Raw genomic sequence first — 57,671 nt, forward strand, 5'->3', positions numbered from 1 at the left:
TGCAGGGTTTCCTGGGCGCATCGCTCCCAAGAAAAGCCTCGTGCATGATTCATTCCCTTGACTACAGCGGTCTCGCGCCATACTTCGTCGGTGAGGCCGCGCTCAAGCAGGCGGGTCAGCTCATCAACATCCATCGGCGCGCACATCAGAGCGGCTTCGCCAGCCACCTCAGGCAGCGACGAACTGTTGGAGCACACCACCGGCACACCGGAACTCATGGCTTCGAGCACCGGTAAGCCGAATCCTTCGTACAGCGACGGAAAAGCAAACAAGCGTGCTCCTGCAAAAAGCAGTGGTAAGTCTTCGCTCGGAACAAATCCTAAATAGTGAGCCCAGCCCTCGCGCCTGGCGCTTTCAAGCTTCTGGTGGATCACATCGTTACGCCAGCCGTGATAACCGGTGAGAATCAACGGCCAGCGCGTGCGAACTGCCATGGGGAGTTGGCTATAGGCCGCAAGCAATGTTTCGATATTCTTGCGTGGCTCAATGGTACCGACGAAGAGGGAGTAACCATTTACCTTCAGACCATGGCGCTCCAATGTCGCCCTCAGTTCCTCGCGTGGCCTTGGGTAAAACTCCGGAGAGCTGGCCAGCGGTACAGTATGGATCCGCTCAAGAGGCCAGGAAAAATAGCTCGCCAATTCCTGGCGAGTAAACTCCGAATCAGTAATCAGCGCATCAGCCCGGACCAACGTAGCTTTCAATTCTTTCTGCAGATATCGAACCAGTTGCGGCGCATGGCAATGAGCCCAGGTGAAGGGCGAAAGATCATGAAACGTCGCTACGCTTCGGCCCGCAAAAGGCGGCAAATAGTAATTGGGGCTGTGATACAGAAAATCGCCGTGTCCTTTCAGTGCAGCCTTACGCAGCATTGGCATCAGCAGACGATAGGCTTCCACAGCTAGAAAGTTTTTCTGTACTGCGCGCTTTAAACCATAACCACTGCCAGATTCGTTGGCAGCCGTTGGCAATTCAGGCAAAAAGCGTCGACCGGCAAAGAATTGCAGGTCTGTAATATCGGAACTTTGCTGAAGTCTCAGCGCAAGTTCATAGGTATAGCGACCGATGCCAGTCAGCGGAAAGCGGATCGGCTCAACAGATAGAACTAATTTCATTTATTCCGCCGAAAGCATCCAGCTCAGAGTTTCTTCCAAATTTGGTGTTTGCCAGCCTTTGACCAGTTCGCAAAGTCGGGTGTTGTCACCGCACAGGATCTTCACTTCGTTGGCTCGGACAAATGCAGGATTCACTTCGACTTCAAGCGGGTGACCGGTAAGAGCGGAGCACATTGCGATCACCTCGCGAAGCGAATGACTTTTACCGGAACTCACATTAACCGTCTGCCCCGAAGGCCTGGCTTCGATCAAGCCCCTGTAAGCCGTGACCACAGCCCTGACATCGCTGAAATCGCGCGAGACATCCAGATTGCCGAGCTGAATCTTCGCAGCACGCTGGCGAAAATGCGTAACAATCTTGGGTAACAGAAAGCTGTCAGCCTGACCAACACCGGTGTAATTGAATGGTCGAGTGATCAAGATCGGCAATCGTTCACGCCAAAGATTGGCCATGTACTCCATGGCCAACTTGCTGACCGCATAATCATTGGCAGGTGCCGGCGGTGTGGCTTCACTCAACAAACCGGCAGAAGCATTGCCATAAACATTGGCACTGCTGGCAAGCAATACACAGTCCGGCACTTTGCCACAGGCGGCAATCGCCTCGAGTAAATGACGGGTGCCAATAAGATTGACCCGATAAAAGGCATCTGCGGCGCCATGCCCAACGAAGGCCAGCGCCGCCAGATGTATTACCACGTCAGGTTGAATATTTGCCAGCAACTTGCGCAGAGCAGGTCCGTCGGCCAGATCGACCTGGAAATACCCAGGTTCGGCTGAAGGTTGAGAGCCGAGCCCCATCACCTCATAGCCGCTAGCTTGAAGCTCGGCAGCCATGTATCGCCCGGTGAAACCTTGAATTCCTGTAATCAGCGCTCGTTTACCGGCAATACTCATCAGAACGAAAATCCTTGCTCATTTCGACGAAGGTCGGCTTCAACCATCATGCGGCACAACTCTTCCAGCGTAGTTTTCGGTTCCCAGCCCAATACAGCCTTTGCTTTTGCCGGATCACCAATTAACAACTCGACTTCGGTCGGGCGGTAGAACTTCGGATTGATAGTCACAAGCACTTTGCCAGTGGCCGTATCAGTCCCCTTCTCGTCTTCTGCTACGCCGCTCCAGGCAAGATCAATCCCGACAGCTTTAAACGCCATGGTCACAAAATCGCGCACGGTTTCAGTACGGTTTGTCGCCAATACGAAAGTATCTGGCTCGTTAGCTTGCAGCATGCGCCACATGCCTTCGACGTACTCTTTGGCAAAACCCCAGTCGCGCTTGGCGTCAAGATTGCCCAACTCCATCTTGTCGAGCAGACCCAGTTTGATTTTGGCGACCGAATCAGTAATTTTGCGAGTCACGAATTCACGACCGCGCAGTGGTGATTCGTGGTTGAACAGGATTCCGCTGGTGGCGAAGATACCGTAGGACTCGCGGTAGTTGATGGTCATCCAGTGGGCATACAACTTGGCGACGCCATAAGGGCTGCGCGGATAGAACGGTGTGCTTTCGATCTGAGGGATGGCCTGAACCTTACCGAACATCTCCGAAGTCGACGCTTGGTAAAAGCGAACCTTCGGGTTGACGATACGGATGGCTTCCAGAAGATTCACACAACCCAGACCAGTAATTTCAGCCGTGGTCAGAGGTTGATCGAAAGACACGCCTACAAAGCTCTGGGCCGCGAGGTTGTAAACCTCAGTTGCTTCCGTGGTTTGCAGCAGGCGAATGCTGGCCGAGAGGTCAGTCAGATCGTACTCGACCAGATGCAGATTTGGGTGCTGGCTAACGCCGAGCTCCTCAAGGCGCCAGAAATTGACAGAACTGGTCCGACGGTAGGTGCCGTACACCGTATAACCCTTCTCCAGCAGCAGTTCCGCCAGATAGGCGCCGTCTTGACCAGTAATGCCAGTAACGATAGCTTTCATGCGAATCCTCTAAACTCCATTTGAGCGCCCAAGCAGGCTCTGTTGTGTATTCGTGCCTATCAGCTCTCGTCGAAAGAGCCGCAAAGTCTTGCAGATCATACAGAATGCAACCCTGCACGACGATACCTAAGCTGCACCCAACACGTATCTAAGTCTATTGTGCCAGCATCATCTGACAGGCGCCCGACTTGACATCCAAAATGCGTGACAAACTCACCCCACCCCCCCCGAACAGAGCTTCTTACCACCGAAAAAAATCAAGCACTTGCAGGCAAAACGCCGACATCCGAGATTGTGGGCTTTGGGCCTGAAAGAAAAAGTCTAGAAAGAGTGACACTCCCTGAACCCCAGCCTAAAATGGTGTGTTTTTTTCACCAACAATCTGGTGCTTTTAATGCGCAACGGTTCAGTAAGTATCGCCCTGTCGGACATCATCGCAGCGACACGACGATACGCTTTGGTAGGGATGCTAGGCTGGCAGGACGTCCGCCAGCGCTATAGGAGATCGGCATTAGGCCCTTTCTGGCTGACTATCAGCATGGGTGTAATGATCGGCACCATAGGCGTGGTCTTTGGGCAGATCTTCAACTCCCCGATGAACGAATTCCTGCCTTTCCTCGCGATCGGCATGATTTTCTGGGGCTTCATGTCTACAGTCGTCAACGAAGGCTGCACCGGCTTCATTGCCGCCGAAGGCATAATTAAACAGCTTCCGATCCCCTTGTTCACCCATATTCTTCGCATGATCTGGCGAAACATATTGATCCTGGGCCATAACATTCTGATTTTCCCGCTGGTATTGCTCGCCGTTGGCAAGCCATTGACCTGGATTGCACTCCTCAGTATTCCGGGCTTCGTTCTTGCCTTGCTGAACTTTGCCTGGATTGCATTGCTGCTAGGCGTTCTGTGCGCGCGCTACCGTGACTTGCCGCAGATTATCGGCAGCTTGTTGCAGGTAGTGTTCTATCTCACGCCGATCATGTGGATGCCAAGCCTGCTGCCACAACGTACTGGCCTGTACCTGCTGGACCTCAACCCGGCTTACCACATTATGTCGGTGGTTCGCTCCCCGCTGATCGGGCAACTGCCTACTGCCACAAACTGGTGGTTTTCCCTGGGCATGGCCGTCGTAGGCTGGCTCGTTGCACTTGTGGTCTATGGCCGTTACAAGCGCCGCATCGCTTACTGGCTCTAAGAAGAACTCCTAATGTCCTTGATCGAATTCAAAAATGTTTGTGTAGATTTCCCTATCTACAACGCCAACGGGCGCTCCCTGAAAAAACGTTTGATTCAGGTAGCCACCGGTGGGCAATTGGGTGCCGACCAACAGGGTCGCGTAATCGTCAGGGCGCTGGAAGATCTGACGTTCACGTTGCGCGACGGCGACCGTGTTGGCCTGCTTGGGCATAACGGCGCCGGCAAAAGCACCCTGCTGCGCCTGCTGAGCAGCGTTTACGAGCCCTCCTCCGGCACTGCGCTGATCAACGGCGAAATCGGTTCCCTGATCGATATATCCCTGGGCACAGACCCGGAAGCCACTGGCAGGGAAAACATTTTCCTGCGCGGCGGCATCCTTGGAATGACCAAAGCTCAGATTGCAGAGAAGCTTGACGAAATCATCGAGTTTTCAGAATTGGGCGACTTTGTCGACATGCCGATTCGTACCTACTCCTCTGGCATGCACCTGCGATTGGCGTTCGCTGTTTCAACCACGATAAAACCACAAATCCTGCTGATGGATGAATGGCTATCGGTCGGCGACGAAGGCTTCAAGCACAAAGCCGAAATCCGTATGAACGAGCTGGTGAAGTCGACCAATATCCTGGTCATTGCCAGCCACTCCCGCGAAATGGTCATGCACACCTGTAATCGAGTGCTCTGGCTGGAGCATGGAAAGATAAAGATGGATGGCGATCCGGCGACGGTCACCGCTGCCTACTTTGGAGCTTAAGGCCTATGAACAGCATTCGGCGTAATGGTGTGGATATCGAGACGGCTTTTTCCGTCGCGTCCAGGCGGCTACTCACTAACGTAAATATAAGTCCCGGTGCCATCACACACGAGGACCCCCTTCTTGCCTCCTATTCAGGCATGAAACCGAGCGTGCGCCATCATGTCAAGCAGGTAATCCGTCGGATCGCCCGCGGCGTCTTCCGGTTAACCAGACCACTTGCGCGCCCGTTGCTTTTCCGCCTGCGCAGTTATTTCATGTCGGATATCCGCCAAGAAATGATGGAAGAGATCAACAAGCTGAACTGGATGCAGCAGCAGCACCATCATCAAATCGTGCAGGAGCTTGAACGCCTGTCGAACGCGACAAAATTACACACACGGTTGTCGCAAAAGATTTTTTCCAGCCAGTTATCGCAGGAAGACATCGAACATCAACTGGACCGGATCGAAACCTACAGCTTGGTGGACGCCAACCGTGTCGCAATCGACTCCGGCCCGGATGAGGTTCTGGTCAAAACCACAGTTGGATATGTGCTTTGTGCGGCAAAAGACTATGCACTGCTGGCCAGCCTTCTCCAAGCAGGCGAGCTGGAACCTGGTACTCGCCATGTCATTGAGCGATTCATACAGCCTGGCGATGTGTTCATTGATGTCGGAGCCAATATCGGCTTGCACTCCATCGCCGCAGCCCGCGCGATGTCGGGACAGGGCAAAATTATCGCCTTCGAGCCTTTTGAACAGACCTGCAAGCTTCTTGAGAAGAACCTTTGGCTCAACGGTTTTTCGGCTATCAGTGAAGTCTCGCGACTTGCCCTCTCGGACAAAGCGGAAACTCGCAGACTGCACCTGGGGGTGACCAGCGGCCATCATTCGCTTTATGAACTGGAGACTCCAGCGTTCTACGCCACGACTTCAGTGGATGTCACTACCATTGCCCTGGATGATTTCTTACCGGAGAACCTGACGGTCAAACTGCTGAAAATCGATGCAGAAGGCGCAGAAATCGACATCATCAAAGGCGCGCAAAAGTTACTGAAATCCAATCCGCAAATGCTTCTGATCGTTGAACTCGGCCTGTCCCACCTGAAAAGAAATACGCTCGATCTCGAAGAATGGCTCGAGCACTTCACATCCCTGGGGCTGGTTTACAGTGTGATCAACGTTCAGACCGGTGATCTTGAAGACTGGTCAGTGGAACAACTGAGTAAGACAACTTCCGTCAACTTGCTGTTTTCATCGGCCAATTCACAGCCGGCGAAGGGTGTGAATGCATGAAGAGTGAAGTCATAGTTGTAGGTGCCGGTGGCCATGCCAAGGTTTGCATTGAGCTACTACAGGCGCAAGGCAACAAGGTCGCCTACTGCGTTGGCAATCCGGACAGCCCGGACAAATGCCTGGATATCCCGGTGTTGAAAAGCGACGACCACCTTCCAGCACTTCGCAAGGATGGGTATGAGCGGGTGTTCATCGCCATCGGGTCAAATCTATTGCGCAACAAGCTGGCGAAGAAAGTCACCGAAATGGGCTTTCGACTGGTCAATGCGATCAGCCCCGCGGCAACGGTATCGCCCTCAGCCAGTCTGGGCGTCGGAATCGCTGTCATGGCCGGGGCCGTTATCAACGCAGAGGCGACGATTTCCGACCTTTGCATCGTGAACACCGGCGCCACCATCGACCATGACTGCGTCATCGGACTGGCAGTACACATCGCCCCACAGTGCGCACTCGCGGGCAACGTGCATGTCGGCAACCTCAGCTTCGTCGGCGTAGGCAGCAAAATCATTCCCGAGATTCACATCGGTGAGTCGGTCATGGTTGGTGCTGGCAGTGTCGTAATCTCGAACGTCGGGTCAGCAACCACGGTTGTGGGCGTGCCTGCCAAAGTTATATACAAAATTTGAAGGAAGAAACATGAAACGTATTTCCATTGCACAACCGAAGCTTGCTGGTAACGAACGCAAATACGTGCTCGATTGCCTGGATACAAACTGGATTTCTTCCAACGGCAAATACATCGGCGCCTTCGAAGAAAGCTTTGCAGCATTTTGCGGCGTCAAACACGCGATCGCGACCAATAACGGCACAACCGCCCTGCACTTGGCGCTGGTCGTGCTGAACCTGCAGCCTGACGACGAAGTTATCATTCCCACCGTGACCTACATTGCAACGGCAAACGCAGTACGCTATTGCGGCGCCACCCCGGTATTGGTGGATGTCTGTGCCGACACGATGAACATCGACCCGCGGACCATCGAAAGCAAAATCACCTCGAAGACCAAGGGCATCATCCCGGTACACCTATACGGTCACCCCGCGCAGATGGATGTTGTCAACGAGATCGCGCGCAAACACAACCTTTGGGTCGTCGAGGATGCCGCCGAGGCTCATGGAGCCGAAGTTCACGGCAGCAAGGTAGGCGGCCTCGGCACTTGCGCAACCTTTAGCTTTTTCGGCAACAAGATCATTACCACCGGCGAAGGCGGCATGATCACTACCAACGACGACGAGCTCGCAGCCAAGCTGCGCTTGTTCCGCGGTCAGGGCATGGATCCGAATCGCCGGTACTGGTTCCCGGTAGTCGGTTACAACTACCGCATGACTAACATCCAGGCGGCAATTGGTCTGGCACAGATGGAAGGCATCGCTACAGCACTGGCCGATCGCGAACGTTTGGCCGTCTGGTACAACGAAGCGCTTGCAGACCTTAAAGACAAGATTGTCATGCCAACCCAGGCTTCATGGGCGAAACAAGTGTTCTGGATGTACAACATTTTCCTGGCTGACGGAGATGAACATAAGCGCGACGCTGTGATGCAAAAACTCGACGCGATGGGCATCGAGACGCGGCCAGTGTTCTACCCAATGCATGTCATGCCTCCGTATAAGGAAGACAACACCTATCCAGTGGCAGACCTGTGGTCGGGCCGCGGCATCAACCTGCCGACCCACCAGGACCTGACCCAGGAAGACATCATCAGAATCGCAGCCAGCTTGCGTGAGGTCCTGGCAGCCTGATGAAAATTGCACTTTGCTCCACGTTTGTACCCTTCATCAGGGGGGGAGGAAGAAACATCGTCGACTGGCTTGCGTCTACGTTGACGGAAGCGGGGCATCAGGTCGAAGTTGTCTATCTGCCCGAGCTCGACGCGCCAGACTTGCTGTTTCAGCAGATGATGGCGCTGCGCTGGGTAGATCTTCAAGCCGCCGACCGGGTCATCTGCTTCAGACCCCAGGCTCACTTGATTCCGCATCCGCACAAAATCCTATGGTTCATTCACCACATTCGTGTGTTCTATGACCTGTGGGACAGCCCCTATCGGGACTTCGCAGACGACGCAAAGCACAGTGCAATCCGCGAGGCATTATTCGACGCGGATACTCGCGCGCTGGGTGAGGCAAAGGCAATTTTCACCAACTCAAAAGTTGTATCGGGTCGACTCAAGACCTATAACGACGTCGACAGCGAAGTGTTGTATCCGCCCGTATTTGAATCGGAACGTTTTTTCTGCGCCGGCTACAACGACGAAATCGCTTATATATGCCGCATGGAGCACCACAAGCGTCAGCACTTGCTGATCGAAGCGCTGAGTTGCACCACCACCCCTGTGCGCCTCCGACTGCTGGGAACTGGCTCAGGTCCCGCTTACGGCATTGCACTTCGAGAAAAAATCGAGGAGTGCAATGTAGCTGATCGCGTAATCCTGGATGAACGCTGGATCACCGAGGAAGAAAAAGTGGAGTGCCTCTCAACCTGCCTGGCTGCAGCCTACCTGCCGGTGGATGAGGACTCCTACGGTTATCCAAGCCTGGAAGCCAGTCACGCTGAAAAACCGATTCTCACTACCACGGATTCGGGCGGCGTGCTTGAACTGGTCCAGGACGGCTACAACGGCTACATCGCAGAGCCTACCCCCGAATCCCTGGCTAAGGCCATGGACAAGCTATACCGGGAAAGAAGCACAACCGAAGCCATGGGCAAGAACGCCAAACAGCGGTTGGTTGATTTGAAAATTTCCTGGTCGCATGTGCTGGAGCGCCTTTTGGCATGAAAGTTTTAATCGTGAACAACATGGCCCCGTTCATTTGGGGCGGCGCAGAAGAACTGGCTGTCAACCTACAAAAGAACCTGATCATCGCCGGGCATGATGCGGAAATAATGCGAATTCCATTTCAATGGGAACCCGCATCACGTATCCCTTCGCAGATGTTGCTGACGCGCACTCTGGAAGTCTTCAATACCGATCATGTCATTGCCCTGAAGTTTCCGGCGTACCTCGTACGTCATCATAGAAAATCGTTGTGGCTGCTTCACCAGTATCGCCAGGCTTATGACTTGTACGATGTAGGTCAAACCAACCTGCCCGCAGATCAGACCGGGGCGGACATTCGCAAAGCCATTATTAATGCTGACAACGAGAGTTTCGCCGAGAGCCGGCATATTTACACCAACTCCGAAGTCACGAGAAAACGGCTGCTCAAGTACAACGGTTTTGACTCCCAAGTATTGCTTCCGCCGGTCAATGATCCTGAAGCGTTTACGGGAGGCCAATTCGATGACTATATCTTTGCAGGTGGCCGAGTAAACGGCATGAAACGCCAGTACTTGCTTTTGCAAGCGCTGGCCAAAGCTGACAAGCGAGTCAAACTGATTATCGCCGGGCCTCCCGAGTCGCCTGCCGACACACAGCAATTGAACGCCATCATCGAAGAGTTCAGCCTGCAGGATCGTGTAAAGCTCGACTTGCGCTTCTTGCCACGAGCCACTTACGTGGATTATGTCAATCGTGCTCTTGCCGTTGCCTACATCCCCTTCGACGAAGACTCGTTGGGCTATGTGGCCATGGAGGCAGCAACGGCTCGTAAAGCCTTGATCACGACGACAGACAGCGGTGGAATCCTTGGACTGGTGACGCCAGGGGAAACCGGCTGGAGAGCTGAGCCTACCGCTGAGAGCCTGGCAGAAGTAATGAATGCCGTTTTTGAGAGCAAAACTCGAACCAAACAATATGGCGAGGGTGCGCAGGCACTGTGGAACGGTCTGGGTATCAATTGGCCCGAAACCATAGAGGCGCTTCTCAAATGAAACTTGTCATATTTACACCGGCCGTCAAATCCTCGGCGATAGGCCGAATGACTCGACTCGTCGTTCGGGAATTATTGACCCACCAACATCAAGTGGTGGTGATTCGCACTGAAAGCCCGCACCTCCTGGCCAGAGAAAGCCACGACTTCGGCTGCACCCTGCTGCCCTGGACGAGCGAGGCTGAAGTCGCTCAGGAAGTTGCGAGCGCTGACTGCTGTGTCTACCAGATTGGCGACAACTACGAGTTTCATGAAGGTGGCATTGTCTGGCTCGTCAGAGCTCCAGGGATCGTTTGCCTGCATGACTTCTTTCTAGGTCACTTGTTCCGTGGCTGGGCACAGCAACGACGTGACGAGGCGAACCACATACTGACTCAGTGGTACGGAACAAAGATCACCGCCAATTATTTCAGCGCCTGCGACAGCACAACATTCATCCGGGAAACACGAGAGTCGGCACCGCTGACCGAATGGATCAGCTCCATGGCCACTGGAGTGATAACTCATAGTGCCTGGGGTTGTGATCGTATCCTGCAGGCTTGTGCCGGGCCGCTGTTCGTCACCCCACTCGCATACGATGCCCCTGGCGCAGTTGACACCGCAAATGAACCTAAAGGTAATCGCAAGCTGAAGGTTCTTACGATCGGGCACATCAATTCGAACAAACGTATTGAAAGTTGCATTGAAGCGATTTCAAGCAACTCGCTACTGCGCAGAAACATTAGCTATCACCTTGTCGGAGCCATTCTTCCGAGCATGGAAAGGAAGCTTTCTGAACTGGCAACTGTCAGCGGCGTCGAGCTGATTATTTCGAACGAAGTTGATGATGCGACGCTGTCCGAGGCGATCAGGGACGCCGACGTAATCAGCTGCTTACGCTGGCCCAGCCTCGAAGCGGCTTCGGCTTCGGCCATTGAAGCAATGCTCTACGGAAAGGCCACAATCGTTACGAATACCGGTTTTTACAAAGAAATACCTGACCAGTATGTGCTGAAAGTATCGTCTGATAACGAAGTAGAGGATCTGAAGAAAATCTTCCTCTCCCTCCAAAACAAAAGATCCTCAGCAGCCGACATCGGTAAACAGGCACAACTGTGGGCAAGAGAAACGTTTACCGCTGAAAATTACGCGCGGAAACTGGAGCAGGCCATACCTGTCGTGCTTCGGGCAAAAGTGATCATTTCGGCAGTCGATCATTTTGCGACCATTATCGATAAATGGTCGGCAAGTCCCGAGTTGCTCAGGACCCCTGAAATACTGGAACCGCTGAGTATCTTTAACACCAACACGATCGTGTAAAGCGTACTTGCGGTGGGCCATTCCTCCGGCCCACCGCAATATGCAGTCCGACGCGTCCTCCCTACTTCACACTACCAAAGATAAATTGTGCAGTCTCAATCCAGGCGACAGGCTTATACCCACGCTTGATTGCATCTTCCTTGGCGGCAAGTGCCACAGGATCGAACGCGTACTTCTTCAGTTCGGCCACCCACACCGAAACGTCCCACGGATCCAGATAATCCAGCAGCTCACCACCCACTTCCGGTATTGAAGCAGAGCTTGAGGCAAGACAGTACTTGCCAGCCGCCAAACTCTCCGCGACCGGTAGTCCCCAGCCTTCATAAAGGGACGGAAACGCCGTCATAGTGCAATTCCGATACAGGTGCATCAAATCTGAATCGGAAACATTGTTGAGTATACGAATGTATTCTTTCGTTCTCGGATCAAGGCCGATATCCATTAGTAGATCGCCTACGCCCCAGCCCGGCATACCGACAAAGACCAATCTGGGTAAGCCCTGTACGCCGGCATCAATCAAGCGTGTATAAGCACGGTAAAGCACTTCATGATTTTTTCGACGTTCGATAGTGGAGACAAACAGTACAAAGCGCTCTTTCAGCAACGCTTCAACATCAGTACTGATCTTGTCACTCAACTCATGAGACAACTGGCAGCCGAGCTTGACCACTGCAGTCTCGGGGATGGGTGCTCCCAGTTCTTCCAACAGCGAGATCAAGTCTTTACGAGTGCATTCCGAGATGCACAGAACCTTGTCCGCGCACCAGGCAACATCAGCGAAGTAGTTGGCAAACTTGGCCGCCACATCACCGACACACAAGTGGGGAAGCCTGACCGGAATCACATCGTAGCAAAATAGAATGACCTGCAAGCCCACCTGCTTCTTGAGTTCATAAAGATGCGGCAGATTTTTATTGTCCCAGTCCAGCCCGACCGAAATGTAACTATCACCCTTGGTAAAGGGATGACCCGAGGTATGGGCCTTCCGAGACGAGGGTGTGAACACGTAGCTGCGATTCGCCGGTTTCAGAAACGCCTTGGCCGCCGATCGCAGATGCCGGACACCGATCACCGCCTCAACAATCGATATACGTCGCTGCTGAAAAAACTGATAGATACGCCCGCTCAACTTCGAAGGCAGTCGATTCAGCACTTTTATTGCTTTTTCTTTCAACCGGGCTTCGATCGAACTCTTATTCGAACCACCGCTGGCAAGCGGACCGGGTGCAACTACATGTGCGCCGGAGATTCTTTTCAACGTCGCCGCAACATCGGTGGAGTCGATGGCGCTGTAACCCGTGGAATGGCTGTAGAAGCAGAACTTGACATCCTCACCGGCAGCAATCAACTCCCGCGCGTGAGCGGCCGCTTCTGCCTCGGTACGGATAATGCCTACTGCTGGTCGGCGCCAGCCCAGGATGGTCGTTACATCAAACCAAGTGGTCATGCCTCAAGCGCCTTCTTTTTAAGGATTTCTGCCGCTGCGCGCGGTATCGATTCAAGACTGCGGGCCCATGTCAAAGGCTCCCGGGATTCTCTGTCCGGCCCGTTTGCGCCTATCGTTGCCGGCCCAACCAGACGGTTACGAATGGCCGCATGGAATTCCCCCGGCGTACGTGCAACAGTAATTTCCGGCTGGCTTAAATGCTGCTCAAATCCACGGAAAGCTGATTCAGTGCCAACCACATACTTGCCCGAATAAATGGCTTCTGCCGTCTTGATATTCGAACCGCCGCCATGGGGAATCGGCAGCAGGAAGGCATGTGCGAGAGTTTTGACTGCATCGAGATCGTCATCTGACAGCATGTACAGCAGTTGCAGACGGGACAGATTCAACTGTCCCCAGCGGCTTGCCCGGAGTGTTGCTTCAAGGTGTTCACACACACTGCCGACCACTACCAGCTTGCTGTCAGGTGGAATACACGCCAACGAACTACCCAGGCATTCGTTAAAACCTTTGAAGTTAGGTGGGTGCGCGCTGGCCACATATAGAATCCACGGTGACTCAGGAAGAATTTTTTTCCAGGTCTCCAGTACCTCAGCCTCGGCTTCCCACGGCGCAATGCCGTTAGATGCAAGCAATGGATTACTTGCACCCCAAGCCTCAAGAACATCAAAATCCGCCTGAGTAACGGCCACCGAAATATCGGCTTCAAGCGCGGCTTTTCTTTCAAGCGCATCGATATCAGAAATGACCGAGTCGGCATCCTTGACACCGTAACTGTCGAGGATCTCTTGCTTCAAAGGCGCCTCGATGTTTTGCGAGCCATAAATCAGACAGGCATTACGGTACTGAGGCAATTGCTTGATTTTCAGTACCAATGGCCACAGCCATGGCTGCTCGACATGTATTACGTCAATGACTGACGGCAACTTCTTGAGAATGTCAGGGAACCCCTGCTCCGAAGAAGCGAACTCACCCGAAAGCAAATCATTGATCAACGGCACATAAGTACCCTTGTACTTCCTGAAACTGCTGCCAGCGGGAAACGGGACGTCGTTCGCGCCCAGAGTCGACGGCGGATACCCTTCCGGCTCGTAGACCGCTAAGTGAGTAACGCTCCAACCATTCTCGCTGAAGGTTTTAGCAATATTGGCTACCCTGACCTGGCCACCGTGTCGGGGACTGTCAATCGGGTAGGTACTTAGCAATAGAACCGTTTTCAAAATATGAACCTATAGAATTGATATTTCACAACCCGCAACCGCACTTCAATATTACGAACACCGAAGTACGGGTGCCGTTGGATACCAAAGAGTCTGAGGTCTCAAACCCCTTCAATCAGTGACTCTATCTCTTTCAAACGTGCCCACATCAACGCTTGATCGCCTTTTGCTTCAACGTTGAGTCTTAACAGAGGTTCGGTATTGGAGCCCCGCAAGTTGAAGCGCCAGTCAGCAAAAGAAAGGCTGATACCGTCGGTTTTATCGAGTTCAGGATTCTGCGGCAAATAATGTTCCAGGACCTTTTGCAACATTGCTGGCACATCTTCAACCCGGTAATTGATCTCACCCGTGCACGGGTAAGCCGCGATGCGCTCATCAACCAGCTGCGCCAGTGTCTTCCCGCTAGAGGACATCAAGGCCATGACCAGCAGCCACGGAATCATCCCGCTGTCGCAATAGGCAAAGTCACGAAAATAGTGGTGCGCGCTCATTTCACCACCATAGATTGCATCTTCAAGGCGCATGCGCTCCTTGATGAAGGCGTGGCCGGTCTTGCAGAGAACCGGCACACCGCCCGCCTGTGCGACTTGATCGATGGTATTCCAGGTCAGTCGCGGGTCATGAATGATCTTGCTACCCGGGTGCTGCTTGAGCAGCATCTCTGCCAACAGCCCTACAAGGTAATACCCCTCGATAAACCGGCCTGTTTCATCGAAAAAGAAGCAGCGGTCGAAGTCGCCATCCCATGCCAGACCCACATCGCAGCCATGTTCCAACAGCGCCCGCTGGGTCAGATCACGGTTCTCCGGCAACAGCGGGTTAGGCACGCCGTTGGGGAAGTTGCCGTCCGGCGCTGCGTTGATAATCACCCACTCGAAAGGCAGTTTGCCTGTCAACGCCTGCAAGACCGGGCCCGCGGCACCATTACCAGGATCAGCGAGTATTTTCAGCGGTTTCAGTTCGGCAATATCGACGTAACTGAGCAAGTGGTCGATGTAACGGCTCTTGTCGAGTTCAACACGGACAACGCCCGGCTCGGCAGCCAATGGCCCGAGATCGCCGCTTTCCACACGATCACGGATAGCGTTGAGTCCGGTATCGCCACTGATCGGACGCGACTGGGATTTGACCAGCTTCATCCCGTTGTAGCCCTTGGGATTGTGGCTGGCAGTAATCATCACGCCGCCATCGGCATCGAATGCACTGGTAGCAAAATAAACTTCTTCGGTGCCACACAGGCCGATATCAATGACATCCGCACCGGCTTCTCGCAGGCCATGGGTCATTGCATCAGCGAGCATCGGGCTCTCGAGCCGCATATCCCGCCCTAATACAATACTTCTGCCCTGCAATTCTGTAACCATTGCGCGGCCTATCCGATAAGCAACATCCTCATTGAGGTCGGACGGCACTTGGCCGCGAATGTCATAAGCCTTGAAGCACCGGGTTTTGATAGGGGTATGCATTCTGCTTCTTGCCTGAGTAACTTAAGACGACACACTGGTGCTGCTCTTGTGCATCATCAAAGTGGTTAACATCGAGAGCCGACATATGCAAAAAGCCTGATCGGCTGAGCACTCACCGACCAGGCTTATCGCTGTCAACACGCTATTATTTGTCGACGCGGCCGTAGTTATCTTCAAATCGGACGATATCGTCTTCACCCAGATAGTCGCCGCTTTGCACTTCAATGAGCACCAGATCAATGACCCCAGGGTTCATCAAACGATGCTGATGGCCCGCACGGATAAAGGTTGACTCGTTCGTGTTAAGCATCAGTTCCTGCTGATCATTTACGACTATTGCCATCCCGCTGACAACGATCCAGTGCTCGCTGCGGTGGTGATGCATCTGCAAGGAAAGCGAAGCCTTGGGCTTGACGACAATGCGCTTGATCTTGAAGCGCTCGCCATTTTCCAGCGTTGTATAAGTGCCCCACGGGCGGTGCACTGTGCGATGAAGCAGGTGGACCGTGTGACTGCAGGCTTTCAACTGGTTGACGATATGTTTAACGTCTTGAGCGTGGTCTTTGTGGGCAATCATGACGGCGTCGGGGGTATCGATCACCAGCAAGTCTTCCACACCGACCAACGCAGTCAGGCGACCTTCGCTATTTACATAGTTGTTGCGTGAACCATGGGACAGCACTTCGCCTTCAAACCGGTTGCCGTTCTCGTCAGGCTCGGTCAGTTCGCTCACGGCGTTCCATGAACCGATATCACTCCAGCCGATGTTACAAGGGATGGTCGCGACCTTTTTCGAACGTTCCATCAATGCATAGTCGATGGAAATATCCGGCACCTGTGCAAAGGCGTCGCTGTCCAGCGCCAGGCAACGGTAATTATTGGACGAGGTAATGCGGGACTTTTCGATGGTCCTGGTAACGGCCTCAACAACGTCCGGGGCGTGGTGACGGAGTTCTTCCAGAACCGTGCCGACTCGGAAACAGAACATGCCGGAGTTCCAGTAATAATTGCCGGCAGTCACGTAACCCTGAGCAGTTTCAAGGTTTGGCTTCTCTACAAAGCGCGCCACTTTCAAACCGCCCTTAAGCGGGGCTTCCTTTTGCGCTTCGATATAACCGAACCCGGTTTCAGGGTAGGTCGGCTGAATGCCAAAAGTCACAAGCCAGCCTTCAGAGGACAGCGCTACTGCATTGGCAACCGCGTCGGCGAAGGCCTTCTCATCCTTGATCAGATGGTCTGCAGCTAATACGAGCATGTGGGCATCAGGGCCGTGCGTAGTTTCCAACTGAAGTGCAGCCGCCGCCACTGCTGCTGCGGTGTTGCGCCCGAAAGGCTCAAGAATGAAACCCTGGGAATGCTTGGCGGTGTTAACAGCGCCGTACTCATCCTCGGTTTTGAACAAAAGCTCGCGGTTGGTCACCGTAAGGACTTCGACAACACCTTCAAGACGAGAGGCACGCAGGAACGTCTTCTGGATTAGATTCTGCCCATCTGGCAAATCCATGAACGGCTTGGGGTGGGCTTCGCGAGAAACAGGCCACAACCGGCTGCCCACTCCGCCGGACAAAATAACGGGAATCAGTTCCATGCTCTAAATCCTTAATCCCCTTTCCTGTGGATGAGTATCAGGAAAGCGGGCTCAGTTATGTTTCTATTCGTTCCTGCACCGTTCCGAGTGCAAAATCCTTGCCCCACCTGCCCGTTTGCAAGCGGCAGAGCCTTTGGCATCGGCGATCCACTGGACGCCAAGCCCAATCGTTGATCTGTCCAACGGCTCGATTATGCGAGCCATTCTACAGGGGATGTCGCAAATTAATAACTCGGCAACGCTGCCTAACGCTACCAAGGAAAACAACCGACCGCTCTTGCCATGATATGGCTCAAATCGCGGGTAACAAACAGTCGTTACTTAGTAGGATGATCCAACAACTTCTGCAAATACTGCCCATAGCCGGTTTTCTTAAGGCTCGTCGCCTGAATCTGGAGCTGCTCTGAGGTTATCCAGCCGTTGCCATAAGCAATTTCTTCCAGGCAAGCGACTTTGAGGCCTTGACGATGTTCGATGGTATGGACGAAGTGACCAGCCTCAAGCAAGGAGTCATGGGTACCGGTGTCTAGCCAGGCGAACCCGCGCCCCAACATCTCGACGGTGAGCGTTTTTTGCTCGAGATAGGCACGATTAATATCGGTAATTTCCAACTCGCCTCGTTCTGAAGGCTTGATATTCTTGGCAATTTCAACGACCTGATTGTCGTAAAAATACAATCCGGTAACCGCGTAGCTGGATTTCGGCTTCAGAGGTTTTTCTTCAATACTGAGCGCATTTCCCGTCGCATCGAACTCGACCACCCCAAAACGCTCTGGATCAGAAACGTGATAGCCGAACACTGTCGCCCCGGACTTCTGCGCACTGGCCGAACGCAAATTCTCGGTAAAATACTGACCGTAAAAGATGTTATCACCGAGGATCAAACAGCATGGATCATCACCAATAAATTCCTCGCCGATGATAAAAGCTTGAGCCAAACCGTCCGGACTCGGCTGTTCGGCGTAGCTCAACTCAATACCGTATAGGCTGCCATCGCCCAACAGCTTGCGGAAATTCGGCAAGTCGTCAGGAGTGGAAATGATCAGGATTTCACGCATGCCAGCCAGCATCAGCACCGAAAGCGGATAGAAGATCATCGGCTTGTCGTAAATCGGCAGCAGTTGTTTAGAAACACCCAGAGTGACCGGGTGCAAACGCGTGCCCGAGCCGCCGGCAAGAATAATGCCCTTACGGTTTGACTTGATCATTTATTCAGAACTTCCCTAAGCATTCGGGTTACACCACTCTGCCAATCCGGCAAGTGTAGTGAAAAGTTGTCACGCAGCTTCTGAGTATTCAAACGCGAATTCAAAGGGCGGAGTGCAGGCGTTGGATAGGCGCTGGTTTTTATGGGGTTGATCGCCGTTACAGCGAGTTGCTCGCCATTAGCCCGAGCGAACTCGATCACATACTCGGCATAGCTGTACCAAGACACTTCGCCGCTCGCCGTCAAGTGATACACACCCGCCAGCCCGGCGCGCTGCAAGACGCTCTGAATCGCCAAAGCCGTCACGTCGGCGATCAAATCGGCACCCGTCGGGGCACCAATCTGGTCTGCGATTACGTTAAGGGTTTCGCGCTCTCTGGCCAGTTTCAACATGGTCTTGGCAAAGTTGCTGCCGCGGGCGCTATAGCACCAGCTTGTCCGGAAGATCAGGTACTTGCAGCCGGAGTCGATAATCGCCCTCTCACCAGCCACCTTGCTGGCACCGTAATGATTCAGGGGCGCAACAGCGTCCACTTCCTCCCAGGGCCTTGTACCTTGACCGTTAAACACATAGTCGGATGAATAATGAATCAACCAAGCGCCCAATGACATGGCTTCTTCAGCCATGACCCCACACGCCTCGGCGTTCAAGCGATACGCCAACGCGGTCTCGCTATCCGCTTTATCGACCATCGTATAGGCAGCGGCATTTACAATAAAATCAGGTTTGACCTTGCGAATCGTAGCTCGCAAGGCATCGAAATCAGACAGGTCACCGCACAAGCCATCGACCGTATGACGGTCCAGCGCGATCAACTCGCCTAGCGGCGCTAGAGAGCGTTGCAACTCCCAGCCTACCTGGCCATTTTTTCCCAGTAGAAGGATTTTCATGCCTTGCTCGAACGATCCGCGTAGTTCTGGTCGATCCACTGCTGGTAGCTGCCGCTCTTCACATGAGCAACCCACTCGGTATTATTGAGATACCACTCGACAGTCTTGCGGATACCGGTTTCGAACGTCTCTTCCGGCGTCCAACCCAGCTCACGCTGGATTTTGCTGGCATCGATTGCGTAGCGCTGATCATGGCCCGGGCGATCCTGAACGTAGGTGATCAGCCTGGCGTGTGGACGATGAGCGGAATCAGGACGCAATTCGTCGAGCAGCGTACAAAGGGTATGCACAACTTCGATGTTTTGCTTCTCGTTATGGCCGCCGATGTTGTACGTCTCGCCGATAACACCTTCGGTCACGACTTTGTACAGTGCACGAGCATGATCTTCGACGTAGAGCCAATCTCGGACCTGATTGCCCTTGCCGTAAACCGGCAGCGGCTTGCCTTCCAGCGCATTGAGAATAACTAGAGGGATCAGCTTCTCAGGGAAGTGGCATGGGCCGTAGTTGTTCGAGCAGTTGGTGACCAACGTCGGCAGGCCATAGGTACGACTCCAGGCGCGAACCAAGTGATCGGAACTGGCCTTGCTCGCGGAGTACGGCGAACTTGGCTGATACGGGGTGGTTTCAGTAAAAAGATCTTCCGGACCTTCAAGGTCACCGTAAACTTCGTCTGTCGAAATATGGTGAAAGCGGAAGTTTGCCTGGCGAGCGTCATCCAATGAAGCCCAATAATGGCGCGCAGACTCCAGCAGCGTGTAAGTACCTATGATATTGGTCTGGATAAATTCAGATGGACCAGAGATCGAGCGATCAACGTGGGACTCTGCGGCCAGGTGCATGATGGCATCTGGTTGGTGCTCACGCAGAACACGTTCGATCTGGCCACGGTCGCAGATATCGACACGTTCAAACACATAACGCGAGTTTTGGCTAACTTCGGCCAAGGATTCAAGGTTACCGGCATAAGTCAGTTTATCGACGTTAACGACAGAGTCCGCGGTGTTGGAGATGATATGACGAATGACTGCCGAGCCGATAAACCCGGCGCCGCCGGTTACTAGAATTTTCACGCGTAACTACACCCTTTGAGTTGCTGACAAGGCCGCCAACCGAGCGCTGTCTAATCCATAAATGCAAAAGCCTTCATCTAATTTGAGGCTTCTGGCAGAGTCATTCTGACCGACATGGGAATATGCCATTATCGGCCAAGCTCAGCATTTTACAGCTTAATGACTGTTTTACTAATGGATATAGACAAGCTGTGATGCAAATTCAACACGCCACACTGGGCCAGTCGCAATCAGACGAGACGCTTGCGAGAGCCTCTGGACGAGCGCCCCAGAAACCAACCCAGAATCGGCCCGACCAGCATGCCAATCAGCAGCGCAAGAACCATGACCACCGATACCGGTAATTGTGGACCCGCCCATCCAAGAAACAGCAATGAAACCGATTGCTGATTTTCCAGGACAAACGCCAGAACCGACAGAACCAGCAACAGGATGACTACGCCAAGAAGCACGCGTTTGAGGTTACGCATGCGTCAACCCTTTAATTGTGGAGATCAAAACCTTCCTCCTCTTCCTCATTGACCCGATCACGCAATTCCTTGCCCGGCTTGAAATGCGGGACGAACTTCCCATCGAGGCTGACGGACTGACCGGTTTTCGGATTGCGCCCCACGCGCGGCGCGCGGTAGTGCAGGGAGAAGCTGCCAAACCCACGGATCTCGATACGATCCCCAGTGGCCAGACATTGGGACATTTGCTCAAGCATGGTCTTGATGGCCAGCTCCACATCTTTGGATGAGAGCAGCCCTTGATGGGTGACAATTCGTTCGATCAACTCCGACTTCGTCATATTTTTCCCTTCTTTTTCAAGCAGCTAGATCAGCGCTTCAAAGGTTTTAGCATGCCCGGAGGAATTTGAACAGCCCAGGGTTTGACATATATTTACCAAGCATGTGATGCACATTTACAGAGCACAGCAACACGACAATGGCGTTACGCTCTTATCGACAAATGACCAGCATGGTGCGCGTCACGAACCCTGCCGGATTGAAGCCGAATGGAAACTCGCCCTCATCCTTGGCATCGTCAGATCGGGCGATTACCTTGTAACCATTCCCCTTGCACTCCCGGTCGGCTCGCTTGCGGCACTTCTCCCAACCGGAGCCCAGACCAGAACAATCGACCTCGATACCACTGACGCCGCGCACGACGTGAGTCTTGGCGTTAGTGGTACAACCTGCCAGTGTCAGTAACACTACTGCGACAATGAGCCTGTTCATTCACTTCCTTATGTCGGACACCAGGCCCGACTGTCGTTCGCACACGGCGTAAGCCTAGCTGCAATTAAACGATTGATCCTGTTAAAGAAAGAGACAGCAGGTGAAAGGCATTGGTTTCACTGGTGCAGGTTTTAGAACAGAGCTTGAGGAGCTCACTAAATCGCAGGCACAAAAAAGGGCGACCGAAGTCGCCCTTTTTCTATGGTCTGACAGAACTTAGTTCTGTTTTTCCATTTGTGCACGCAACAGGTCGCCCAGAGTGGTAGGACCAGCAGCAGGTTCCGAAGTCGCTGGCTTGTCGCGCAGGCTCTGGATTGCTTCTTTCTCTTCAGCATCGTCTTTCGACTTGATGGAGAGCTGGATTACGCGGCTCTTGCGGTCAACACTGATGATCTTGGCTTCTACTTCCTGGCCTTCTTTCAGAACGTTACGCGCGTCTTCAACGCGGTCACGGCTGATTTCGGAGGCTTTCAGAGTCGCTTCGATATCGTCGGCCAGAGTGATGATGGCGCCTTTAGCGTCAACTTCTTTCACGATGCCTTTAACGATTGCGCCTTTGTCGTTCTCTTGAACGTACTCGGAGAACGGATCGCTTTCCAGTTGCTTGATACCCAGGGAGATGCGCTCGCGCTCTGGGTCAACCGACAGGATAACGGTGTCCAGCTCGTCGCCCTTCTTGAAGCGGCGAACGGCTTCTTCGCCCACTTCGTTCCAGGAGATGTCGGACAGGTGAACCAGACCGTCGATGCCGCCGTCCAGACCAATGAAGATACCGAAATCGGTGATCGACTTGATGGTGCCGGAGATTTTATCGCCCTTGTTGAACTGGCCAGAGAAATCTTCCCATGGGTTAGATTTGCACTGCTTGATGCCGAGGGAGATACGACGACGCTCTTCGTCGATGTCCAGAACCATAACTTCCACTTCGTCGCCGACTTGTACGACTTTCGAAGGGTGGATGTTCTTGTTGGTCCAGTCCATTTCGGAAACGTGTACCAGGCCTTCAACGCCTTCTTCCAGCTCAGCGAAGCAGCCGTAGTCGGTCAGGTTGGTTACACGAGCGGTAACGCGAGTGCTTTCTGGGTAACGGGCTTTGATAGCAACCCATGGATCTTCGCCCAGTTGCTTCAGGCCCAGGGAAACACGATTGCGTTCGCGATCGTATTTCAGAACCTTGACATCGATCTCGTCGCCAACGTTGACGATTTCGGAAGGATGCTTGATACGCTTCCAAGCCATGTCGGTAATGTGCAGCAGGCCATCGACGCCACCCAGATCGACGAATGCGCCGTAATCGGTGAGGTTCTTGACGATACCTTTGACTTGTTGGCCTTCCTGCAGGGATTCCAGCAGAGCTTCACGCTCAGCGGAGTTCTCGGCTTCGAGGACGCTACGACGGGAAACGACAACGTTGTTGCGTTTCTGGTCGAGTTTGATGACCTTGAATTCCAGCTCTTTGCCTTCCAGGTGCGTGGTGTCGCGCACTGGACGGACGTCAACCAGAGAACCTGGCAGGAACGCACGGATGCCGTTAACGTCGACAGTGAAGCCGCCTTTAACCTTACCGTTGATAACGCCCTTGACCACTTCTTCGGCTGCGAAGGCTGCTTCCAGAACAATCCAGCATTCAGCGCGCTTGGCTTTTTCACGGGACAGCTTGGTTTCGCCAAAGCCGTCTTCAACCGAGTCCAGAGCAACGTGAACTTCGTCACCGACGTTGATAGTCAGTTCGCCAGCATCGTTGTAGAACTGCTCAAGCGGGATGAGTGCTTCAGACTTCAGGCCAGCGTGAACGGTTACCCAGCGAGCTTGGTAATCGATATCAACGATAACACCGGTGATGATGGAGCCTGCCTGAAGGTTCAGGGTTTTTAGGCTTTCTTCAAAGAGTTCCGCAAAGCTTTCGCTCATTTTAATTCCTGTTGAATAAGGGCGAAGGATACGCCCATCTCCACATCCCAGACGACGTGGGTTACGTTCATTAGAAGAAGCACCGCAAGACTATGACTGGTCCCCTGCGAGGCTTCTTGGTCACCCGGCGATATCGCGAATGGCGATCTCGCTCATGATGCGTTCCAGCACCTGATCGATGGATAATTCCGTGGAATCCAGCTGTATGGCGTCAGCCGCCGGTTTGAGCGGGGCTACCGCTCGCTGGGTGTCACGCTCGTCGCGGACACGTATCTCATCTAGCAGACTCGACAGACTAACACCATCGACTTTGCCCTTCAACTGCAAGTATCGACGGCGCGCACGCTCCTCGGCACTGGCAGTGAGGAATATCTTCAGCGGCGCATCGGGAAATACCACGGTGCCCATGTCGCGACCATCGGCCACCAGGCCCGGCGGTTCCTGGAACGCCCGCTGGCGCTGCAGCAATGCGTCGCGCACCGCCGGCAGCGCAGCGACCTGGGAGGCCCAGGCGCCGACCTGCTCATTGCGCAGGTCATCGGTCACATCGTCACCTTCGAGGATGATTCGCTGCGGATGACCTTCCGTCGCGCCGACGAACTGCACGTCCAGATGAGCAGCCAGCAGCTTCAACGACTCTTCATTGGTCAGATCGACGCCATGATTGCGTGCCGCGAATGCCAGGAGACGATACAGCGCACCGGAATCCAGCAGGCACCAGCCCAGACGCTTGGCCAGAATCCCGGCAATAGTGCCCTTGCCCGAACCGCTGGGGCCGTCGATGGTGATGACCGGTGGCTTGATAATCACGACTGAGCCTCTTGTGCAACACGGATTCCGACCTGCGCGCACAGCGCGAGGAAATTCGGGAACGAGGTCGCGACGTTGGCGCAATCATGGATGCGGATCGGTGCCGTAGCGCGCAACGAAGCCACGCTGAAGGCCATCGCGATACGGTGATCGCCGTGGCCGTGCACTTCGCCGCCGCCGATCAGGCCGCCGTCGATGATGATGCCGTCCGGAGTTGGCTCGCACTTGACGCCCAACGCCAGCAAGCCGTCGGCCATGACCTGAATCCGGTCCGACTCCTTGACTCGCAGCTCTTCAGCGCCACGCAGCACGGTACGCCCTTCGGCACAGGCCGCGGCCACGAACAACACCGGGAATTCGTCGATGGCCAGTGGAACCAGCGCCTCGGGAATCTCGATACCTTTGAGTTTAGCTGCTCGCACGCGCAGGTCAGCCACCGGCTCACCACCGACTTCACGCTGGTTTTCCAGAGTGATGTCGGCGCCCATCAGGCGCAGGATGTCGATCACGCCGGTACGGGTCGGGTTGATGCCGACGTGCTCAAGCACCAGCTCCGATCCCTCGGCGATCGATGCAGCGACAAGGAAGAATGCCGACGACGAGATGTCGCCCGGCACTTCGATGTGGGTCGCGGTCAGTTTGTGGCCGGACTCGACCGACGCCGTGGCGCCGTTGACGCTGACCGGGTAGCCAAAGCCGCGCAGCATGCGCTCGGTGTGATCGCGGGTCGGCGCCGGCTCGGTCACGGTGGTCTTGCCTTCAGCGTACAGACCGGCCAGCAGCAGGCAGGACTTAACCTGGGCACTGGCCATCGGCATGGTGTAGGTCAGGCCTTTGAGCTTGTTGCCGCCACGAATGGTCATCGGCGGACGACCTTCTGCGGCGGTTTCGATCACGGCGCCCATTTCACGCAGCGGATTGGCCACGCGATTCATCGGGCGCTTGGACAGAGAGGCATCACCGGTCAAGGTGCTGTCGAAGCTCTGCGCAGCCAACAGGCCGGACAGCAGACGCATCGAAGTGCCGGAGTTGCCCAGATAGATCGGACCTGGCGCCGGCTTCAGGCCATGCAGGCCGACGCCGTGAATGGTCACACGACCGTGGTGCGGACCTTCGATCACGACGCCCATGTCGCGGAAGGCTTGCAAGGTCGCCAGGGCATCTTCGCCCTCAAGGAAACCTTCCACTTCGGTGGTGCCTTCGGCCAGGGAGCCGAGCATGATCGAACGGTGGGAAATGGACTTGTCGCCCGGTACACGAATCCGCCCAGTCAGGCGGCCACCAGGTTGTCCCAGGAAAATCAGGTCGTTGGAGTTCATAGCGTCCACATAAGCCCGGCGGGCCAGGATTTTACTGAAATGTTCGCGGGCAACCCGGGCGCGCGTGAACACGCCCAGCAATTGATGCCCATCCCCTGCATCGACCGCGTCGCGCAAAGCGTCGAGGTCGCTGCGAAATGTATCGAGTGTGCGCAGGACAGCTTCGCGGTTGGCGAGGAAGATGTCGTGCCACATGACCGGGTCGCTTCCGGCGATTCTTGTGAAATCGCGAAAACCGCCCGCAGCGTAACGGAAGATCTCAAGATTTTCATTGCGCTTGGCCAGTGAATCGACCAAACCGAACGCCAACAGGTGCGGCAAATGGCTGGTCGCCGCCAACACTTCGTCGTGGCGCTCGACCTGCATGTGCTCGACATCGGCGCCCAATTCGCGCCACAAACGGTCGACCACAGCCAGAGCTGCCGGATCGGTTTGATCCAGCGGCGTCAAAATCACTTTATGGCGACGGAACAACTCGGCATTGGAGGCTTCCACCCCGCTCTGCTCGGAACCGGCAATCGGATGCCCCGGGACGAAACGCGGCGGCATACCACCGAACGCCGCGGTGGCCGCACGCACCACATTGCCTTTGGCGCTGCCGACGTCGGTCAGGATCGCTTGCCCCAGGTCCATGCCCGCCAACTGGCCGAGCATTTTTTCCATGGCCAGGATCGGCACCGCTAACTGGATCACGTCGGCGCCCTGGCAAGCAACGGCCAGGTCTGCTTCGCAGCGATCCACCACACCCAATTCAACCGCCAGCTTGCGCGACTGCGGATCGAGATCGACCCCCACCACTTCGCGGCACAGGCCACTTTCACGCAAACCCTTGGCAAACGAACCACCGATCAACCCCAGACCGACCACCACCAGGCGCCCGATCATAGGTTCAGCAGATTGCAGTGCAGTGACATCAACCACGAGCCAGAACCTTGGTCAGCGCCTCAAGGAAGCGACTGTTTTCAGCCGGCAGACCGATGGTGATGCGCAAGTGGTTCGGCATGCCGTAATTGGCCACCGGACGCACGATCACGCCTTCGCGCAGCAAGCCCTGGAAGACCGGTGCAGCCACCTGCCCCAGGTCGACGCAGATGAAGTTGCCTTTGGACGGAATCCAGCTCAGCCCCAACTCACCGAAACCCGCTTGCAGTTGCAGCATGCCGGCTTCGTTCAGGCGACGGCTTTCGGCCAGGTATTCGGCGTCCTGCAGTGCAGCGCACGCAGCGGCCAGGGCCAGGCTGTTGACGTTGAACGGCTGGCGAACGCGATTCAGCACGTCGGCGACCACGGCGGTCGACAAGCCATAACCGACCCGCAACGCCGCCAGGCCATAGGCCTTGGAAAACGTGCGCGAGACCAGCAGGTTCGGATAAGCCGCGAGGAAGTCCAGGCCATCGGGCAAGTCGCTGCCTTCGGCGTATTCGATGTAGGCCTCGTCCAGCACCACCAGCACATGGGCCGGGACGTCTTGCAGGAATTCGTCCAGCGCCTCGGCGCCGAACCAGGTCCCGGTCGGGTTGTTCGGGTTGGCGATGAACACGACGCGGGTGTCGGCATCGATCGCGGCCAGCATGGCTGGCAGATCGTGGCCCCAGTCTTTGGCAGGGATCACGCGTGCGTCAGCACCCACGGCCTGAGTCACGATCGGATAGACCGCGAACGCGTGCTCGCTGAATACCGCGTTCAGGCCCGGCGCCAGGTAGGCACGGGCAACCAGTTCCAGAATGTCGTTGGAGCCATTGCCCAGCGTCACCTGATTGAGTTCGACGCGGCACTGTTCGGCCAACAGGGTCTTGAGTGCAAAACCGTTGCCGTCCGGATAACGGGTCAGCTCAGCCAATGCTTCGCGAATCGCGGCCAATGCCTTGGGACTGGCGCCCAGCGGGTTTTCATTACTGGCCAGTTTGATGATTTTGGCCGGATCAATGCCCAGCTCGCGCGCCAGTTCGTCCACAGGCTTGCCCGGAACGTACGGCGAAAGTTGTTGCACGCCCGGCTGTGCCAGAGCGAGGAAGTCACCACTCATTTGCTACCCCTTAGAGAACTGCTTTCGGGTAGGAACCCAGCACTTTGAGTGCTACTGCTTCCTGACTGATCTTTTCCAGTACACCTTTGATCAATGGATCACGGTGATGGCCTACAAAGTCGATGAAGAACACGTAGGTCCATTTACCGCTGCGCGACGGACGGGTCTCGATCCGTGTCAGATCGATGCCGTTGTCGTGGAACGGCACCAGCAACTCGTGCAGCGCGCCAGGTTTGTTGCTCATGGAGACGATGATCGAGGTCTTGTCGTCGCCGGTCGGCGGCACTTCCTGGCTGCCGATCATCAGGAAGCGCGTGGAGTTGTCCGGGCGATCCTCGATTTTCTCGGCCAGACGGGTCAGCCCGTACAAGCCTGCAGCCATGTCGCCGGCAATCGCTGCCGAGTTCCACTCGCCCTTGACCCGCTTGGCCGCTTCGGCGTTGCTGGACACCGCCACGCGCTCGACATTCGGGTAATGGGCGTCCAGCCACTTGCGGCACTGGGCCAGGGACTGGGCGTGGGAATAAATGCGGCTGATGCTGTCGGTCTTGGTGTTTTCACCGACCAACAGGTGATGGTGAATCCGCAGTTCGACCTCACCGCAGATGACCATGTCGTGTTCGAGGAAGCTGTCGAGGGTGTGGTTGACCGCGCCTTCGGTGGAATTTTCCACCGGGACCACGCCAAAATTCACCGCACCGGCGGCCACTTCACGGAACACTTCGTCGATCGCCGCCATCGGCTTGCTGATCACGGCGTGGCCGAAATGCTTCATGGCCGCGGCCTGGGTAAACGTACCTTCAGGGCCGAGGTAAGCCACTTTCAGCGGCTGCTCGAGGGCCAGGCACGAGGACATGATTTCGCGGAACAGCCGCGCCATCTCTTCGTTGCCCAGCGGCCCCTGGTTACGCTCCATCACGCGCTTGAGCACCTGAGCTTCGCGCTCAGGACGATAGAACACCGGCACTTCGCCTTCGGCCAGCGAGGCCATCTTTACTCGCGCAACTTCCTGGGCGCAGCGTGCACGTTCGCTGATCAGCTCCAGGACTTTGGTGTCCAGGGCATCAATGCGAACGCGCAGTGCCTTGAGTTCTTGCTCAGACATTAGCCGTGTTCCTTCTCGAACTCTGCCATGTACGAAATCAGTGCGTTGACCGCAACGATGTCGACGGCGTTATAGATGGAGGCGCGCATGCCGCCCACGGAACGGTGACCCTTGAGGTTCAGCAGGCCACGTTCGTCGGCACCGGCCAGGAATGGCTTGTCCAGGCGATCGTCGGCCAGGCGGAACGGCACGTTCATCCACGAGCGGTCCGATTTATTGATCGGGTTGCTGTACAGGCCGCTGGCGTCGATGAAATCGTAGAGCGTGCGCTGCTTGACTTCATTGAGCTTGCCGATGGCTTCAACACCACCCTGCTCTTTCAGCCACTCGAATACCAGACCCGACAAGTACCAGGCCAGGGTTGGCGGCGTGTTGTACATCGAACCGTTATCGGCCGCGACCTTGTAGTTGAGCATGGTCGGGCACAGCGAACGGGCGTGACCGAGCAGGTCTTCGCGAACGATGTTCACCACAATGCCGCTCGGGCCGATGTTTTTCTGGGCGCCGGCGTAGATCATGCCGAAACGCGAGATATCCACCGGGCGCGAGAGAATGTCCGAGGACATGTCGGCCACCAGCGGCACGTCACCGGTTTCCGGGATCCACTGGAATTCCAGACCGCCGATGGTTTCGTTCGGCGCGTAGTGAACGTAGGCCGCGTCTTTCGACAGCTTCCATTCGTTCTGGCCGGGAATGGCGAAATAGTCGTAAGGCTTGGCGGTGCCGGCAACGTTGACGTGGCCGTAGCGCGAGGCTTCTTCGATGGCTTTCTGCGACCAGATACCGGTGTCGATATAGTCGGCCGAGCCGCCTTCAGGCAGCAGATTCAGAGGAATCTGGGCAAATTGCTGGCTGGCGCCGCCCTGCAGGAACAGCACTTTATAGTTCGAGGGGATATTCAGCAGATCACGCAGATCCTGCTCGGCCTTGGTGGCGATGGACACGAACTCATCGCTGCGATGGCTCATTTCCATGACCGACAGGCCCTTGCCGTGCCAATCGAGGAGTTCACCCTGAGCGCGCTTCAGGACAGCTTCAGGCAGCGCCGCAGGACCGGCACAGAAGTTATAGGCTCTCTTGCTCACATCCAATCTCGCTCTGATTTGGTGGATCGTACAAACATATCAGTTGATCAAATTCGAAATCCTGTAGGAGCTGTCGAGTGAAACGAGGCTGCGATCTTTTCCTGGATCCTACAAAGCAAGATCAAAAGATCGCAGCCTCGTTTCACTCGACAGCTCCTACATTCCCTATTCAACAGGAGAAACAAGAAGGGGGCGAATTCTCATCCGCCCCCTGCTTGTCCGCTTATTCCTGCGGTTCTTCGTCGGCTGCGGCGTCGAGTTGCTGGTCTTCGGCAGCGTCGTCGATTACGACCTCACCGTCGAATACTGCACCTGCTTCGCCTGCTTCACCTTCGAGGCCTTCACCTTCAAGCTCCTCGCCCTCGACTTCCGACGGCTCCTGGACCCGTTCCAGGCCGACCAGCGTTTCGTCGCTGGCGAGCTTGATGAGGGTCACGCCCTGGGTGTTCCGACCCAGGCTGGAGACTTCGTCGACGCGGGTACGAACCAGCGTGCCCTGGTCGGAGATCAGCATGATCTCTTCGCCATCGAGCACCTGGACTGCACCGACCAGACGGCCGTTACGGTCGTTGCTGACCATGGCAATAACGCCCTGACCGCCACGTTTGTACTCAGGGAACTCGGTGATCGCCGTGCGCTTGCCGTAACCACGGGCCGAAGCCGTGAGGATCTGGCTGCCTTCTTCCGGGATCAGCATGGAAATCAGCTTCTGCCCTTCTGGCAGACGCATACCGCGAACACCGCGAGCAGTACGGCCCATGGCGCGAACGTCGGTTTCCTTGAAGCGAGTCACCTTGCCGCCGTCGGAGAACAGCATGACTTCGCGGCTGCCATCGGTAATGGAAGCAGAAATCAGCACATCGCCTTCATCCAGCTCCAGCGCGATCAGGCCGACGCTGCGTTGGCGGCTGAAGGATTCCAGCGGAGTCTTCTTCACGGTGCCTTTGGCGGTCGCCATGAAGATGAAGTGACCTTCGGTGTATTCGTCGACCGGCAGCATGGTGGTGATGTATTCATCACTGTCCAGCGGCAGCAGGTTGACCAGCGGACGACCACGGGCAGCGCGGGAGGCTTCCGGGATTTCGTAGGTTTTGAGCCAGTACACCTTGCCTTTGCTGGAGAACAGCAGCAGCGTGGTGTGGCTGTTGGCGACCAGCAGGTGAGCGATGTAGTCCTCATCCTTGACGCCGGTAGCCGATTTGCCTTTACCGCCACGACGCTGAGCCTGGTACGCAGCCAATGGCTGGGTCTTGGCGTAGCCACCGTGGGAGATGGTCACGACGCGCTCTTCTTCCGGGATCATGTCACCCAGGGTCAGGTCGAGACGGGCATCGAGGATTTCGGTGCGGCGCACGTCGCCGTATTCGGCGCGGATCACTTCCAGTTCTTCGCGGATCACTTCCATCAGGCGCGTGGCGCTGCTGAGGATGCGGATCAGTTCGCCGATCTGGTTGAGGATCTCTTGATACTCGGCCAGCAGCTTCTCGTGTTCCAGACCGGTCAAACGGTGCAGACGCAGTTCCAGAATGGCTTGCGCCTGTTCTGGCGACAGGAAGTACTTGCCTTCACGCAGGCCGTATTGCGGGTCCAGGGTCTCTGGACGGCAAGAATCGGCACCGGCGCGTTCAACCATCGCGACCACGGCGGAAGATTCCCACGCGGTCTTGATCAGCGCTTCCTTGGCTTCCGATGGCGTCGGCGAAGCCTTGATCAGGGCGATGACCGGGTCGATGTTCGACAGGGCAACCGCTTGACCTTCCAGGATGTGGCCACGTTCGCGGGCTTTACGCAGCTCGAACACGGTACGGCGGGTCACGACTTCGCGGCGGTGACGAACGAAGGCTTCCAGCAGGTCCTTGAGGTTCAGGATCCGTGGGCGGCCGTCGATCAGCGCAACGATGTTGATGCCGAACACCGCTTGCAACTGGGTCTGGGCGTAGAGGTTGTTGAGGATCACCTCAGGCACTTCGCCACGACGCAGTTCGATCACGACGCGCATACCGTCCTTGTCGGACTCGTCGCGCAGTTCGGTGATGCCTTCCAGCTTCTTCTCTTTTACCAGCTCGGCGATCTTCTCGATCAGACGGGCCTTGTTCAACTGGTAAGGGAGTTCGGTAATGACGATCTGCTGGCGGCCACCGACCTTGTCGATGTCTTCGATCATCGAGCGGGCGCGCATGTAAATGCGGCCGCGACCGGTGCGGTAGGCTTCGATGATGCCGGCACGACCGTTGATGATCGCGGCGGTCGGGAAGTCCGGACCTGGGATGTATTGCATCAGCTCATCGATGGTCAACTCGGGGTTGTCGATGAGGGCCAGGCAACCGTCGATGACTTCACCGAGGTTGTGCGGCGGGATGTTGGTCGCCATGCCCACGGCGATACCGCTGGAGCCGTTGACCAGCAGGTTGGGAATACGGGTCGGCATGACCGCCGGGATCATTTCGGTGCCGTCGTAGTTCGGCACCCAGTCCACGGTTTCTTTGTGCAGGTCAGCCAGCAGCTCGTGCGCCAGCTTGGTCATGCGCACTTCGGTGTATCGCATGGCCGCGGCGTTGTCGCCGTCCACCGAACCGAAGTTGCCCTGACCGTCTACCAGCAGGTAGCGCAAGGAGAATGGCTGCGCCATCCGAACGATGGTGTCGTACACCGCGGTATCACCGTGAGGGTGATACTTACCGATCACGTCACCGACAACACGGGCAGATTTCTTGTACGGCTTGTTGAAGTCGTTGCCCAGCTCGCTCATCGCGAACAGCACACGCCGGTGCACGGGCTTCAAGCCATCGCGCGCATCCGGCAGTGCCCGCCCGACAATTACGCTCATCGCGTAGTCGAGGTAGGACTGCTTCAGCTCGTCTTCGATATTGACCGGGAGGATTTCTTTGGCCAGTTCGCCCATGAGAAGCCTGATTCCTTTTTCTGGTGAAACTTCGTCACATCCATATGGGACGAACGAAGCTCGCCGACGCAGGCTGAGTGCCATGCACCGACTTACGACAAATCAACGAGTTATGCCATGGATCTGCGCAGTAAAGACAACCCCGCGGGGCTGCCTCGGAAAACGCCGGATGTTATCACAAGAGCCGCCACGCACCTATCCCCCTGATGCGCATGGAGCATAGTTAGTTGACCGGTGACAGGCTTAAAGGGGACGAGAGAGGCTTAGAGCCGTGGTGAATGCAGATTTTGGGGCAGGATCAGGGCTGTTTGTTGGCTGTAGGGCCTATTCGCGAGCAAGCCCGCTCCCACATTTGACCTTATTCCCATGAAAGGACTCGGTCACCTGTGGTAGCGGGCTTGCTCGCGAAGGCGTTTTAACTGACAACAAATTCCGTCAATGCAGACGCTTGCGGCACATCAACTGGGCCATTTTTGCGGTATCCGGCCGTTCAACGATGCCCTTCTCGGTAACGATCGCATCGATCAGGTCCGCCGGCGTTACGTCAAACACCGGGTTGAACGCCTCGACATCCGCGCCGATCCGCTTGCCACCGACGTCCAGCAACTCGCTGCCGTCGCGCTCTTCGATAGGAATGTCGTCGCCACTGGCCAGGTTCATGTCGATGGTCGAACTCGGCGCCACCACCATGAAACGCACGCCGTGGTGCATGGCGCTCACCGCCAGTTGATAGGTGCCGATCTTGTTCGCTACGTCGCCATTGGCGGTGATGCGATCAGCACCGACGATCACCCAGGTGATGCCTTTGGTTTTCATGATGTGCGCGGCGGCGGAGTCGGCATTGAGGGTCACGGGAATGCCTTCGTTGGCCAATTCCCACGCGGTCAAGCGCGAGCCTTGCAGCCATGGACGGGTTTCGTCGGCGTAGACGCGCTCGACCATACCTTCGATAAACGCACCGCGAATCACCCCCAGCGCCGTGCCGAAGCCGCCGGTGGCCAAAGCACCGGTGTTGCAATGGGTCAGGATTGCCTGGGCGTTGCCCTGGTGTTTGCGGATCAAGTCCACACCCAGTTGGGCCATGGTCAGGTTGGCTTCGCGATCACTTTCGTGAATGGCGATGGCCTCCGCCTCCAGTGCTGCCAGAGGGTCGGCATCTTCCTTGAGGCGGTCCAGGCGATCGCGCATGCGGCCCAGGGCCCAGAACAGGTTCACCGCCGTTGGCCGTGAATCGGCGAGCAACGCGTAATCCTCTTCCCACTCGGCCTGCCAGTCACCGCCCTCGGCAATCCGGGCGCGGGCTGACAGCACCATGGCATAGGCGGCGCTGATGCCAATTGCCGGCGCGCCGCGCACCACCATCGAGCGAATGGCCTCGGCCACGCCGGCGGCGCTGGTATAGGCGATCCAGGTTTCCTCGAACGGCAGAATCCGCTGATCCAGCAGGTACAGGGCGCCATCACGCCAATCGATGGCCTTTACCTTCTCCGCAGCCAACAGTCGATCGCGCATCCCACACCCCGCACTCATGAACAAAAGCCGCCGATTATAGCGATCCCCCCGCGAAGACGCTCGGGTATACTTCGCCATCCTTTACAAAAGCACTGGAACCGACCCTCGATGCCCAAACCTGCCGTTGCGCTCGACCTATTATTGCTGCCGACCTGGCTGGTCCCCGTCGAACCTGCTGGCGTGGTCCTCAAAGAGCACGGCCTGGGCATCCGCGACGGTCGTATCGTGTTTATAGGCCCCCGTGCCGAAGCGCTGAAGTGTAACGCGACCGAAGTCCGCGAGTTGCCGGATGTTCTGCTCGCCCCCGGCCTGATCAACGCCCATGGCCACGCGGCGATGACGCTGTTCCGTGGCCTGGCCGACGATTTGCCGTTGATGACCTGGCTGGAAAACCACATCTGGCCGGCCGAGGCCAAGTGGGTCGACGAAGCATTCGTGCGCGATGGCACGGATCTGGCGATTGCCGAACAAATAAAAGGTGGCATCACCTGCTTCTCTGACATGTATTTCTTCCCGAAGGTTGCCAGCGAGCGGGTGCACAACAGCGGCATTCGCGCGCAAATCGCGATTCCGATCCTCGATTTCCCGATCCCGGGTGCGGCCACGGCAGATGAAGCCATTCGTCAGGGCGTCGAACTGTTCGGCGATTTGAAGCATCACGAGCGCATCAAGATTACATTCGGCCCCCACGCGCCCTACACCGTGGGCGACGAAAACCTGGAGAAAATCCGGGTGATCGCCGAAGAGCTGGACGCGGCGATTCACATGCACGTCCACGAAACCGCCTTCGAAGTCCAGCAATCGGTGGAGCAACGCGGCGAGCGCCCGCTGGCCCGCCTCGGGCGCCTGGGCTTACTCGGGCCGCGCTTCCAGGCGGTTCACATGACCCAGATCAGCGATGAAGACCTGGCCTTGCTGGTAGAAAGCAACACCACGGTGATTCACTGCCCGGAATCGAACCTGAAGCTGGCCAGCGGCTTCTGCCCGGTGGAACGCCTGTGGCAGGCCGGGGTGAACGTTGCCGTCGGCACCGATGGCGCGGCCAGCAATAATGACCTGGACCTGCTCGGCGAAACCCGCACCGCTGCGTTGCTGGCCAAGGCTGTCGCTGGCTCGGCCACGGCGCTGGATGCCCACCGTGCGTTGCGCATGGCCACCCTCAACGGTGCACGGGCGCTGGGGATCGAGGCTGAAGTCGGCTCGCTGGAAATCGGCAAGGCTGCGGACATCGTCGCGTTCGACCTGTCCGGCCTGGCCCAGCAACCGATCTACGACCCGGTTTCGCAATTGATCTATGCCACTGGCCGCGACTGTGTGAAACACGTTTGGGTCGCCGGCAAGCAACTGCTCGACGACAAGCGCCTGACGCGCCTGGATGAAGCACAACTGTGCGCCACGGCCAAGGCCTGGGGCCAGCGCATCAGCGGACACACCGAATCGTAAGCACCTCGGGCGCAAACCCGGGGCAACAGGATTTTTCAAGTTTTAGAGGACTTAAACCATGAGCAACGTCGACTACGCCGAAATCGCCAAATTCGAAGCCCTGGCCCATCGCTGGTGGGACCGCGAAAGCGAGTTCAAACCCCTGCACGACATCAATCCGCTGCGGGTCAACTGGATTGACGAACGGGTCAACCTGGCCGGCAAGAAAGTCCTCGACGTCGGTTGCGGCGGCGGCATCCTCAGCGAAGCCATGGCCCAGCGCGGCGCTACGGTCATGGGTATCGACATGGGCGAAGCACCACTGGCGGTCGCGCAATTGCATCAACTGGAATCCGGCGTGACGGTCGAGTACCGGCAGATCACCGCCGAAGCCCTGGCCGAAGAGATGCCCGAGCAGTTCGACGTGGTCACCTGCCTGGAAATGCTCGAACACGTACCAGACCCGTCCTCGGTGATCCGCGCCTGCTTCCAAATGGTCAAACCCGGCGGCCAGGTGTTCTTCTCCACGATCAACCGCAACCCGAAGGCGTACCTGTTCGCAATCATCGGCGCCGAATACATCATGAAGCTGCTGCCGCGTGGCACTCACGACTTCAAGAAATTCATCCGCCCGTCCGAGCTGGGGGCCTGGAGCCGCATGGCCGGCCTGACCGTCAAGGACATCATCGGCCTGACGTACAACCCGCTGACCAAGCACTACAAACTGGCGGCCGACGTGGACGTCAACTACATGATCCAGACCCTGCGCGAGGAGTAAGCCGATGCGAATCAGAGCAGTCCTTTTCGACATGGACGGCACCCTGCTCGACACCGCGCCGGACTTCATTGCCATCTGCCAGGCGATGCGTGCAGAGCGCGGTTTGCCGCCGATTAACGACAAGCACATTCGCGACGAGATCTCCGGCGGCGCCAAGGCGATGGTCGCGGTGACCTTCTCCATGGACCCGGAATCCCCGGGGTTCGAGGAATTGCGCCTGGAGTTCCTGGAGCGTTACCTCAAGGATTGTGCGGTACACAGCAAACTCTTCGACGGCATGGGCGAACTGCTGGCCGACATTGAAAAAGCCCACCTGATCTGGGGCGTGGTCACCAACAAGCCGCTGCGTTTTGCCGAACCGATCATGCAGCAGTTGGGATTGGCCGAGCGCTCGGCGCTGCTGATCTGTCCGGACCATGTGAAGAACAGCAAACCGGACCCGGAGCCGTTGATCCTGGCGTGCAAGATGCTCGACCTCGATCCGGCCAGCGTGCTGTTTGTCGGCGATGACCTGCGGGATATCGAGTCGGGCCGCGATGCCGGCACCAAGACCGCCGCCGTGACCTATGGCTATATCCATCCGGACGACAACCCGCGGCATTGGGGGGCGGATGTGGTGGTGGATCATCCGCTGGAGTTGCGCAAGGTGCTCGATAGCGCGCTGTGTAGCTGCTAAGAATCGATTTTCCAATCCCGGGCTCGGGTTGTCGGCGCTGACGCCTTCGCGAGCAAGCCCGCTCCCACATGGATTTCGCTTTACCTGTGGGAGCGGGCTTGCTCGCGAATGGCCACGCCGCGGTCTGCACTCTGATTTGTAGAGGTTTTTTTATGTTTGATTATTCCGCCCGCCCTGAATTGCTCAAGGACCGGGTCATCCTGGTCACTGGCGCGGGCCGTGGTATCGGCGCCGCTGCCGCGAAAACCTACGCCGCCCACGGCGCTACCGTGCTGTTGCTGGGCAAGACCGAAGCCAACCTGACGCAGGTCTACGACGAAATCGAAGCGGCCGGTCACCCGCAACCGGCGGTGATCCCGTTCAACCTGGAAACTGCCCTGCCCCATCAATACGATGAGCTGGCGGCGATGATCGAGAGCGAGTTCGGCCATCTCGATGGTCTGCTGCACAACGCCTCGATCATCGGCCCGCGCACGCCGATCGAGCAGTTGTCCGGCGAAAACTTCATGCGCGTCATGCACGTCAACGTCAACGCCATGTTCATGCTCACCAGCACGTTGCTGCCGCTGCTCAAGCTGTCCCAGGACGCCTCGGTGGTGTTCACTTCCAGCAGCGTCGGGCGCAAGGGTCGGGCGTATTGGGGCGCTTATGGCGTCTCCAAGTTTGCCACCGAAGGGCTGATGCAAACCTTGGCCGATGAAGTCGACACCGTGGCCCCGGTGCGCTCCAACAGCATCAACCCCGGCGCCACCCGCACCAGCATGCGCGCCCAGGCCTATCCGGGTGAAAACCCGCTGAACAACCCGACGCCCGAAGAGATCATGCCGGTTTACCTGTACCTGATGGGCCCGGACAGCACGGGCATCAATGGCCAGGCGTTCAACGCCCAGTAACGCCGCACGTCGCTTTTGTGCCGCGGCATTTATTTGCCGCGGCACGCCATATCCGCTGCAACTTGCGCCCTTTCCAGTCAAACAAATGCCGCTGCCTCCAACGGCATTTTCTCAGAACCGCTCTAATCCAATGATTTTGAACGGCTTTTATCCGAATGAACCGAATGGCACGACTTTCGCTCTAATTTTGTTCAGACAGCAGTGTGAAAGCAGTTGGCGGCGGCGCCTGAGTCGGGAGGTTCCTTATCTTCGACAAAGCGGACTAAACTCGTACCAAATGTCCTACGGGACTGATGGACCAGTATGACGCGCAGCCCAAAGCCGCTCTCACCCAGCCTGTAAGACAGCCTTACTGCTTAGGGGCTCACGCCATATGAAATCACCTTCCCAGACCAACGCAATTGACTTCGATAGCGCCAAATTGCAACGCCTGGGCTTTGGTCAGCAGCCTCCTCTCCTGGAGCGGCCGGTCAGCCTCGCGCAATTGCGCCAGCAACTGGGCCTGCAACTGCAAACCAGTCTTGAGCCGCAACGCATTCTCGGGCTCTTTTTCCGTGAAATTCAGCGCCTCGTGCCACTGGACGCCTTGAGCTACCAGCACAAGACCAGTGACTTGCGCCTGGAATTCGGTCAACGCGGTCATCATTCGGTCAGCTACAGCCTGAGCCATGAAGGTGAACATCTCGGTGAGCTGGTGTTCCGCCGCAATCAGCGTTTCAACGAGCAGGAACAGGGCAACCTGGAGTCGCTGCTGTCGGCGCTGCTGTATCCGATGCGCAACGCCCTGCTCTACCGCGCCGCGACCCAAAGCGCCCTGCGCGATCCGTTGACCGGCACCGGCAACCGCGTCGCCATGGACCAGACCCTGGAACGGGAAATCGAAATGTCGCGCCGGCATTTGCAGCCGTTGTCGTTGCTGATGCTGGATATCGATCATTTCAAACGGGTCAATGACAGTCACGGGCACAGCGCTGGCGATGAAGTGCTGAAGAACGTCGCCGCCTCGATCAAGGGTCAGTTGCGTAACGTGGACATGGTGTTTCGGTTTGGTGGCGAGGAGTTTTTGATTCTGCTGTCCAACACCTCCCGGGAAGCGGCGGCCATGGTCGGCGAACGCCTGCGTTCTGCGGCGCAGGCCCAGGAATATATTGCCGATGGTCAATCGATCGAATTGACGGTCAGCCTGGGTTGCTCGACGTTGCTGCCGGGCGAGTCGGCCGAGAGTCTGCTGCGTCGGGCTGACAGCGCGTTGTATGTAGCCAAGCGCGAGGGGCGTAATCGGTTGGCGATGGCGGGCTAATTTTTCAAGGGCAACACAAAACAGTGTGGGAGCGGGCTTGCTCGCGAATGCGATCTGTCAGTCGACTTAATTAGTGACTGTCAGTCCGTCTTCGCGAGCAAGCCCGCTCCCACATTTGGTTTTGAGTTGCAGTTGGATCAGCTTTCAGCCAATGCCATCCGTTCGCGAGCTACCGGCACCCGTTCCGCGTGTTCCTGCTGCATGCAGCGCTCCAGGAACAGGAACATGTAGTCGTAGCTCTTGCACACCGCCTGGCGCAATTCCACTTGCAGGGCTTTGCTCGGGTTGTTGCCGGCCAGGGTGCAGATGATTTCCAGCGCTTCCCACGGGTGAGCGTCGTCGTACTGGGCGTGCATCTTCAGCCATTTCATGGCCCGCTTGCGTTCTTCCTCGGGGAAAGCCGCCGCGTAAACACCTGTGGAACAGACCAGCGCCGACCACTCCCCGGTCGCGCCTTCAATGGCGTAGTTGGTCGCAGCGATAGCCACAATCAGCGAATCCGCCGAACTGGTGTGCCAGCACCAATGACTCAAGGCATGCAGTTCCGGCGCCACTTGCTGGGCTTGCAGATCTTCCAGGCTGACACCGTGAGCCCGGCTCCAGTGCACCCAGTAATCGGCGTGGTTAAGTTCGACACGAATGTTACGCATCAGCCAGCGCCGCGCCATGTCTTCGCCGGGGTGGCGGGCAAAGCGGGTCTTGGTGAGATTCTGTGCCATATATAACGCGAACTGCTCGACCACCGGCCAGCCACCTATCAGGTACTGGCGCATGGTTTTTGCGCTGAGTTTGTTATCTCGCATGCGCTGATACAGTTCGTGTTCGACAACCCGGCGTTTACTCTCGCTGCAATCCTGGATCAACTGTTGTGCCCAGGCGGGATAACTTGCAGCTTCCATGAGTGGTCCGGTTCGGTTGAATGTGTCGATCACTGTTCGGCTCCTTTTGATTTGTGATTGTACGGATCAGCAAGAGATTTCAACGGAACGTGCCAGGCGCCTTGAATAACAGAGGCTGCGGTCTGGCGGGACGACTTTGCAAGCTGTCACAGGTAAACAATTGCGGGCGTTCTATGACATACCCTTGAGCGTAATCCACACCGATTTCGAGCAATGCCTGCTCGATCTGGGGTGTCTCCACAAACTCGGCAATGGTGCGCTTACCCATGACATGACCGATGTGGTTAATCACCTCGACCATAGCGCGGTTAATCGGGTCGTCCAGCATGTCCTTTACGAAACTCCCGTCGATCTTCAAGAAGTCTACAGGTAAATGTTTCAAGTAAGCGAACGAGGACATTCCGGCGCAAAAGTCATCAAGTGAAAAGTGGCAACCTAAACCCTTGAGTTCATTAATAAATCTGATTGCACTTCCCAAATTGGAAATAGCGCTGGTTTCTGTAATTTCAAAACAAATCATTTCAGGAGGAATAGCGTAAGTAACAAACTGTTCACGCAGGAAGTCCAGGAACGCCTCATCTCCGATAGTAATGCCTGAAAGATTAATCGCACACATGGCCAACGGACCTTTGCGCTGTTCAGCAATACATTGGGCAATGATCTTGAATACATTCTCCACGACCCAGCGATCCAGCGACGTCATCAGGCCATAACGCTCGGCGGCCGGAATGAAACTGTCGGGCAAGATCATGCGCCCGGCCTCGTCATGCAGACGCAACAGTATTTCGATGTGCCCACCACCGTGCTCGACATGCCCCAAAGGCGCGATTTCCTGGGCATACAGGCAGAAGCGGTTCTCCTCCAGCGCCATGTGCAAGCGTTGCACCCAAGCCATTTCACCGAAGCGCAGGGAAAGTTCCGAGTCGTCGGCATGGTAGACCTGCACCCGGTTGCGGCCCTTTTCCTTGGCCATGTAACAGGCCATATCGGCGGCGCGCAGCGAGGATTCGAGGGTGGTCGGGGTTTGCGCGACGTGCACCAGGCCGATGCTCACGGTGGTCAGGAACGGCCGGCCCTTCCATACAAAGTGCAGGTTTTGCACGGTCTGGCGCAGCACCTCGGCAATTTTTTCCGCATGTTCCGGCGCACAGTTCTCCAACAGGATGCCGAACTCGTCGCCGCCCAGCCTGGCCAGGGTGTCGCCCTCACGCAGACCGGATTGCAGCAATGCGCAAATATGCCGCAGCAGCTCATCCCCCGCCGCGTGGCCGCAGGTGTCGTTGACCAGTTTGAACTGGTCCAGATCGAGGAACATCAAGGCGTGGCGCCCGGGCTGGCGCGTCAGGTTATGCAGCGCTTGCTCCAGGCGATATTCGAATTCGCGGCGGTTGGCCAATCCGGTCAAGGCATCGTGGGTGGCCTGCCAGGACAGGTTGGCGATGTATTGCCGTTCCTGGGTCATGTCATGCAGCACCAGCACCGTGCCGCTGACCTTGCCGGCATTGCGGATTGGCGCGCCGACCAAGGTTACCGACACGGTGCTGCCATCCAGGCGCTGGATCAATTTGGAATGCTCGCTGCCGCCGCTGAGCTTACCGCTGAGGATGTGTTCGATCAGGGTAAAACCGTCGGCCTGGGCATTCTCGTCCAACAGATTGAACAGCGCCGCCAGCGGCAGTCCCGTGGCCTGCTCGGCCTTCCAATGGGTCATGGCTTCGGCGGCCGGGTTCATGTAGGCAATCGCCCCTTCGACATCCGTGGTGATCACCCCGTCGCCAATCGACTGCAGGGTGATCTGTGCTCGGTCTTTCTCCAGTTGCAGGGCTTCGGCGAAGGCATGCCGCTGTTTAAGCAGTTTGTGGGTGCGCAGCAACGCCAGCACGATCAGCCCCAGCGCCGTGGCCAGGTTGGTCACCAGCAACAGCCGCAGAATCACCCGCGAGCCCTCGCCCAACGCATCGCTAAACGCCTTGGCCGCCGGGGTTACGCCGTCGTTGATCGCAAAAATCTGGTCTTTCCAGCGCTTGATGTCGGTAGCGGTAGCCTGATTGTCGACGATTTGCTGGTGCATCTCCCGGGCAACGTCATCCAGGCGCACCAGATAAGAATCGCCCACGGTCCACAGATCAATGGCTTTTTCCAGATAACTGAAATGCCGGAAGTTCAAGTACAGCCAGATAACGCTGGAAACGTCGTCCGGATGGTTACCCCCCTTGAGAATCCCCACCCGTGCCGCTTCAAGATCCGGAGGCTGTTTATCCAGTGCCACCCGCAGCTCATGCCCGCCCTGAGGCACGGCAATGGCGTTCTGGTATTTGAGGAAAATCGCCTCGTCGCGGCTGTCGGCGTAGAGGTTGAGGTAATAGATGGCGTCTTTCTGGCCCTTGGACCACAGGCTTTCCCCGGCCACATAGCCGCGAACCGCCGACAGCACGTACAGGCTGACGCCACCGAGCAACGCTTGAAACAGCACGACGGCGATAAACGGCCAGACGATGCCCAACAATCGTGGCGTTCCGAGAGTCCGTTTTGGCTTCATGAGGTCCCTTGCATAGGTACTGCCCGATCATCATCCAGATCCGACCGCTCCCGCAAGACTAGGAGGCGTTCCCCGTCCTCGCAAGGGCGCGTTCGTTGCGGCGCGGGCAAGTTTGCACCAATCGCCGTTTTTCGACGCCATTCAGACAAAAGCAGAGGAATCCCAAGGGAAACTTCCGCGCAACAACTATGTACCGCACGACACGGCGATTGATCGCTTGTAATCGAGCCCGGATGCAGTCGCCCGCAGCGACGCGCAGCTTAATCGACTATCAAGAGATCAATACTTCATGCAAACGATGACGCCGAGTGGCCTGTACCCTCCCACTAATCCTTCCCCAGCCGAAATGCACACAGGGCAGTTGCAAGACTACGAACTGATGTTGTCCGCCATGCGCGAGCCGCAGGCAACCGTCAATCTGAGCAATTTGATACTGATCGGCCCCTTTTCACCCTTACACCGGGTAAGCGAGGACGGGTTGAATGCGTTATGGGATGTGTTGCGCGATCGAGAGTACATCGATATGTGCTCAAGACTGCACATCAAGCATGGCGAACTGAGTGTGACCGTCGAAGTACAGACCTATGTGTATGAAAGTTATAAGGACACAGGGGAGCGCATCACGCTGGATCTGAAGAAAAACGCAAAATGGCAGGCACTTACCCCGCGTATCGAACGGGCGGCAGCTTTATTGGGCGGGCAGATCAACGCCAATCGCAGGATCACCCTGGGCAGGATGTGCTGGTTTTACGGTCTCCTGCCCTGGCAGCCACGACATCCACAGGAACATCCCGGTGCCATACTGGCCCTGCAAGAAAAAATCGCCAGTCACCAGCTAAAGCTGGAGGACGATTTCGATATCCTGGCGTTGAGACGACGCCCCACCGATACCGACCGTGCCACGTTCCGGGCCCGCCGGCGCGGCGCAACCGATCCCCTGCAAGTGGACACCGAAAAGGTCCATGCGCAAATCATCCGCGCCGAAATCATCAACACCGTCGACCAATTCCTGGCTGATAGAGGCGCATCGTCCCTGTCATTCTTGACCGGTGCCATTCTCGCTGAAGCGCCCCTCAAAGAGCTGCGGGCATGCCCCGCCGTTTACCTGCAAAAAATCCTGCAAAGCGCTGAAGCCGAGAATCTCGGAACGCTCCTGCTGTCGGCACTGGATTGGTACGGCGGAGAAATCGGTGAAGAGACTTCACCGGGCATTCGTACCCGGCTGATCGCCCAGGCGCTGCAAATATGGCTGGAGGGACCCGGCAACGATCCGCAACGAATCGCCGGATACGACTGGCAGGCACGCGAACACTGGGGAAAAAGTTATCCAGCCATCCGGGCCGAGTTTGAAAGCCACCTGTTCACCTCAAAACGTGTCTCATCGGCCAAAGAAGCCATCGTGGTCGCGCGACTGTTCCTCTCCAGGTTTCCCACGGAGTTTCGAGTCACCGGCATTCCGGCCGATCTCGCCTACAGAAGTTCATTAGTCTGGGTCAACTTCCTCACTGGCGTGAATGTGATCAAGTGGAGCGATGCCCGATCCCTGGACAGGATGACTTTCCAGCAACTGGTCAACCTGCCGAGCGTACTCTCCAAAGAGACGAAGATAGAAATCCTGAGGTTCATCAGCCTGGCGAGGCTGTCGCCGATTTTGGACTGGGCGCAAACTTACGGCGTCATTGCTCAATTACCCCATGAGCAGTACTCGGAAACCGACGTTGAGCAGGCGCTGACGGCCTTCGAACAATACAGCGACGATCTGACAAAAGCCTCCGTCCAGATCGACAAAAAAGCTCCCGAGCGCCTGGCCATCGGTAAAAGAGAAATGGAAAGGCTTTTCGGCAAAAAAGGCTTTAACGCCGATGGCAGGCAACTGGCGCAGAAGCTGTATCCGCCGCCTTCCATTTCTCGTGACATTCCCTACCTCAGAGGCAAGGGTTATGACATCTACTCGTTTCTCGACGTATTGGCGGCTGGCAAATTTGATCGGCAAGAGAAATGGTTTATAACGGGCGCCGACGGCAGTACGGTCAGCCAGCAATGGATCCAGATAGACGAACATCGAACGATAAAAACCAACGGTCCGTTGCAGTCTCCCCTCGGCTCATTTGAAGGTGCGCGCATAGTCTGGTCACCGAAGGCCAAGCTGGTGTTACCAGACGTAAAGGCGCTGTTCGACGTCGAGTTCAAGTCCTATTTGACGAACACGACAGACGCCTATGAAACGCTGATCAAAAGCTTGCTGGCATCCCTTCCCTACAAAGACCGCATGGCCCTGGAGTTCGGTGAGGTCAAGATTTACTCCCTGAGAAAGGAAACGAAAGACATCGAGGCCCAACATGAAACGGCGGAAGTAATGTTGCCGCTCAGGGCTCGCAATGGCCTGGTTTTGCAGGCAACCCTCGACAAACAAATCACCCATTACGAACTACTGCCCAGGGCAGGCGTTATGCGCCGCATCGAAAAACTGGACCCGGCGCTGTTCGGTGGTCAACTCGAGACTGAGCGCTGGAGCCTGCGACACAGCTCAAGCGTTCGCGTCAATGTCATGCGCCACAAGGATCTACCATTTGATTGGGAGGCCCATTCAACCGGCAGCGCGCCGCAAGACGCAGCACGTTGCCAAGCCATTCTCGAACAGTTGGGGGACACGCTCGTCGCCGCCGTTTATGCGAAAGATCCTTCAACCCCTGCAGCACAGACACTCTCATCCGAGCGCACGGTGAAGATCAGCCGTGTTATCGCGACTCAACTGCTGTTCATTGACCCAAAGACACTGCGCAACGCCGCCAATGGCATCACGCAATTTGATCGCGACACAGCCTGGTATAACAAAGTCGTCGCGCTGACCAAGGCGTTCGTTCCGTTCTGGGGCAACATCGAAGACCTGGATTCAGGCGACAGGCCCCGCTTGATCAACGGTGCGTTTGGCTTGTTTACCGATGCCATTTCATTTTTGATACCGGTCGGCAAGTTTGCCTCGGGCTCGCTGCGACTGGTCACCCATGCCGGCCGACCGTCACTGCGGGCCGCCCTGCCGTCATTCAAACAGCTGACGATGGAATTGGTGGTATCGACGCTGGGTGCGCTGAACCCGCTGGATGGCCCGCTCGCCCTATTGACCGGACTGAGCGCTACCACGGTGAAGCTGGTCCGGGCCGGTCGATTCAAAGTCTTGGAGCTGATGGGCAGAGCGGGCCGCTACGATTTCGTGAACAGTCGCCCCCAGATCCGTGACGCAGGACATTGGAATCCGTTGGTGAACGGTGATGAATTAGCCCGGGTAAAAGGCATTGACGACGTGCCGGTGCGCAATCTGGCAAACGCTGGCAAGTCGGACTACCGCCTGATCGATCCGCTATCGTCCAGGCTGTTCGGCCCGACTTTGGCGACCAAGGCCGGAGAACTTTCTCCGGGACGCTCTCACTACCGCCTCCTGGAAAAAACCGACAGCCATCTGATCGTTGAGCTCTCGAAAAAAAGCCAGGTCAGGGAGGTGTTCGAGGTCGATGGGCGCACCACCGTGTTTATTGACGATGTGGCGTATCGGCTGGAGAACGATACGCTGCGTCGCGCCGACAGCTTCACGATCGAACAGACCTACAAAAAGTTGCCTTGCCGCGTACGACGCGCCGGAGATCCCGTTACCTGCCAGACACAGTACGTCAACAGCCTCACCCCGGCCCCCACCCCCAAACAGGGAGTATTCGATGAAACCAACAGTTGGGCCCCCTGGTTCGGGGACAGCCACTACACGCCGGCCCCAAACAGAGCACCATTGAGTATCTCCGCACTCGCTGCACATTCAACGCTGAAAGGGACGATGGAGTTTCAGACGGGTATTTATGGGCGAGTCAAAATCAGCGTCCCGGTCCCCGAGGGAGATTTTTTCCATACCTTCAACTCCGGCGCCACGATCGTCGAAGCGAAGGACGGCTCAAGGCATTACGTATTCACACGGTTGGATGCGGGGGACTTTTACGTTGCCGAACGCCTGAAAGGCCAAAGCGTGCAGCAATTGTTGACCTTCAGGAAAGCCACAACCCTCGCAGAAGGGCTTCTGGAAGAATTGCGGGTGGTCTACACCGGCTCTCTCCAAGCCAACAACATGGCGCGCTTCTACGGCATCGAAGCCGTCGAGCGCGCCATGAAAACCATGGAGGACATCGCCATTCCCATCGGCGGTCACACCTATCCGCCCGATACGCTCAAATGGTTGACAGTCGATACCAGCCCCGGTGAGGCGGTATTGTTCGACCATTCGACGCGCATGATCGTCGCCACCCAACCAAAAGGTGCAACGTCCTGGTCACGCAGTACGACTGCCTCGGAGGCCTTTCGTCAGAGAACCGCGGAGATCTTCGATGCACTGTTTATGGAAAAGGTGATCACACAAACGCCCAACAGCGCTTTGAAGATCGATAAGACGATGAGAACGCTTCATAGCATGCTCCCTCGTGGCAAACGATCCAGGAATCCCAGGAACATCGCCTATGCGGAAGTCACGACCGCGTCAGGCACTCGCGAGGTCTACGTCAGTGTTTCGGGGGCTCAAGGGATCACCGGACAGCTTCCGCTATTCAAGCAAAACTTCGGCGCAGATCAGGTCACCGTGGGGGAAACCACTTACTTCAATATCGACATGAACCAGTCGTTTTCCAGCACCTCTCTGGACGTAACCGCCGAGGGCAAGCTGCTCGCCGTGCCGCGCACTATCGATGACATTGGCACTTACCGTCCGGAGCTGACCAGCCGACCGACCTCACTGGACAGCGAAAGCAAGTTGATCAGCGTGATCCGTGCCAAGTACCCGGACAGTGAATCGATCCAGTCGGTCAATGTCGCCACAACCATGGCGCCATGCGATTCCTGCTCGGTGGTGATGAAGCAGTTCGCCTACGACGGCGGGGAAAATGCACTGGAGGTCCTGTGGAAATAACCTACAACTGCTGCAAATGCCCATAAAGCTTGGCGTACAACCCACCATCGGCAATCAGTTGCTGATGGTCGCCATCCTCGGCGATGCGCCCGCCATCGAATACCAGCACGCGATCAGCCTGCTTCACCGCTGACAGCCGATGAGCAATGATCAGCGTGGTGCGTTCGCTGAGGAATCGCGCCAACGCTTCATGCAGGTTGTATTCGGTGGCGGCGTCCAGCGCCGAGGTGGCTTCGTCGAGGATGACCACTTTGGGCTGGGCCAGCACCATCCGGGCGATGGCCAGACGTTGGCGCTGGCCGCCGGACAGGCGCACGCCGGAGCGGCCGACCACGCTGTCCAGGCCTTGGGGCAAGGCGCGCACGGTGCCGTCGAGCTGGGCGATTTCCAGGGCTTGCCAGCAGGCGTCATCGCTGCGAACGCGGCCCATGGTCAGGTTGGCGCGGATGGTGTCGTTGAACAGCGCCGGATGTTGCAGCACCACCGCGACATTTTCCCGTACGGTTTCCAGGCCGATTTCTTCTTGCGTGGCGCCACCGAAACGAATCGTCCCGGCCAGCGGCGTGTACAAGCCCAGCAGCAATTGCACCAGAGTGCTTTTGCCGCCACCGCTGGCGCCGACAATCGCGACTTTTTCACCGGGCGCGATGGACAGGTTCATCTGGTCCAGCACCAGTTCATCGCCGTAGCTGAAACTCAGGCCCTGAACGTCGATCCCTACGGTGTCACGGCCCTGGAACGGATCGACACCGCCCGGGTATTGCGGCTCATCGGCCCGGGCCAGCAATTCATTGATTCGCGACAGTGCGCCACCGGCGGCGTAGTAGGCGTATTGCAGGTTCAGCAGTTGTTCTACCGGGCCGATCATGAACCACAGGTAGCTGAACACCGCGAGCATCTGGCCGATGGACAGGTCGGAAAACAGCACAGTGAGCATCGCCGCCGCACGGAAAATATCGATGCCAAACTGGAACAGCAAGCCGCTGGCGCGGTTCGACGCATCGGTTTTCCACTGGGAGTTGACCGCGTAATCCCGCACTTCCCGGGCACGCTGGCCGAGACGGCCGAGGAAAAAGCCCTGGCGGTTACCGGCGCGCACTTCCTGGATCGAATCCAGGGTTTCGGTCAACGCCTGGGTGAAGCGCGAGGTGCTGTCGTTCTCGAGTTTTTTCAGGTGCTTGACCCGTTTGCCCAACTGCACCGTGGCGTAGATCACCAACGGGTTGAACAGCATGATCAGCAGCGCCAGTTTCCAGTGCATCCACACCAGAATGCTCGCGGTGCCGACCAGGGTCAGCATGGCCACGAGGAAACGGCTGAGGGTTTCGCCGACGAATTTGTCCAGGGTATCGAGGTCGGTGACCAGATGCGTGGTCACCGTGCCGCTGCCCAGGCTTTCGTATTCGCCGAGGGAGATGCGCTTGAGCCGCTCGATCAGCCTCACGCGAATCCGGTAGACGATGTCCTTGGCCAACGCCGCGAATAACTTGGCCTGGACCACGTTGAACAGCAACGCGCCACAGCGCAGGACGAAGGTCACCAGCAGCATCAGGCCGATGTAGCCGGCGGCTTTCTGCCAGACATCGGGCAACGCGTGGTTCATGACTTTCAGCGCGGAGTCGCCGTGGCCCAGTAGCACTTCGTCCACCAGCAATGGCAGCAGCAGCGGGATCGGCACGCTGCACAACGTCGCCAGCACGGCTACGCCGTTGGCGATCCACAGGGATTTTTTGTGATGCAGGGCCAGTCGGCGGATTTCCGCCCAGCTCAGTCGATCGACACGCGGGGTTGCGGGTGCGTCGTCAGGCAGATCATGCACAGGCAGCGCGCTCCAGCCAGCGGCCGAGCAGCGGTGACAGGACACTCAGGGGTTGATAGCCGTTGGTCAGCAGCGCCAGTTGCCCGTCACGCTCGGCCAGCAAGGTCGGGAACCCGGCGATGCCGAGGTCCTGGACCCAAGTGAAATCTGCAGCGGTGGCGGCGTGTTGATCGGCGCGGTCGAATGCGGCGGCGAACTCGATACGCGGCAACCCGGCCTGCTCCGCCAGTTCCACCAGCACGCTGGCGTGGGTGACGTCGCGCCCCTCGGCATAGAACGCGTGCTGGATCAGCCCGAGCAATTTCCAGGCGCAATCCGGCGCCAGGCTGCGCGCCGTCACCAGCGCCCGACAGGCAGGCTCGGTGTCGTAGACAAAGCCGTCGGGCAAGGCACCTTCGCGTTTGAACGGCTGGCCGGTGGCCTCGGTGACTGCCTGCCAATGCTCAAGGATGTAACGCCGGGTGGTCGGCTCCAGGGCCGAGCCACTGCCGGTGCGCAAACCGCCCACCACCAGATGCAACTCCACGCCCGCTGCCTGTGCCTGCTCGACCAGCGCTTCAGCCACCGGCGCGAAGCCCCAGCACCAGGAACACATCGGGTCCATCACATAGAGCAGGCGGCGAGCAGACATGGATTCAAGCCTCGGAAGGGGTTTGCTTGTAGTTGTAACCGATCGGGTGCGGCAAATTGCGCGCCTTGGCCAGTTCGATCTGCTTCTGCCGGTCGATGGCGCTGCGACGGGTTTTCTCGCTCAGCTTATCCCAGCAATGGGGGCAACTGATGCCGGCCACGTAGTGCTCGGATGCGCGGTCTTCGACGCTGATCGGTGTACGACAGGCATGACATTGATCGTAGTCGCCTTCGCTCAAGTCGTGGCGCACGGTCACACGGTTGTCGAATACAAAACAGTCGCCCTGCCACTTGGTTTCTTCCTGCGGCACCTCTTCGAGGTACTTCAGAATCCCGCCCTTGAGGTGATAGACCTCGTCGAAGCCCTGGCTGAGCATGAAGCTCGACGCCTTCTCGCAACGAATGCCGCCGGTGCAGAACATCGCGACTTTCTTGTGCACGGCCGGGTCGAAGTGTTCTTTGATGTAGTCGGGGAATTCGCGAAAACTGGTGGTTTTCGGATCGATGGCGCCTTCGAAGGTGCCGATCGCCACTTCGTAATCGTTGCGGGTGTCGATCAGCAGCACTTCCGGGTCGCTGATCAGCGCGTTCCAGTTCTGCGGATCGACGTAGGTGCCGACGGTTTTGTTCGGGTCCACGCCTTCGACGCCGAGGGTGACGATTTCTTTCTTGAGCTTGACCTTGGTGCGGTAGAACGGCTGGTCGTCGCAGTACGACTCTTTGTGGTCGATGTCGTCCATGCGCGGGTCGTTCTTGAGCCAGGCCATCAGCCCGTCGATGCCTTCGCGGCTACCGGACACGGTGCCGTTGATGCCCTCCTCGGCGATCAACAGGGTGCCTTTGATGCCGTTGTCGACCATCGCTTGCAGCAATGGCTCACGCATCTCGACGTAGTTTTCCAGGGTGACGAACTTATACAGTGCCGCCACGACAATCGGTTGTGTCATGGGTGATTCTCCAGGTGGCTACCCTCGTAAGGGGTGAACCGGATGCGAAAAAAAACGCGCCGGGTGAGCGGCGCGTTGGGCAGTCTAACAAAAATAACGCCCCCTGTAGGAGCAAGGCTTGCCCGCGATAGCGATCTTGAGGACGCCTTCGCGGGCAAGCCTCGCTCCTACAAGGGGCGCCACATCAATGCGAGCTGCCGCCAGCACAGGTCGGTGAGGCCGGAGCCGCATCCATCTGTGCCCATTCTTCAGGCGTGTAGGTATGCAGCGCCAACGCATGAAACTCACCCATCAGCTCGCCGAGCGTGCCGTAGGCCTTCTGGTGGCGCTTGACGCGATTGAGCCCCTCGAACTGCTGGCTGACCACCACGGCCTTGAAGTGGGTCTGCAACCCACGGCTGTGCATGTGGCTTTCATCCAGCACTTGCAGGTGCTCGGGCTGCAACAGCCCCAGCGTCGATTCGATGCGTTGTTGCATGGTCATACCCGACTCCGCTTAAGGCTTTTTCTTGGCCGGGGCAGGAGCAGCAGCGCCAGCTTTAGGGTCCAGCTCGTTGGTCATGTCAGCCAACAGCTTGTTGACCACAGGCACCGCGCTTTCGAGCTTGGCCTGGGTCATCTGGGCCGATTGCTGGGTCAACTGCGGCATTTTTTCCAGGACTTTCTTACCCAGTGGCGACTGGTAGAACGCAACCAGGTCCTTGAGCTCGGATTCGCTGAAGTTGGTGGTGTAGAGCTTAACCATGTCAGGTTTGAGCTTGTTCCAGCCAATGGCTTGGTCCAGAGCGGCGTTGGCCTTGGCCTGGTAGGTTTCCAGCAGGGCTTTTTTCGATTCAGGGGCTTTGGTCTGTTCAAAGCGCTGAGCGAACATTTGCTGCACTTGCATGTACACCGGAGTGCCCAATTTGTCAGCGTGCGCCAGGGTCAGGAAAGCTTCGGCACTGGCGTTGTGGCTGGCGGTATCGGCAAAAACCTGGCCGCTGGCGCAAACCAGTGCAACCGCGGTACAGATGGCACGAAGACGAGTCATCGAGTTTCCTTTTCTAGCAGGCGAGGTAAAACCCCAAGGGCGACCATTCTGCGCCTAAAAAACGTCATGGCTCAACCCCCAACCCTTGCAGGCCTTGATTTGTAAGGCCCAGTGGTCAAAAAACAGACTGATGGAACCACAATGGCCGAACACGGCCTAAACTGCGCAATCAGACATTAAGGAGTGTGACCGATGAGCCGTATCGAAACCGACAGCCTTGGTGAAGTGGACGTCCCGGATGAGGCCTACTGGGGCGCTCAGACCCAACGCTCGCTGATCAACTTCGCCATCGGTCAGGAACGCATGCCCCTGGCGGTGTTGCACGCCCTGGCGCTGATCAAGAAAGCCGCGGCCCGGGTCAATGACCGCAATGGCGACCTGCCGGCGGACATCGCCCGGCTGATCGAACAAGCGGCCGACGAAGTGCTCGACGGCAGCCATGACGACCAGTTCCCGCTGGTGGTCTGGCAGACCGGCAGCGGCACCCAGAGCAACATGAACGTCAACGAAGTGATCGCCGGTCGCGCCAACGAACTGGCCGGCAACGCCCGCGGCGGCAAGTCGCCGGTGCACCCCAACGATCACGTCAACCGCTCCCAGAGTTCCAACGATTGCTTCCCTACCGCCATGCACATCGCCACCGTCCAGGCGGTGCAGCAGAACTTGTTGCCGGCGATCAGCGAGTTGTCCGGCGGCTTGGCCGAGCTGTCGGCGCGTCATATGAAACTGGTCAAGACCGGCCGCACCCACATGATGGACGCGACGCCGATCACCTTCGGCCAGGAACTGTCCGCATTTATCGCGCAACTGGATTACGCCGAACGGGCGATCCGCAGCGCTCTGCCCCAGGTCTGTGAACTGGCCCAGGGCGGCACCGCTGTCGGCACCGGGCTGAACTCGCCCCACGGCTTTGGTGAAGCGATTGCCGCCGAGCTGGCCGCGCTCTCCGGGCTGCCGTTCGTCACCGCGCCGAACAAATTCGCCGCCCTCGCCGGTCATGAGCCGTTGACCACACTGTCAGGCGCGCTGAAAACCCTGGCGGTGACCCTGATGAAAATCGCCAACGACCTGCGTCTGCTGGGTTCCGGGCCACGCGCCGGTTTCGCCGAAGTGAAACTGCCGGCCAACGAACCCGGCAGTTCGATCATGCCCGGCAAGGTCAACCCGACCCAGTGCGAAGCCCTGTCGATGCTCGCCTGTCAGGTGCTGGGCAACGACGTGGCGATCGGCTTTGCCGCGAGCCAGGGTCATTTGCAGTTGAACGTGTTCAAACCGGTGATCATCCACAACCTGCTGCAATCGATTCGTCTGCTGGCCGACGGTTGCAGCAACTTCCAGCAGCATTGCATCGCCGGGCTGGAACCGGATGCCGAGAAAATGGCGGAACACCTGGAACGGGGCTTGATGCTGGTGACCGCGCTGAACCCGCACATTGGCTACGACAAGTCGGCAGAGATTGCCAAGAAGGCTTACGGCGAAGGGCTGACCTTGCGTGAAGCGGCGTTGCAACTGGGTTATCTGAATGACGAGCAGTTTGATGCGTGGGTGCGGCCGGAGAATATGCTGGAAGCAGGCGCCAAGGGCTGAGATTTGTAGCGCCTGTTAGTCCGTCTTCACGAGCAAGCCCGCTCCCACAGGGAAATGCGATTACCTGTGGGAGCGGGCTTGCTCGCGAAGAACGATAACGCGGTTTAACCTGCTGCCATCTTTAAGCGCCGAGCCCTGAGACCGGCCATCAACGAAGGCCCCAACGCCACCAGCGCCGACCCGACCACTACCAACACCGCCCCGCCATAACCCAGGCCATTGATGGTCTCGGCGTGCACATATTCCGGCCAGGCCCACGCCGCTCCGGCCACCGCCACGAAGGTCACCAACGGCGTAATCGCCAGCGTCGCACTGACCCGCGAAGCCTCCCAATGCGCCAGCGCTTCGGCAAAGGCGCCATAGGCGATCAGTGTGTTCATGCAGCACGCCAGCAGCAGCCAGCCTTGCCGAGGGCTCAGGTTCAGCGCTTCCAGCGGATGCACCCACGGCGTCAGCAGCAGCGCGCAGAACAGGTAAATCACCATCATCACCTGCAACGAATTCCACACCGTCAGCAATTGCTTCTGGCCCAGGGCGTAAAAGGTCCAGACCGTGGACGCCGCCAGCACCATCAACACGCCGGCGGTGTAATCGGTGAGGGAGGTGAGCAGTTCCATGAGCCGCTGGTTGAAAAACAGCCCGAAACCGATCAGCAGCACCAGCAGGCCAATGCCCTGCCCGATGCTGAAGCGTTCCTTGAACACAAACAGACTGGCGATCAGCAACATGATCGGCCCCATCTGCACCACCAGTTGCGCGGTGCCGGGGCTGAGCAGGTTCAGGCCCATCAGGTACAACACGTAGTTGCCCACCAGACCGAGCACCGCCATCAGCACCAGCCAGCCGCCCTTGGGACCGAGTACTTTGCGGCTCGGCAGGCGCTTGGTCGCCCCCAGGTAGAGGAACAGGCAACCGCCGGACACCAGCAGGCGAAACCAGGTGACTGTCACCGGGTCCATCACTTGCAGCACCTGTTTGAGTTTGATCGGCAAGATACCCCACAGCACAGCGGTCAGCAGCGCCAGGAACAGTCCATACACCCAGCGACCCGATGAAATATGCATGCCGACCCCAAAGCCCAGTGACGAGAATCGTCATTCTAGGCCCGGCGCCGGTTGGCACACAGGGACAGTTGCGGGCTGGCCGCGAATGAAACTGTGCAGGTCGCAACGCTAAATTGACGCAGTGCCGTCGATCAGGTGGCCGGGCGCTGCAAGTACTTCAGATCTAAGCTCATTGGATCCGCAGACAGGACCATCCCACAGGAGACCGCCATGTACGGCATGCGCGCCCAGGACCACGCCCCCGCCACGCACTTTCGCAGTGACCGGATGTGTCGTGTGAACGGGGAGTTGTATTTCAGCACCCGGGAAAACACCCTCGAAGGGCCGTTTGACAACCCCGAAGTCGCGGCGCGGGAGATCCAGGCCTATATCGAGCGGATGCAGCTTCAGAGCAGGAACCGGTAGACCGCAGGGCCCCATTCGCGGGCAAGCCTCGCTCCTACAGGGGAATGCGATCTCCTGTAGGAGCGAGGCTTGCCCGCGAAAGCAATCTAATCGTCGCCACAAATCTTGCGGTTTAACGCACCGCCTCAAACAACCCCGTAGCCCCCATCCCGCCCCCAACGCACATGGTCACCACGCCATAACGCAGGTTGCGCCGCTGCAATTCCCGCACGAGATGCCCCACCTGCCGCGATCCGGTCATGCCAAACGGATGCCCAATGGAAATCGACCCGCCATTGACGTTGTACTTCGCGTTATCGATTTCCAGCCGATTACGGCTATACAGGCACTGGGACGCGAACGCTTCGTTGAGCTCCCACAAATCGATATCGGCAATCTGCAAACCCTTGGCCTTGAGCAGCTTGGGCACCGAGAACACCGGGCCGATGCCCATTTCATCCGGCGCGCAACCGGCGACGGTGAAACCACGGAAAAACGCCTTGGGCTTGAGTCCCAATTCCAGAGCTTTCTCCAGGCTCATCACCAAGGTCATGGACGCCCCGTCCGACAGTTGCGACGAGTTACCCGCCGTCACCGAACCGTCCTCGGCAAACACCGGTTTCAAACCGGCGAGGCTTTGCAGGGTGGTGTCCGGGCGGTTGCAGTCGTCGCGATCAACAATGCCGTCGAGGATCTGCACCTGGCCGGTGGCCTTGTCTTCGACCCGGTACTTGACCGCCATCGGCACGATTTCATCGTCAAACAACCCGGCGGCCTGAGCCTGGGCCGTGCGGTGCTGACTTTGCAGCGCGTAAAGATCCTGTTCTTCGCGGCTGACGTTGTAGCGGCGGGCGACGATTTCGGCGGTCTGACCCATGGGGAAGTAGATGCCCGGCACCTGCTCTTTCAGCAGCGGGTTGATCAGATTGTCAGTGTTGACGCTTTTCATGGTCAGGCTGATGGACTCGACGCCGCCGGCAACGATGATGTCGCTGCAACCCGAGGCAATCTGGTTGGCGGCAATCGCGATGGCTTGCAGGCCCGAGGAGCAGAAACGGTTGAGGGTCATGCCGGCGGTGCCGATGCCCAGGTGCGACAGCACTGCGACGTTACGCCCGATGTTGTAACCCTGCGCCCCTTCATTGGAGCCGGCGCCGACGATGCAATCCTCGACGCTGGCCGGGTCGATGTCGTTGCGGGTAAGCAGCGCATTGACGCAATGGGCCGCCATGTCGTCCGGGCGGGTCTGATTGAACTTGCCGCGAAAGGATTTGGCCAGGCCGGTCCGTACGCTGTCGACGATCACCACTTCACGCATGGCATACCTCATTGTTGTTGTCGGTTGGGAGTGGACCGAGCATAAGTCCACCCCATTACCGACCGCGACAATCATTCACCTCGCGTATGCGCAGCCATCGTTTCACTTCTTGTGCTTCTTGGCCTTCTTGTCAGCCTTTTCGAACGCCTCTTCCAGCGCCCGGTTAATGGTGCGCAACACTTTCACCCGCGCCCAGCGCTTGTCGTTGGCTTCCACCAGGGTCCAGGGCGAAATCTCGGTGCTGGTGCGATCGACCATGTCGCCGACGGCGGCGCGATACGCGTCCCACTTGTCACGGTTGCGCCAGTCGTCTTCGGTGATCTTGAAGCGTTTGAAGGGGATGTCCTCCCGAGCCTGGAAGCGCTCCAGTTGGGTCTGCTTGTCGATGGCCAGCCAGAACTTGACCACGATGACGTGGGACTCGGAGATTTGCTCTTCGAAATCGTTGATCTCGCTGTAAGCCCGCAGCCAATCCGCCGGCGGGCAGAAACCTTCGATGCGTTCTACCAGCACCCGGCCGTACCAGGAGCGGTCGAACACGGTGAACTTGCCCTTGGCCGGAAGGTGTCGCCAGAAGCGCCACAGGTACGGTTGCGCCCGTTCTTCCTCGGTGGGCGCGGCAATCGGCACGATGCTGTACTGCCGTGGGTCGAGAGCTGCCGCCACCCGTCGAATCGCCCCACCCTTGCCCGCCGCATCATTGCCTTCAAACACCGCCACCAACGCGTGCTGACGCATGCGTTTATCGCGCATCAGGCCGGAGAAGCGCGCCTGCTCAGTAATCAGTTGTTCTTCGTAGTCGTCCTTGTCCAGGCTCTGGGTCAAATCCAGGCTGTCGAGCACGTTCAACTGATCGATATGAATCGGCAGCGGCGCCGCATTGACCTTGTCGGGATGGATCTCGGGCCGTTTCAAGGCACTTTGCAGGCCTTCGAGCAGGATTTTGCCAACGGTCAGGCTGCGGTAGTGCGGGTCGACGCCTTCGATCACATGCCACGGCGCGTAGTCGCGGCTGGTGCGGCGCAATACCCGCTCGCCGTATTTGACGAATTTGTCGTAGGTTTGCGACTGCTGCCAGTCCAGCGGGCTGATGCGCCAACTGTGCAACGGGTCGTCGGCGAGTGCCTTGAGGCGCGCCTTCATTTGCTGCTTGGAGAGGTGGAACCAGAACTTGAAGATCAGCGCGCCTTCGTCACAGAGCATTTTTTCGAAACGCTCGGACTGGTTGATCGCCTGATCCAGCACCGCATTTTTGAAGTCGCCATGGACCCGGCCCTGGAGCATCTG

General features: G+C 57.3%; 47 protein-coding genes (2 of these 47 running past the window's edge). 16 read left to right on the plus strand and 31 right to left on the minus strand.

Annotated elements, in window-relative coordinates; all coding sequences use genetic code 11:
- The 3 genes in view from BK665_RS15100 to gmd are tightly spaced (each overlapping or abutting the next) and all read right to left on the minus strand, a layout consistent with a single transcriptional unit that may run on beyond the window.
- Positions 1–1,115 carry the 5' portion of a glycosyltransferase family 4 protein gene (locus BK665_RS15100; RefSeq protein WP_123406779.1) on the minus strand. Its footprint begins 31 nt before the window's first position, so 1,115 of the gene's 1,146 nt are visible here — the first part of the coding sequence; it begins with the start codon at positions 1,113–1,115; its stop codon lies off the left edge, out of view.
- Positions 1,116–2,012: a GDP-mannose 4,6-dehydratase gene (locus tag BK665_RS15105; RefSeq protein WP_123406781.1), complete on the minus strand. Its 897-nt coding sequence runs from the start codon at positions 2,010–2,012 to the stop codon at positions 1,116–1,118.
- Complete coding sequence (gene gmd, locus BK665_RS15110; RefSeq protein ID WP_123406783.1) at positions 2,012–3,043, minus strand: GDP-mannose 4,6-dehydratase; 1,032 nt, start codon at positions 3,041–3,043, stop codon at positions 2,012–2,014. Before gmd ends, BK665_RS15105 begins: the two co-directional genes overlap by 1 nt.
- Before the next feature lie 394 nt (positions 3,044–3,437).
- On the opposite strand from gmd, the gene BK665_RS15115 reads away from it, so the two are divergent.
- From BK665_RS15115 to BK665_RS15150, 8 genes are read left to right on the plus strand one after another with little or no spacing between them, the layout of a single operon-like run.
- Positions 3,438–4,238, plus strand: coding sequence for an ABC transporter permease (locus BK665_RS15115; RefSeq protein WP_123406785.1), 801 nt, complete (start codon positions 3,438–3,440; stop codon positions 4,236–4,238).
- A gap of 12 nt (positions 4,239–4,250) precedes the next feature.
- Positions 4,251–4,994, plus strand: coding sequence for an ABC transporter ATP-binding protein (locus BK665_RS15120; protein WP_123406787.1), 744 nt, complete (start codon positions 4,251–4,253; stop codon positions 4,992–4,994).
- Between the two features lie 5 nt (positions 4,995–4,999).
- Entirely contained in the window at positions 5,000–6,271 is a 1,272-nt protein-coding gene (locus BK665_RS15125; RefSeq protein WP_123406789.1) for an FkbM family methyltransferase, read from the plus strand.
- Positions 6,268–6,897 (plus strand): acetyltransferase, encoded by a 630-nt coding sequence (locus BK665_RS15130; RefSeq protein ID WP_123406791.1) that lies wholly within the window; start codon positions 6,268–6,270, stop codon positions 6,895–6,897. The genes BK665_RS15125 and BK665_RS15130 overlap by 4 nt, the downstream gene beginning before the upstream one ends.
- A 10-nt stretch (positions 6,898–6,907) precedes the next feature.
- Entirely contained in the window at positions 6,908–8,011 is a 1,104-nt protein-coding gene (locus BK665_RS15135; protein WP_123406793.1) for a DegT/DnrJ/EryC1/StrS family aminotransferase, read from the plus strand.
- Positions 8,011–9,045 (plus strand): glycosyltransferase family 4 protein, encoded by a 1,035-nt coding sequence (locus tag BK665_RS15140; protein ID WP_123406796.1) that lies wholly within the window; start codon positions 8,011–8,013, stop codon positions 9,043–9,045. The genes BK665_RS15135 and BK665_RS15140 overlap by 1 nt, the downstream gene beginning before the upstream one ends.
- Positions 9,042–10,079 carry a glycosyltransferase family 4 protein gene (locus BK665_RS15145; protein WP_123406798.1) on the plus strand — a complete coding sequence of 346 codons (1,038 nt, stop codon included), beginning with the start codon at positions 9,042–9,044 and terminating at the stop codon, positions 10,077–10,079. Before BK665_RS15140 ends, BK665_RS15145 begins: the two co-directional genes overlap by 4 nt.
- Positions 10,076–11,377: a glycosyltransferase gene (locus BK665_RS15150; protein ID WP_123406800.1), complete on the plus strand. Its 1,302-nt coding sequence runs from the start codon at positions 10,076–10,078 to the stop codon at positions 11,375–11,377. Before BK665_RS15145 ends, BK665_RS15150 begins: the two co-directional genes overlap by 4 nt.
- Before the next feature lie 61 nt (positions 11,378–11,438).
- Here the strand turns inward: BK665_RS15150 and BK665_RS15155 are convergent, their stop codons facing one another.
- The 18 genes from BK665_RS15155 to mtnA form a co-directional block, all read right to left on the minus strand.
- Complete coding sequence (locus tag BK665_RS15155) at positions 11,439–12,824, minus strand: glycosyltransferase family 4 protein (protein ID WP_123406802.1); 1,386 nt, start codon at positions 12,822–12,824, stop codon at positions 11,439–11,441.
- Complete coding sequence (locus tag BK665_RS15160; RefSeq protein ID WP_123406804.1) at positions 12,821–14,044, minus strand: glycosyltransferase family protein; 1,224 nt, start codon at positions 14,042–14,044, stop codon at positions 12,821–12,823. The genes BK665_RS15155 and BK665_RS15160 overlap by 4 nt, the downstream gene beginning before the upstream one ends.
- Positions 14,045–14,145: 101 nt before the next feature.
- A complete protein-coding gene (locus BK665_RS15165; protein ID WP_123406806.1) occupies positions 14,146–15,510 on the minus strand; it encodes a phosphohexomutase domain-containing protein in 1,365 nt (454 codons plus the stop codon).
- Positions 15,511–15,655: 145 nt separating this feature from the next.
- Complete coding sequence (locus tag BK665_RS15170; RefSeq protein ID WP_123406808.1) at positions 15,656–17,098, minus strand: mannose-1-phosphate guanylyltransferase/mannose-6-phosphate isomerase; 1,443 nt, start codon at positions 17,096–17,098, stop codon at positions 15,656–15,658.
- 317 nt (positions 17,099–17,415) lie between these two features.
- Complete coding sequence (rfbA, locus tag BK665_RS15175) at positions 17,416–18,306, minus strand: glucose-1-phosphate thymidylyltransferase RfbA (protein ID WP_123406811.1); 891 nt, start codon at positions 18,304–18,306, stop codon at positions 17,416–17,418.
- Entirely contained in the window at positions 18,303–19,196 is an 894-nt protein-coding gene (gene rfbD / locus BK665_RS15180; protein ID WP_123406813.1) for a dTDP-4-dehydrorhamnose reductase, read from the minus strand. Before rfbD ends, rfbA begins: the two co-directional genes overlap by 4 nt.
- Positions 19,193–20,269 (minus strand): dTDP-glucose 4,6-dehydratase, encoded by a 1,077-nt coding sequence (gene rfbB, locus BK665_RS15185; RefSeq protein ID WP_123406815.1) that lies wholly within the window; start codon positions 20,267–20,269, stop codon positions 19,193–19,195. Before rfbB ends, rfbD begins: the two co-directional genes overlap by 4 nt.
- A gap of 230 nt (positions 20,270–20,499) precedes the next feature.
- Positions 20,500–20,739, minus strand: a complete 240-nt coding sequence (locus tag BK665_RS15190; protein ID WP_123406817.1) for a LapA family protein — start codon at positions 20,737–20,739, stop codon at positions 20,500–20,502.
- An 11-nt stretch (positions 20,740–20,750) separates the two neighbouring features.
- Positions 20,751–21,059 (minus strand): integration host factor subunit beta, encoded by a 309-nt coding sequence (gene ihfB, locus BK665_RS15195; RefSeq protein ID WP_054051920.1) that lies wholly within the window; start codon positions 21,057–21,059, stop codon positions 20,751–20,753.
- 151 nt (positions 21,060–21,210) lie between these two features.
- Positions 21,211–21,489 carry a hypothetical protein gene (locus tag BK665_RS15200; RefSeq protein ID WP_123406819.1) on the minus strand — a complete coding sequence of 93 codons (279 nt, stop codon included), beginning with the start codon at positions 21,487–21,489 and terminating at the stop codon, positions 21,211–21,213.
- A gap of 216 nt (positions 21,490–21,705) precedes the next feature.
- Entirely contained in the window at positions 21,706–23,400 is a 1,695-nt protein-coding gene (gene rpsA / locus BK665_RS15205; protein WP_123406822.1) for a 30S ribosomal protein S1, read from the minus strand.
- Positions 23,401–23,520: 120 nt separating this feature from the next.
- Positions 23,521–24,210 carry a (d)CMP kinase gene (cmk, locus tag BK665_RS15210; RefSeq protein ID WP_054051914.1) on the minus strand — a complete coding sequence of 230 codons (690 nt, stop codon included), beginning with the start codon at positions 24,208–24,210 and terminating at the stop codon, positions 23,521–23,523.
- On the minus strand, positions 24,207–26,414 hold the full coding sequence (locus tag BK665_RS15215) for a bifunctional prephenate dehydrogenase/3-phosphoshikimate 1-carboxyvinyltransferase (RefSeq protein ID WP_259699611.1): 2,208 nt from the start codon (positions 26,412–26,414) through the stop codon (positions 24,207–24,209). Before BK665_RS15215 ends, cmk begins: the two co-directional genes overlap by 4 nt.
- Positions 26,415–26,442: 28 nt before the next feature.
- Entirely contained in the window at positions 26,443–27,555 is a 1,113-nt protein-coding gene (gene hisC, locus BK665_RS15220; protein WP_123406826.1) for a histidinol-phosphate transaminase, read from the minus strand.
- 10 nt (positions 27,556–27,565) lie between these two features.
- Complete coding sequence (gene pheA, locus BK665_RS15225; protein ID WP_028620536.1) at positions 27,566–28,660, minus strand: prephenate dehydratase; 1,095 nt, start codon at positions 28,658–28,660, stop codon at positions 27,566–27,568.
- Complete coding sequence (serC, locus tag BK665_RS15230) at positions 28,660–29,745, minus strand: 3-phosphoserine/phosphohydroxythreonine transaminase (RefSeq protein ID WP_123406828.1); 1,086 nt, start codon at positions 29,743–29,745, stop codon at positions 28,660–28,662. The genes pheA and serC overlap by 1 nt, the downstream gene beginning before the upstream one ends.
- Before the next feature lie 223 nt (positions 29,746–29,968).
- Entirely contained in the window at positions 29,969–32,647 is a 2,679-nt protein-coding gene (gene gyrA / locus BK665_RS15235) for a DNA gyrase subunit A (protein WP_123406830.1), read from the minus strand.
- A gap of 435 nt (positions 32,648–33,082) precedes the next feature.
- On the minus strand, positions 33,083–34,159 hold the full coding sequence (mtnA, locus tag BK665_RS15240) for an S-methyl-5-thioribose-1-phosphate isomerase (RefSeq protein ID WP_123406832.1): 1,077 nt from the start codon (positions 34,157–34,159) through the stop codon (positions 33,083–33,085).
- 108 nt (positions 34,160–34,267) lie between these two features.
- On the opposite strand from mtnA, the gene BK665_RS15245 reads away from it, so the two are divergent.
- The 5 genes from BK665_RS15245 to BK665_RS15265 all read left to right on the plus strand — a co-directional run bounded on the left by BK665_RS15245 (position 34,268) and on the right by BK665_RS15265 (position 39,228).
- Positions 34,268–35,602 (plus strand): TRZ/ATZ family hydrolase, encoded by a 1,335-nt coding sequence (locus BK665_RS15245; protein ID WP_123406834.1) that lies wholly within the window; start codon positions 34,268–34,270, stop codon positions 35,600–35,602.
- 58 nt (positions 35,603–35,660) lie between these two features.
- On the plus strand, positions 35,661–36,359 hold the full coding sequence (ubiG, locus tag BK665_RS15250; RefSeq protein WP_123406836.1) for a bifunctional 2-polyprenyl-6-hydroxyphenol methylase/3-demethylubiquinol 3-O-methyltransferase UbiG: 699 nt from the start codon (positions 35,661–35,663) through the stop codon (positions 36,357–36,359).
- A gap of 4 nt (positions 36,360–36,363) precedes the next feature.
- Complete coding sequence (gene mupP, locus BK665_RS15255; protein WP_123406838.1) at positions 36,364–37,035, plus strand: N-acetylmuramic acid 6-phosphate phosphatase MupP; 672 nt, start codon at positions 36,364–36,366, stop codon at positions 37,033–37,035.
- 152 nt (positions 37,036–37,187) lie between these two features.
- Positions 37,188–37,928, plus strand: coding sequence for a YciK family oxidoreductase (locus BK665_RS15260; protein ID WP_123406840.1), 741 nt, complete (start codon positions 37,188–37,190; stop codon positions 37,926–37,928).
- 373 nt (positions 37,929–38,301) lie between these two features.
- Positions 38,302–39,228 carry a GGDEF domain-containing protein gene (locus BK665_RS15265; protein WP_123406842.1) on the plus strand — a complete coding sequence of 309 codons (927 nt, stop codon included), beginning with the start codon at positions 38,302–38,304 and terminating at the stop codon, positions 39,226–39,228.
- 137 nt (positions 39,229–39,365) lie between these two features.
- Here BK665_RS15265 and BK665_RS15270 read toward each other — a convergent pair whose 3' ends face one another.
- Both BK665_RS15270 and BK665_RS15275 read right to left on the minus strand, forming a co-directional pair.
- Positions 39,366–40,127 carry an iron-containing redox enzyme family protein gene (locus tag BK665_RS15270; protein ID WP_375538933.1) on the minus strand — a complete coding sequence of 254 codons (762 nt, stop codon included), beginning with the start codon at positions 40,125–40,127 and terminating at the stop codon, positions 39,366–39,368.
- A gap of 79 nt (positions 40,128–40,206) precedes the next feature.
- On the minus strand, positions 40,207–42,666 hold the full coding sequence (locus BK665_RS15275; protein WP_123406846.1) for an EAL domain-containing protein: 2,460 nt from the start codon (positions 42,664–42,666) through the stop codon (positions 40,207–40,209).
- 289 nt (positions 42,667–42,955) lie between these two features.
- Between BK665_RS15275 and BK665_RS15280 the strand changes: the two genes are divergently transcribed.
- The gene (locus tag BK665_RS15280) at positions 42,956–47,605 is read left to right on the plus strand and encodes a deaminase domain-containing protein (protein WP_259699607.1); all 4,650 of its coding nucleotides are present in this window, start codon (positions 42,956–42,958) and stop codon (positions 47,603–47,605) included.
- A 1-nt stretch (position 47,606) separates the two neighbouring features.
- Here BK665_RS15280 and BK665_RS15285 read toward each other — a convergent pair whose 3' ends face one another.
- The 5 genes from BK665_RS15285 to BK665_RS15305 form a co-directional block, all read right to left on the minus strand.
- Complete coding sequence (locus BK665_RS15285; protein ID WP_123406848.1) at positions 47,607–49,424, minus strand: ABC transporter ATP-binding protein; 1,818 nt, start codon at positions 49,422–49,424, stop codon at positions 47,607–47,609.
- Positions 49,417–50,019, minus strand: a complete 603-nt coding sequence (locus BK665_RS15290) for a DsbA family protein (protein ID WP_185076532.1) — start codon at positions 50,017–50,019, stop codon at positions 49,417–49,419. The genes BK665_RS15285 and BK665_RS15290 overlap by 8 nt, the downstream gene beginning before the upstream one ends.
- A 40-nt stretch (positions 50,020–50,059) precedes the next feature.
- The gene (gene trhO / locus BK665_RS15295; protein WP_123406852.1) at positions 50,060–51,001 is read right to left on the minus strand and encodes an oxygen-dependent tRNA uridine(34) hydroxylase TrhO; all 942 of its coding nucleotides are present in this window, start codon (positions 50,999–51,001) and stop codon (positions 50,060–50,062) included.
- 184 nt (positions 51,002–51,185) lie between these two features.
- Complete coding sequence (locus tag BK665_RS15300; RefSeq protein ID WP_123406854.1) at positions 51,186–51,485, minus strand: BolA family protein; 300 nt, start codon at positions 51,483–51,485, stop codon at positions 51,186–51,188.
- A 12-nt stretch (positions 51,486–51,497) separates the two neighbouring features.
- Positions 51,498–52,031 (minus strand): DUF2059 domain-containing protein, encoded by a 534-nt coding sequence (locus BK665_RS15305; RefSeq protein ID WP_123406856.1) that lies wholly within the window; start codon positions 52,029–52,031, stop codon positions 51,498–51,500.
- Between the two features lie 192 nt (positions 52,032–52,223).
- Here BK665_RS15305 and BK665_RS15310 point away from each other — a divergent pair, with 192 nt between their 5' ends.
- Positions 52,224–53,618 (plus strand): class II fumarate hydratase, encoded by a 1,395-nt coding sequence (locus tag BK665_RS15310; RefSeq protein ID WP_123406858.1) that lies wholly within the window; start codon positions 52,224–52,226, stop codon positions 53,616–53,618.
- A 104-nt stretch (positions 53,619–53,722) separates the two neighbouring features.
- Here the strand turns inward: BK665_RS15310 and BK665_RS15315 are convergent, their stop codons facing one another.
- Entirely contained in the window at positions 53,723–54,682 is a 960-nt protein-coding gene (locus tag BK665_RS15315; RefSeq protein ID WP_123406860.1) for a DMT family transporter, read from the minus strand.
- Positions 54,683–54,892: 210 nt separating this feature from the next.
- On the opposite strand from BK665_RS15315, the gene BK665_RS15320 reads away from it, so the two are divergent.
- The gene (locus BK665_RS15320) at positions 54,893–55,087 is read left to right on the plus strand and encodes a DUF6316 family protein (RefSeq protein WP_123406862.1); all 195 of its coding nucleotides are present in this window, start codon (positions 54,893–54,895) and stop codon (positions 55,085–55,087) included.
- A gap of 112 nt (positions 55,088–55,199) precedes the next feature.
- Here BK665_RS15320 and BK665_RS15325 read toward each other — a convergent pair whose 3' ends face one another.
- Together BK665_RS15325 and pap are read right to left on the minus strand one after the other, a co-directional pair.
- The gene (locus BK665_RS15325; RefSeq protein ID WP_123406864.1) at positions 55,200–56,384 is read right to left on the minus strand and encodes a thiolase family protein; all 1,185 of its coding nucleotides are present in this window, start codon (positions 56,382–56,384) and stop codon (positions 55,200–55,202) included.
- A 102-nt stretch (positions 56,385–56,486) separates the two neighbouring features.
- Positions 56,487–57,671, minus strand: the 3' portion of a protein-coding gene (gene pap / locus BK665_RS15330) for a polyphosphate:AMP phosphotransferase (RefSeq protein WP_123406866.1). It continues 330 nt past the right edge of the window; only the last 1,185 of its 1,515 coding nucleotides appear in the window; the start codon falls outside the window, past its right edge; the stop codon is at positions 56,487–56,489.

It is taken from the genome of Pseudomonas frederiksbergensis, assembly GCF_003732665.1.
GTDB classification, from domain to species: domain Bacteria; phylum Pseudomonadota; class Gammaproteobacteria; order Pseudomonadales; family Pseudomonadaceae; genus Aquipseudomonas; species Aquipseudomonas frederiksbergensis_G.

Bases quoted from the DNA above. Each gene is read 5' to 3' on its own strand.
- BK665_RS15155 (WP_123406802.1), bottom strand. From the start codon at position 12,824: ATGACCACTTGGTTTGATGTAACGACCATCCTGGGCTGGCGCCGACCA.
- mtnA (WP_123406832.1), bottom strand. From the start codon at position 34,159: ATGCGCGATCGACTGTTGGCTGCGGAGAAGGTAAAGGCCATCGATTGG.
- BK665_RS15320 (WP_123406862.1), top strand. From the start codon at position 54,893: ATGTACGGCATGCGCGCCCAGGACCACGCCCCCGCCACGCACTTTCGC.
- rpsA (WP_123406822.1), bottom strand. From the start codon at position 23,400: ATGAGCGAAAGCTTTGCGGAACTCTTTGAAGAAAGCCTAAAAACCCTG.
- BK665_RS15310 (WP_123406858.1), top strand. From the start codon at position 52,224: ATGAGCCGTATCGAAACCGACAGCCTTGGTGAAGTGGACGTCCCGGAT.
- BK665_RS15270 (WP_375538933.1), bottom strand. From the start codon at position 40,127: ATGGAAGCTGCAAGTTATCCCGCCTGGGCACAACAGTTGATCCAGGAT.
- ubiG (WP_123406836.1), top strand. From the start codon at position 35,661: ATGAGCAACGTCGACTACGCCGAAATCGCCAAATTCGAAGCCCTGGCC.
- BK665_RS15190 (WP_123406817.1), bottom strand. From the start codon at position 20,739: ATGCGTAACCTCAAACGCGTGCTTCTTGGCGTAGTCATCCTGTTGCTG.
- BK665_RS15275 (WP_123406846.1), bottom strand. From the start codon at position 42,666: ATGAAGCCAAAACGGACTCTCGGAACGCCACGATTGTTGGGCATCGTC.
- rfbD (WP_123406813.1), bottom strand. From the start codon at position 19,196: ATGAAAATCCTTCTACTGGGAAAAAATGGCCAGGTAGGCTGGGAGTTG.
- BK665_RS15300 (WP_123406854.1), bottom strand. From the start codon at position 51,485: ATGACCATGCAACAACGCATCGAATCGACGCTGGGGCTGTTGCAGCCC.
- rfbA (WP_123406811.1), bottom strand. From the start codon at position 18,306: ATGATCAAGTCAAACCGTAAGGGCATTATTCTTGCCGGCGGCTCGGGC.
- hisC (WP_123406826.1), bottom strand. From the start codon at position 27,555: ATGAGTGGTGACTTCCTCGCTCTGGCACAGCCGGGCGTGCAACAACTT.
- BK665_RS15125 (WP_123406789.1), top strand. From the start codon at position 5,000: ATGAACAGCATTCGGCGTAATGGTGTGGATATCGAGACGGCTTTTTCC.
- BK665_RS15145 (WP_123406798.1), top strand. From the start codon at position 9,042: ATGAAAGTTTTAATCGTGAACAACATGGCCCCGTTCATTTGGGGCGGC.
- trhO (WP_123406852.1), bottom strand. From the start codon at position 51,001: ATGACACAACCGATTGTCGTGGCGGCACTGTATAAGTTCGTCACCCTG.
- BK665_RS15260 (WP_123406840.1), top strand. From the start codon at position 37,188: ATGTTTGATTATTCCGCCCGCCCTGAATTGCTCAAGGACCGGGTCATC.
- BK665_RS15305 (WP_123406856.1), bottom strand. From the start codon at position 52,031: ATGACTCGTCTTCGTGCCATCTGTACCGCGGTTGCACTGGTTTGCGCC.
- BK665_RS15150 (WP_123406800.1), top strand. From the start codon at position 10,076: ATGAAACTTGTCATATTTACACCGGCCGTCAAATCCTCGGCGATAGGC.
- BK665_RS15165 (WP_123406806.1), bottom strand. From the start codon at position 15,510: ATGCATACCCCTATCAAAACCCGGTGCTTCAAGGCTTATGACATTCGC.
- BK665_RS15135 (WP_123406793.1), top strand. From the start codon at position 6,908: ATGAAACGTATTTCCATTGCACAACCGAAGCTTGCTGGTAACGAACGC.
- BK665_RS15120 (WP_123406787.1), top strand. From the start codon at position 4,251: ATGTCCTTGATCGAATTCAAAAATGTTTGTGTAGATTTCCCTATCTAC.
- BK665_RS15170 (WP_123406808.1), bottom strand. From the start codon at position 17,098: ATGGAACTGATTCCCGTTATTTTGTCCGGCGGAGTGGGCAGCCGGTTG.
- BK665_RS15315 (WP_123406860.1), bottom strand. From the start codon at position 54,682: ATGCATATTTCATCGGGTCGCTGGGTGTATGGACTGTTCCTGGCGCTG.
- BK665_RS15140 (WP_123406796.1), top strand. From the start codon at position 8,011: ATGAAAATTGCACTTTGCTCCACGTTTGTACCCTTCATCAGGGGGGGA.
- BK665_RS15115 (WP_123406785.1), top strand. From the start codon at position 3,438: ATGCGCAACGGTTCAGTAAGTATCGCCCTGTCGGACATCATCGCAGCG.
- BK665_RS15105 (WP_123406781.1), bottom strand. From the start codon at position 2,012: ATGAGTATTGCCGGTAAACGAGCGCTGATTACAGGAATTCAAGGTTTC.
- gmd (WP_123406783.1), bottom strand. From the start codon at position 3,043: ATGAAAGCTATCGTTACTGGCATTACTGGTCAAGACGGCGCCTATCTG.
- gyrA (WP_123406830.1), bottom strand. From the start codon at position 32,647: ATGGGCGAACTGGCCAAAGAAATCCTCCCGGTCAATATCGAAGACGAG.
- BK665_RS15200 (WP_123406819.1), bottom strand. From the start codon at position 21,489: ATGAACAGGCTCATTGTCGCAGTAGTGTTACTGACACTGGCAGGTTGT.
- BK665_RS15265 (WP_123406842.1), top strand. From the start codon at position 38,302: ATGAAATCACCTTCCCAGACCAACGCAATTGACTTCGATAGCGCCAAA.
- BK665_RS15215 (WP_259699611.1), bottom strand. From the start codon at position 26,414: ATGATCGGGCGCCTGGTGGTGGTCGGTCTGGGGTTGATCGGTGGTTCG.
- BK665_RS15280 (WP_259699607.1), top strand. From the start codon at position 42,956: ATGCAAACGATGACGCCGAGTGGCCTGTACCCTCCCACTAATCCTTCC.
- pheA (WP_028620536.1), bottom strand. From the start codon at position 28,660: ATGTCTGAGCAAGAACTCAAGGCACTGCGCGTTCGCATTGATGCCCTG.
- BK665_RS15325 (WP_123406864.1), bottom strand. From the start codon at position 56,384: ATGCGTGAAGTGGTGATCGTCGACAGCGTACGGACCGGCCTGGCCAAA.
- mupP (WP_123406838.1), top strand. From the start codon at position 36,364: ATGCGAATCAGAGCAGTCCTTTTCGACATGGACGGCACCCTGCTCGAC.
- ihfB (WP_054051920.1), bottom strand. From the start codon at position 21,059: ATGACGAAGTCGGAGTTGATCGAACGAATTGTCACCCATCAAGGGCTG.
- BK665_RS15130 (WP_123406791.1), top strand. From the start codon at position 6,268: ATGAAGAGTGAAGTCATAGTTGTAGGTGCCGGTGGCCATGCCAAGGTT.
- BK665_RS15245 (WP_123406834.1), top strand. From the start codon at position 34,268: ATGCCCAAACCTGCCGTTGCGCTCGACCTATTATTGCTGCCGACCTGG.
- BK665_RS15290 (WP_185076532.1), bottom strand. From the start codon at position 50,019: ATGTGTTCCTGGTGCTGGGGCTTCGCGCCGGTGGCTGAAGCGCTGGTC.